General features: G+C 41.7%; 49 protein-coding genes, 2 tRNA genes and 1 pseudogene (1 of these 52 running past the window's edge). 27 read left to right on the top strand and 25 right to left on the bottom strand.

Features of this window, described 5'->3' with window-relative positions:
- From ihfA to AACX68_RS16810, 12 genes are all read left to right on the top strand, one after another.
- Positions 1-109, top strand: partial view of an integration host factor subunit alpha gene (gene ihfA / locus AACX68_RS16865; RefSeq protein ID WP_086953402.1) — the 3' end only. It extends 188 nt beyond the left edge of the window; only the last 109 of its 297 coding nucleotides appear in the window; the start codon falls outside the window, past its left edge; it ends in the stop codon at positions 107-109.
- 64 nt (positions 110-173) lie between these two features.
- Positions 174-1,193 carry a vitamin B12 ABC transporter permease BtuC gene (gene btuC / locus AACX68_RS16860; protein ID WP_228858149.1) on the top strand — a complete coding sequence of 340 codons (1,020 nt, stop codon included), beginning with the start codon at positions 174-176 and terminating at the stop codon, positions 1,191-1,193.
- Positions 1,194-1,247: 54 nt separating this feature from the next.
- Positions 1,248-2,015 carry a vitamin B12 ABC transporter ATP-binding protein BtuD gene (gene btuD / locus AACX68_RS16855; RefSeq protein ID WP_228858148.1) on the top strand — a complete coding sequence of 256 codons (768 nt, stop codon included), beginning with the start codon at positions 1,248-1,250 and terminating at the stop codon, positions 2,013-2,015.
- 150 nt (positions 2,016-2,165) lie between these two features.
- A complete protein-coding gene (gene arnB, locus AACX68_RS16850) occupies positions 2,166-3,305 on the top strand; it encodes a UDP-4-amino-4-deoxy-L-arabinose aminotransferase (protein WP_228858147.1) in 1,140 nt (379 codons plus the stop codon).
- 5 nt (positions 3,306-3,310) lie between these two features.
- Positions 3,311-4,291 (top strand): undecaprenyl-phosphate 4-deoxy-4-formamido-L-arabinose transferase, encoded by a 981-nt coding sequence (gene arnC / locus AACX68_RS16845; protein WP_228858146.1) that lies wholly within the window; start codon positions 3,311-3,313, stop codon positions 4,289-4,291.
- Complete coding sequence (gene arnA / locus AACX68_RS16840) at positions 4,288-6,285, top strand: bifunctional UDP-4-amino-4-deoxy-L-arabinose formyltransferase/UDP-glucuronic acid oxidase ArnA (RefSeq protein ID WP_228858145.1); 1,998 nt, start codon at positions 4,288-4,290, stop codon at positions 6,283-6,285. The genes arnC and arnA overlap by 4 nt, the downstream gene beginning before the upstream one ends.
- 5 nt (positions 6,286-6,290) lie before the next feature.
- On the top strand, positions 6,291-7,184 hold the full coding sequence (gene arnD / locus AACX68_RS16835; RefSeq protein ID WP_228858161.1) for a 4-deoxy-4-formamido-L-arabinose-phosphoundecaprenol deformylase: 894 nt from the start codon (positions 6,291-6,293) through the stop codon (positions 7,182-7,184).
- Positions 7,185-7,190: 6 nt separating this feature from the next.
- Positions 7,191-8,852, top strand: coding sequence for a lipid IV(A) 4-amino-4-deoxy-L-arabinosyltransferase (gene arnT, locus AACX68_RS16830; protein ID WP_228858144.1), 1,662 nt, complete (start codon positions 7,191-7,193; stop codon positions 8,850-8,852).
- Positions 8,852-9,199, top strand: a complete 348-nt coding sequence (gene arnE / locus AACX68_RS16825) for a 4-amino-4-deoxy-L-arabinose-phosphoundecaprenol flippase subunit ArnE (RefSeq protein ID WP_228858160.1) — start codon at positions 8,852-8,854, stop codon at positions 9,197-9,199. The genes arnT and arnE overlap by 1 nt, the downstream gene beginning before the upstream one ends.
- Positions 9,196-9,591, top strand: coding sequence for a 4-amino-4-deoxy-L-arabinose-phosphoundecaprenol flippase subunit ArnF (arnF, locus tag AACX68_RS16820; RefSeq protein WP_228858143.1), 396 nt, complete (start codon positions 9,196-9,198; stop codon positions 9,589-9,591). The genes arnE and arnF overlap by 4 nt, the downstream gene beginning before the upstream one ends.
- Entirely contained in the window at positions 9,591-10,076 is a 486-nt protein-coding gene (locus tag AACX68_RS16815) for a C40 family peptidase (protein ID WP_228858142.1), read from the top strand. Before arnF ends, AACX68_RS16815 begins: the two co-directional genes overlap by 1 nt.
- A 77-nt stretch (positions 10,077-10,153) precedes the next feature.
- The gene (locus tag AACX68_RS16810) at positions 10,154-11,170 is read left to right on the top strand and encodes a lipoate--protein ligase A (protein WP_228858141.1); all 1,017 of its coding nucleotides are present in this window, start codon (positions 10,154-10,156) and stop codon (positions 11,168-11,170) included.
- A gap of 79 nt (positions 11,171-11,249) precedes the next feature.
- Here AACX68_RS16810 and AACX68_RS16805 read toward each other — a convergent pair whose 3' ends face one another.
- On the bottom strand, positions 11,250-11,615 hold the full coding sequence (locus tag AACX68_RS16805; RefSeq protein ID WP_099108175.1) for a helix-turn-helix domain-containing protein: 366 nt from the start codon (positions 11,613-11,615) through the stop codon (positions 11,250-11,252).
- A 563-nt stretch (positions 11,616-12,178) separates the two neighbouring features.
- Between AACX68_RS16805 and AACX68_RS16800 the strand changes: the two genes are divergently transcribed.
- Positions 12,179-12,796, top strand: a complete 618-nt coding sequence (locus AACX68_RS16800; RefSeq protein WP_228858140.1) for a hypothetical protein — start codon at positions 12,179-12,181, stop codon at positions 12,794-12,796.
- A gap of 87 nt (positions 12,797-12,883) precedes the next feature.
- Here the strand turns inward: AACX68_RS16800 and AACX68_RS16795 are convergent, their stop codons facing one another.
- The 7 genes from AACX68_RS16795 to ppsR form a co-directional block, all read right to left on the bottom strand.
- Complete coding sequence (locus AACX68_RS16795; protein WP_370630272.1) at positions 12,884-13,669, bottom strand: heme ABC transporter ATP-binding protein; 786 nt, start codon at positions 13,667-13,669, stop codon at positions 12,884-12,886.
- An 8-nt stretch (positions 13,670-13,677) separates the two neighbouring features.
- Positions 13,678-14,679: a FecCD family ABC transporter permease gene (locus AACX68_RS16790; protein WP_228858138.1), complete on the bottom strand. Its 1,002-nt coding sequence runs from the start codon at positions 14,677-14,679 to the stop codon at positions 13,678-13,680.
- Positions 14,676-15,494, bottom strand: coding sequence for a heme/hemin ABC transporter substrate-binding protein (locus tag AACX68_RS16785; RefSeq protein ID WP_228858137.1), 819 nt, complete (start codon positions 15,492-15,494; stop codon positions 14,676-14,678). The genes AACX68_RS16790 and AACX68_RS16785 overlap by 4 nt, the downstream gene beginning before the upstream one ends.
- Positions 15,491-16,564, bottom strand: coding sequence for a hemin-degrading factor (locus AACX68_RS16780; RefSeq protein WP_228858136.1), 1,074 nt, complete (start codon positions 16,562-16,564; stop codon positions 15,491-15,493). The genes AACX68_RS16785 and AACX68_RS16780 overlap by 4 nt, the downstream gene beginning before the upstream one ends.
- 55 nt (positions 16,565-16,619) lie before the next feature.
- On the bottom strand, positions 16,620-18,656 hold the full coding sequence (locus tag AACX68_RS16775; protein WP_228858135.1) for a TonB-dependent hemoglobin/transferrin/lactoferrin family receptor: 2,037 nt from the start codon (positions 18,654-18,656) through the stop codon (positions 16,620-16,622).
- Between the two features lie 371 nt (positions 18,657-19,027).
- Positions 19,028-20,074 (bottom strand): 3-deoxy-7-phosphoheptulonate synthase, encoded by a 1,047-nt coding sequence (locus AACX68_RS16770; RefSeq protein WP_228858134.1) that lies wholly within the window; start codon positions 20,072-20,074, stop codon positions 19,028-19,030.
- Between the two features lie 160 nt (positions 20,075-20,234).
- The gene (gene ppsR, locus AACX68_RS16765) at positions 20,235-21,098 is read right to left on the bottom strand and encodes a posphoenolpyruvate synthetase regulatory kinase/phosphorylase PpsR (protein WP_099124112.1); all 864 of its coding nucleotides are present in this window, start codon (positions 21,096-21,098) and stop codon (positions 20,235-20,237) included.
- Positions 21,099-21,334: 236 nt separating this feature from the next.
- Between ppsR and ppsA the strand changes: the two genes are divergently transcribed.
- Positions 21,335-23,713: a phosphoenolpyruvate synthase gene (gene ppsA / locus AACX68_RS16760; RefSeq protein ID WP_228858133.1), complete on the top strand. Its 2,379-nt coding sequence runs from the start codon at positions 21,335-21,337 to the stop codon at positions 23,711-23,713.
- 504 nt (positions 23,714-24,217) lie between these two features.
- Here the strand turns inward: ppsA and ydiK are convergent.
- Positions 24,218-25,285 (bottom strand): AI-2E family transporter YdiK, encoded by a 1,068-nt coding sequence (ydiK, locus tag AACX68_RS16755; protein WP_228858132.1) that lies wholly within the window; start codon positions 25,283-25,285, stop codon positions 24,218-24,220.
- A 206-nt stretch (positions 25,286-25,491) separates the two neighbouring features.
- Here ydiK and ydiJ point away from each other — a divergent pair, with 206 nt between their 5' ends.
- The 3 genes from ydiJ (at position 25,492) to AACX68_RS16740 (ending at position 30,169) form a co-directional block, all read left to right on the top strand.
- Entirely contained in the window at positions 25,492-28,560 is a 3,069-nt protein-coding gene (gene ydiJ / locus AACX68_RS16750; protein WP_228858131.1) for a D-2-hydroxyglutarate dehydrogenase YdiJ, read from the top strand.
- A 71-nt stretch (positions 28,561-28,631) separates the two neighbouring features.
- A complete protein-coding gene (locus AACX68_RS16745; protein WP_228858130.1) occupies positions 28,632-28,988 on the top strand; it encodes a hotdog fold thioesterase in 357 nt (118 codons plus the stop codon).
- Positions 28,989-29,104: 116 nt separating this feature from the next.
- Positions 29,105-30,169: a L,D-transpeptidase family protein gene (locus tag AACX68_RS16740; protein WP_228858129.1), complete on the top strand. Its 1,065-nt coding sequence runs from the start codon at positions 29,105-29,107 to the stop codon at positions 30,167-30,169.
- 79 nt (positions 30,170-30,248) lie between these two features.
- Here the strand turns inward: AACX68_RS16740 and AACX68_RS16735 are convergent, their stop codons facing one another.
- From AACX68_RS16735 to AACX68_RS16715, 5 genes are all read right to left on the bottom strand, one after another.
- Entirely contained in the window at positions 30,249-30,488 is a 240-nt protein-coding gene (locus AACX68_RS16735) for a major outer membrane lipoprotein (RefSeq protein WP_099108162.1), read from the bottom strand.
- A 511-nt stretch (positions 30,489-30,999) separates the two neighbouring features.
- A complete protein-coding gene (gene pykF / locus AACX68_RS16730; protein WP_228858128.1) occupies positions 31,000-32,409 on the bottom strand; it encodes a pyruvate kinase PykF in 1,410 nt (469 codons plus the stop codon).
- Positions 32,410-32,924: 515 nt separating this feature from the next.
- Positions 32,925-33,001: transfer RNA gene (locus AACX68_RS16725), tRNA-Val, on the bottom strand.
- A gap of 34 nt (positions 33,002-33,035) precedes the next feature.
- A tRNA-Val gene (locus tag AACX68_RS16720) sits at positions 33,036-33,112 on the bottom strand.
- Between the two features lie 160 nt (positions 33,113-33,272).
- Positions 33,273-34,646, bottom strand: coding sequence for an MATE family efflux transporter (locus AACX68_RS16715; RefSeq protein ID WP_228858127.1), 1,374 nt, complete (start codon positions 34,644-34,646; stop codon positions 33,273-33,275).
- A gap of 243 nt (positions 34,647-34,889) precedes the next feature.
- Here AACX68_RS16715 and AACX68_RS16710 point away from each other — a divergent pair, with 243 nt between their 5' ends.
- Positions 34,890-35,534, top strand: coding sequence for a riboflavin synthase subunit alpha (locus AACX68_RS16710; protein WP_099108158.1), 645 nt, complete (start codon positions 34,890-34,892; stop codon positions 35,532-35,534).
- 73 nt (positions 35,535-35,607) lie between these two features.
- Here AACX68_RS16710 and cfa read toward each other — a convergent pair whose 3' ends face one another.
- Both cfa and punC read right to left on the bottom strand, forming a co-directional pair.
- A complete protein-coding gene (gene cfa / locus AACX68_RS16705; RefSeq protein ID WP_228858126.1) occupies positions 35,608-36,759 on the bottom strand; it encodes a cyclopropane fatty acyl phospholipid synthase in 1,152 nt (383 codons plus the stop codon).
- 352 nt (positions 36,760-37,111) lie between these two features.
- On the bottom strand, positions 37,112-38,290 hold the full coding sequence (gene punC, locus AACX68_RS16700) for a purine nucleoside transporter PunC (protein ID WP_228858125.1): 1,179 nt from the start codon (positions 38,288-38,290) through the stop codon (positions 37,112-37,114).
- Between the two features lie 136 nt (positions 38,291-38,426).
- On the opposite strand from punC, the gene punR reads away from it, so the two are divergent.
- Positions 38,427-39,335: a DNA-binding transcriptional activator PunR gene (gene punR, locus AACX68_RS16695; protein WP_099121556.1), complete on the top strand. Its 909-nt coding sequence runs from the start codon at positions 38,427-38,429 to the stop codon at positions 39,333-39,335.
- A 3-nt stretch (positions 39,336-39,338) separates the two neighbouring features.
- Here punR and purR read toward each other — a convergent pair whose 3' ends face one another.
- Both purR and sodB read right to left on the bottom strand, forming a co-directional pair.
- Positions 39,339-40,364: an HTH-type transcriptional repressor PurR gene (gene purR, locus AACX68_RS16690; RefSeq protein WP_099108154.1), complete on the bottom strand. Its 1,026-nt coding sequence runs from the start codon at positions 40,362-40,364 to the stop codon at positions 39,339-39,341.
- 530 nt (positions 40,365-40,894) lie between these two features.
- Positions 40,895-41,473 (bottom strand): superoxide dismutase [Fe], encoded by a 579-nt coding sequence (gene sodB, locus AACX68_RS16685; protein ID WP_228858124.1) that lies wholly within the window; start codon positions 41,471-41,473, stop codon positions 40,895-40,897.
- Positions 41,474-41,832: 359 nt separating this feature from the next.
- Between sodB and AACX68_RS16680 the strand changes: the two genes are divergently transcribed.
- A complete protein-coding gene (locus AACX68_RS16680; RefSeq protein ID WP_228858123.1) occupies positions 41,833-42,174 on the top strand; it encodes a Grx4 family monothiol glutaredoxin in 342 nt (113 codons plus the stop codon).
- Between the two features lie 54 nt (positions 42,175-42,228).
- On the opposite strand, the gene rnt is transcribed toward AACX68_RS16680, so the two are convergent.
- The gene (gene rnt, locus AACX68_RS16675; protein ID WP_228858122.1) at positions 42,229-42,879 is read right to left on the bottom strand and encodes a ribonuclease T; all 651 of its coding nucleotides are present in this window, start codon (positions 42,877-42,879) and stop codon (positions 42,229-42,231) included.
- A gap of 138 nt (positions 42,880-43,017) precedes the next feature.
- Positions 43,018-43,425, bottom strand: coding sequence for a lactoylglutathione lyase (gene gloA / locus AACX68_RS16670; RefSeq protein WP_228858121.1), 408 nt, complete (start codon positions 43,423-43,425; stop codon positions 43,018-43,020).
- Between the two features lie 253 nt (positions 43,426-43,678).
- On the opposite strand from gloA, the gene AACX68_RS16665 reads away from it, so the two are divergent.
- A complete protein-coding gene (locus AACX68_RS16665; RefSeq protein ID WP_228858120.1) occupies positions 43,679-43,918 on the top strand; it encodes a DUF1289 domain-containing protein in 240 nt (79 codons plus the stop codon).
- 679 nt (positions 43,919-44,597) lie between these two features.
- On the top strand, positions 44,598-45,035 hold the full coding sequence (gene slyA, locus AACX68_RS16660) for a transcriptional regulator SlyA (RefSeq protein WP_099108148.1): 438 nt from the start codon (positions 44,598-44,600) through the stop codon (positions 45,033-45,035).
- Positions 45,036-45,114: 79 nt separating this feature from the next.
- Here the strand turns inward: slyA and AACX68_RS16655 are convergent, their stop codons facing one another.
- Positions 45,115-45,588, bottom strand: a complete 474-nt coding sequence (locus AACX68_RS16655) for an outer membrane lipoprotein (RefSeq protein ID WP_228858119.1) — start codon at positions 45,586-45,588, stop codon at positions 45,115-45,117.
- A gap of 334 nt (positions 45,589-45,922) precedes the next feature.
- On the opposite strand from AACX68_RS16655, the gene anmK reads away from it, so the two are divergent.
- The 4 genes from anmK to pdxY all read left to right on the top strand — a co-directional run bounded on the left by anmK (position 45,923) and on the right by pdxY (position 50,201).
- The gene (anmK, locus tag AACX68_RS16650; protein WP_228858118.1) at positions 45,923-47,032 is read left to right on the top strand and encodes an anhydro-N-acetylmuramic acid kinase; all 1,110 of its coding nucleotides are present in this window, start codon (positions 45,923-45,925) and stop codon (positions 47,030-47,032) included.
- A 44-nt stretch (positions 47,033-47,076) separates the two neighbouring features.
- Complete coding sequence (gene pdxH, locus AACX68_RS16645) at positions 47,077-47,730, top strand: pyridoxamine 5'-phosphate oxidase (protein ID WP_228858117.1); 654 nt, start codon at positions 47,077-47,079, stop codon at positions 47,728-47,730.
- Positions 47,731-47,948: 218 nt separating this feature from the next.
- Complete coding sequence (gene tyrS / locus AACX68_RS16640) at positions 47,949-49,220, top strand: tyrosine--tRNA ligase (protein ID WP_228858116.1); 1,272 nt, start codon at positions 47,949-47,951, stop codon at positions 49,218-49,220.
- A gap of 102 nt (positions 49,221-49,322) precedes the next feature.
- Positions 49,323-50,201, top strand: coding sequence for a pyridoxal kinase PdxY (gene pdxY, locus AACX68_RS16635; protein ID WP_228858115.1), 879 nt, complete (start codon positions 49,323-49,325; stop codon positions 50,199-50,201).
- 142 nt (positions 50,202-50,343) lie between these two features.
- Here the strand turns inward: pdxY and fabI are convergent, their stop codons facing one another.
- The gene (gene fabI, locus AACX68_RS16630; protein WP_099108142.1) at positions 50,344-51,132 is read right to left on the bottom strand and encodes an enoyl-ACP reductase FabI; all 789 of its coding nucleotides are present in this window, start codon (positions 51,130-51,132) and stop codon (positions 50,344-50,346) included.
- Positions 51,133-51,539: 407 nt separating this feature from the next.
- Positions 51,540-51,737, bottom strand: a pseudogene (locus tag AACX68_RS16625) (IS6 family transposase); the annotation flags it as partial.
- A gap of 193 nt (positions 51,738-51,930) precedes the next feature.
- Between AACX68_RS16625 and AACX68_RS16620 the strand changes: the two are divergent.
- On the top strand, positions 51,931-55,686 hold the full coding sequence (locus tag AACX68_RS16620; RefSeq protein WP_228858114.1) for an inverse autotransporter beta domain-containing protein: 3,756 nt from the start codon (positions 51,931-51,933) through the stop codon (positions 55,684-55,686).
- On the opposite strand, the gene AACX68_RS16615 is transcribed toward AACX68_RS16620, so the two are convergent.
- Together AACX68_RS16615 and AACX68_RS16610 are read right to left on the bottom strand one after the other, a co-directional pair.
- Positions 55,667-55,903, bottom strand: coding sequence for a hypothetical protein (locus tag AACX68_RS16615; RefSeq protein ID WP_228858113.1), 237 nt, complete (start codon positions 55,901-55,903; stop codon positions 55,667-55,669). The genes AACX68_RS16620 and AACX68_RS16615 overlap by 20 nt on opposite strands.
- A 97-nt stretch (positions 55,904-56,000) precedes the next feature.
- The gene (locus AACX68_RS16610) at positions 56,001-57,581 is read right to left on the bottom strand and encodes a hypothetical protein (RefSeq protein ID WP_228858112.1); all 1,581 of its coding nucleotides are present in this window, start codon (positions 57,579-57,581) and stop codon (positions 56,001-56,003) included.
- Positions 57,582-57,671: the final 90 nt, after the last annotated feature.

Below are 57,671 nucleotides of genomic sequence, written 5' to 3'. Positions count from 1 at the left end.
TAATCCGAAAACTGGCGAGGATATACCTATTACTGCTCGTCGTGTCGTCACCTTTCGCCCTGGGCAAAAGTTGAAGAGTCGGGTAGAAAAAGCGTTACCAAAAGAATAAAATATGAAAAGGCCGCGATTAGCGGTCTTTTTCTTGCTCTTTATCCTGAATATTTTCATTTCTCATGTTATCGAAACATCGTTTACCGATTTATTCTGTTTCTGAACTCCTCACTCGTCAGAAAAAACGTGACTACCGAGTGATAGCTCTCCTGCTTATTTTATCTGTTGGATTATTTATTTTATCGCTGTCTGCCGGTGAAATATGGTTCTGGCCAACTCAATGGCTGTCTGATTCCGCCCAGTTGTTTATTTGGCAGTTGAGATTGCCCAGAGCATTGGCAGTATTTGTTGTTGGTGCCAGTCTGGCGGTGTCAGGTGCAGTTATGCAGGCGTTATTTGAGAATCCGCTGGCTGAACCCGGATTATTGGGTGTTAGTAATGGGGCAGGGGTAGTGGTTGTTTTTTTGATCCTCATTTTTCATGGTATTGCCCCATTATGGCTATTAAGTGCTGGTGCGGTTTTAGGGGCACTTTTTATGACTGCAATTCTGCTGGGATTTGCTAAAAAGCACCAAATGACTAATGCACGTTTATTATTAATCGGGGTTGCTTTCGGAGTAGTATTTGGTGCCGTAATGACATGGATGGTTTATTTCAGTACCAGTCTCGACTTACGCCAATTGATGTATTGGATGATGGGCAGTTTCAGTGGTATTGACTGGCGCCAAATATGGCTGGTGATTGCATTGTGCCCGTTGATCCTTTGGTTAAGTAGAACCGGAAAAACACTTAATTATCTTTCTCTGGGTGAATTACAAGCACAGCAATTAGGGATCTCGCATCATAATTGGCGTAATTTATTTGTAACCGCAGTGGGATTACTGGTTGGTTTGAGTGTAGCGCTTGCCGGAGCGATTAGTTTTATCGGGTTAGTCATTCCCCATATTTTAAGGCTGATTGGTTTGACGGATCATAAAACATTATTACCTGCCTGCACATTAGCCGGTGGCAGTTGTTTATTACTGGCAGATTTATTCTCTCGTTTATCTTTATCCCATGCGGAAATACCGATAGGGGTTGTTACAGCAACTCTGGGAGCGCCTGTGTTTATCTGGTTATTATTGAAAGCGCCACGGATATAAAGAGCTTTAAAAAATGATGGGGAAGTACCAAAAAACGAGAATAGGGAAGATAGTATGATTCAGCTACCACTTTTAGTATTGGATAATATTACTGTCAACAACAGACTGAATTCGCTGTCTGCCTCCGTCAAGGCCGGAGAGAAAGTTCATTTGGTAGGGCTGAATGGCTCTGGAAAAAGTACTTTGCTTGCGGCTATTGCCGGTATTTTACCTCATGATGGCACGATTCACCTTAACGGTAAAAAATTAAGTGATTATCGGCAGAGGGAACTGGCGCAGTGTCGGGCGTGGTTCTCTCAGTCGGTTTCAGCTCCCGCCATGCCTGTTTTTCAATATCTGGATATGTATCGCCCTGAGTCGGCTTCCCTGTCTGAAGGTGAACAGGTATTACATGAAATTTGTCAGCAACTGAAACTGACTGCGTTACTGGCTTCAACAATTGGACAATTATCTGGAGGTGAGTGGCAGCGGGTGAGATTAGCGGGCACTTTTTTGCAGGTATGGCCTGAACTTAATCCGGTAGGAAAATTACTGTTGCTTGATGAGCCGACTAATAATCTTGATATCACACAGCAAGCTATTTTAGATAAATTAATTAACCAATTTTGTGTATTGGGAGGGACAGTTTTATTGAGTAGCCATGATCTTAATCACACTTATGAACAGGCTGACAATGTATGGTTGCTCGCTCGTGGTGAGTTGATTATGTCTGGTCGACCACATAATGTGATGAATGAAAGAAATTTATCCGAAATTTTTGAAGTAAATATTAGACATATCCAAAATACTGGCTATAAATTATGGAGGGTAGATCATCTCTAATCTTCAAAGATAGAAATCACCTTGGTTGATTGTTTTTTCTCTCTTTTTCGTTGATTGCCCTCAGTTTGTTTGCTTGTTGTTATTTTGTCTATGAAGTGTTCGTCAGAATGTCTTCCAATTATAAAATGAGTCAGGCTACGCAAGGCGATTATGAACAATTTTTTACCATTCTCCCGTCCATCGATTGGGCGTGAAGAGGTTGAGGCAGTCGAACAGGTTTTACTTTCAGGTTGGATCACTACGGGGCCACAAAACCAGCAGCTAGAACAGGATTTTGCCCGAATGTTTGGTTGCAGACATGCTATTGCTCTGTATTCGGCTACGGCCGGGATGCATTTGGCATTATTAGCATTGAAAATAGGCCCCGGTGATGAAGTTATCACTCCTTCCCAAACTTGGGTTTCCACCATTAATATGATTTGTCTGTCAGGCGCTGAACCGGTCATGGTCGATGTTGATCGTGATACATTGATGGTCAGTGCGGAAACGGTCAGGCAGGCGATTACCCCGAAAACTAAAGCAATTATTCCAGTCCACTATGCTGGTGCTCCCTGTGATCTTGATGCTTTACGTATGGTTGCGGAAGAGGCGGGCATTCCCTTAATTGAAGATGCGGCTCATGCAGTAGGAACCCGTTATAAAAATGAATGGGTAGGTGAGCGAGGAACCGCCATTTTTTCTTTCCACGCTATCAAAAATATGACATGCGCTGAAGGTGGCTTGTTTGTTACAGATAATGATGAGCTGGCGCAAAAAATCCGCAGTCTGAAATTCCATGGTCTGGCTGTTGATGCATTTGATCGGCAGCTTCAGGGCCGGAAGCCACAGGCTGAGGTTATTGAACCGGGCTTCAAATACAACCTGTCAGATATTCATGCGGCAATAGCGGTTGTTCAGTTAGGGAAACTGGCCTCCATGAATGCCCGCCGTCGGGAGCTGGTGGCTCGTTATACCGCTGCTCTTCACGATTCTCCTCTAAAAATGCTGAGCGTTCCTGAATATGAACACCAGCATTCTCATCATTTATTCATGGTACGTGTTGATCAAAAAGTTTGCGGTATTGACCGTGACACTTTCATGATTCGTTTGAAAGAACGCAATATTGGCACAGGGTTACATTTCAGAGCGGCACATACACAAAAATATTATCGGGAGCGCTATCCAACTCTGTCTTTGCCTGAATCTGAATGGAATTCAGCGACACTTTGTTCGTTACCCCTTTTTCCAGATATGAGTAACGACGATGTGGATCGGGTTGTTAATGCGGTATTGGAAATTATTGCGGAGTAAAAACAGTGGGATTTGAAGAAATTAGAAAAGTTTCGGTGGTTATTCCTGTTTATAACGAAGAAGAAAGCTTACCTCAATTATTAAAAAGAACTATCTCTGCCTGCCAGCAACTCAATCAGGAATATGAATTAATTCTGGTGGATGATGGCAGCCGTGACAGCTCTGCGGAGATTTTAACCCGGGCAGCTGAAGATCCCGAAAGTTATGTCATTGCAATTTTGCTGAACCGTAATTATGGGCAGCATTCTGCAATTATGGCGGGGTTCCATCAAGCAAGCGGTGATCTTGTTATCACACTTGATGCAGATTTGCAGAACCCACCAGAAGAGATCCCCCGTTTAGTGAAGGTTGCTGAAGAAGGATATGATGTTGTCGGTACACGCCGTGCCAACCGACAGGATTCATGGTTCCGTAAAACGGCCTCTAAAATGATCAACGCAATGATAACGAAAGTGACGGGGCGCTCTATGGGCGACTACGGCTGTATGTTGCGTGCATATCGCCGCCATATTGTGCGAGCGATGTTGCAATGCCATGAACGCAGTACATTTATTCCTATTCTTGCCAATACATTCGCTCGCCGAACAACTGAAATTGATGTAACCCATGCAGAACGCGAATTCGGTGATTCCAAATACAGTTTTATGAAGTTGATAAATCTGATGTATGACCTGCTGACCTGCCTGACGACCGCGCCGTTACGGTTATTGAGTGTAGTGGGAAGTATTATTGCCGTGACGGGTTTTCTGTTGGCTGTATTACTGATCGCTTTGCGCCTGATTTTTGGTGCTATATGGGCTGCTGAAGGCGTCTTTACCCTATTTGCCATTCTTTTTATGTTTATTGGCGCTCAATTCGTCGCAATGGGGTTACTCGGAGAATATATCGGTCGCATATATAACGATGTTCGTGCCCGCCCACGTTACTTTATTCAAAAAGTGGTCGGGGATAAAAAGACCAACGATAATCAGGAAGAAAAAGAATGAAAGCAGTGATTTTTGCCTACCATGATATTGGTTATGCCGGACTTAATGCATTAGTGAAAGCAGGTTTCGATATCCGGGCTATATTTACACATGTTGATGATCCAAATGAAAATAATTTTTTCTCTTCTGTGGCTCGTGCAGGTGCGGATTTAGGTTTATCCGTATTTGCGCCGGAAAATGTGAATCACCCACTCTGGGTTGAACATATTCGCGAAATGCAGCCGGATATTATCTTTTCATTTTATTATCGCGATATGCTCAGCCAGGATATTTTATCACTGGCAAAAAAAGGCGCGTTTAATCTGCATGGCTCTTTGCTACCAAAATATCGTGGTCGTGCTCCGGTTAACTGGGCTATCTTAAATGGCGAGACAGAAACAGGTGTGACATTACATAAAATGTCAGCGAAGGCCGATGCCGGAGATGTTGTTGCACAACAGGCAGTACAGATTGAGAAAACTGATACTTCATTAATCGTACATGGGAAAATCCGTGAAGCAGCAACTGAATTACTGAATGATATTCTGCCTCGCTTTAAAGCAGATAATTACCTTTCAATCCCACAGGATGAAAGTCAGGCCACTTATTTTGGCCGCAGAACCGCTGAAGATGGTGAAATTTTCTGGCATAAATCGGCTGAAGAGATCAATAATCTTGTCCGGGCAGTGACAGAACCTTATCCCGGTGCATTTACTTTTCTCGGTGAGCGAAAAATCACGATCTGGCGCTCAGCTCCACTGAATACAACACACGATAAACAGGCCGGAACAGTGCTCTCCACCGACCCGCTGGTTATAGCGTGTGGAACTGGCGCTCTGGAAATTGTTAGTGGGCAGAGTGAATCAGGCATTTACGTTCAGGGTAGCCGGCTTTCTCAGGAGATGGGTATAGTTACCGGTATTCAGGTTGGGCAGAAAGCCACCGCACAGATCCCCCGCCGCAAGCGAGTTTTGATTCTGGGAGTAAATGGATTTATCGGTAATCATTTAACAGAACGTCTGCTGAATGATGGTAGTTATGATGTTTACGGTATGGATATTGGCTCTTCCGCGATTGAGCGCTTTATTGGTAACCCTCATTTTCACTTTATCGAAGGTGACGTCAGCATTCACACTGAGTGGATCGAATATCACATCAAGAAATGTGATGTCATTCTGCCGTTAGTCGCCATCGCTACGCCTATCGAATATACCCGTAATCCACTGCGTGTATTTGAGTTGGATTTTGAAGAAAACCTGAAAATTGTTCGTTATTGTGTGAAATACAACAAGCGGATTATTTTCCCGTCCACTTCCGAAGTTTACGGTATGTGTGATGATAAGGAATTCGATGAAGACACGTCGCGCCTTATCGTGGGGCCAATTAATAAACAGCGCTGGATCTATTCCGTATCCAAACAATTACTTGATCGTGTTATCTGGGCATACGGCGAAAAAGAAGGTTTGAAATTTACCCTGTTCCGACCATTTAACTGGATGGGACCACGGTTGGATAATTTAAACTCAGCGCGTATTGGCAGTTCCAGAGCAATTACTCAGTTAATCTTAAATCTGGTCGAAGGCTCCCCGATAAAATTAGTTGATGGCGGAGAGCAAAAACGCTGTTTTACTGATATTCATGATGGGATTGAAGCGCTGTTCAGAATTATTGAAAACAAAAATGGCTTATGTGATGGGCGGATTATCAATATCGGTAACCCGACGAATGAAGCCAGTATTCGTCAATTAGCTGAAATATTGCTAAATAGTTTTGAAAAACACGAATTACGCGGGAATTTTCCTCCTTTCGCCGGTTTTAAAAAGATCGAAAGCAGCAGTTATTACGGTCAGGGTTATCAGGATGTTGAGCATCGTAAGCCCAGTATTAAAAATGCGGAACGCCTGCTGGGGTGGAAACCCACTATCGGTATGGAACAGACGATCGATGAGACACTGGATTTCTTCTTGCGTGATGCCGTGCAGGAATTGAAAAGGAAAAAGCAACATACAGGGTAAATATGATGCAAAAAGTGGGCTTAAGAATTGACGTAGACACTTATCAGGGCACCAAGGAAGGTGTACCGCGTTTGCTTAAAATTTTACAGCGTCATTATATTCAGGCCAGTTTTTTTTTCAGTGTCGGCCCGGATAATATGGGGCGTCATTTGTGGCGGCTGCTGAAACCTAAATTTTTGTGGAAGATGTTGAGATCAAACGCTGTTTCTCTGTACGGCCCGGATATTCTGTTAGCCGGTACTGCTTGGCCGGGAAAGAAAATTGCAAAAGATTTAGGTTATTTGATGAAACAGACGATAGAAGAAGGTCATGAAGTGGGTTTGCATGCCTGGGATCATCAAAGCTGGCAGGCGAAAGTAGGTCGTTGGTCAGGACCAGAATTAGCAGAACAGATACGGCTTGGTGTTGATGCGTTAAAAAAGGAGACAGGGCAGGCTGTATCATGCTCGGCGGTTGCTGGCTGGCGCGCAGATGAGCGGGTGCTGGTGGCTAAACAGCAATTTGGTTTTGATTACAACAGTGATTGCCGTGGAACACATCCATTCAGGCCACTTTTGCCTGATGGAAGTCTAGGAACGGTTCAAATTCCGGTGACATTGCCAACTTATGATGAAGTTATCGGTACGCAGGTCAGTGACATCAATTTTAACCATTTTATTCTGGATGCCATTCAAAATGCCCTCGGTGTTCCTGTTTATACCATTCACGCAGAAGTTGAAGGAATGTCTAAATCATCACAGTTTGAGGCACTATTGGATATGCTGCACCAGCAAGATATTCAGTTTTGTAAATTAGGTCATTTACTACCTGAAAACCCGGAAACATTGCCAGTTGGGAGAATTGTTCGTTCCGATTTTCCTGGTCGTGAAGGCTGGTTAGGTTGTCAACAAGAGGTATAAAAAAATATGTCGAATGTTCGAATGAGTAGAGCTGGAGCCGTTTTAATGGCTCTTTTTTTTATCTTTACTTACTTGATCCCTTTGAATGGACGTCTTTTATGGCAACCAGATGAAACTCGATATGCTGAAATCAGCCGGGATATGTTACAGCGTGGCGATTGGATCGTGCCTTATTTTCTTGATATCCGTTATTTTGAAAAACCAGTGGCCGGATATTGGATAAATAGCATCAGTCAGTGGATTTTCGGCGATAGCAATTTCGCAGTGCGTTTTGGCTCAGTATTCAGCATTATGCTCAGCGCATTTCTTCTTTATCGATTAGCCATGATGATGTGGCAGTGTCGTCAGATAGCATTTATCTCCTGCCTGATTTACATCTCCATGTTTATTGTTTTTTCTGTCGGGACTTATAGTGTTCTCGATCCCATGTTTTCATTGTGGGTCACGGCTGGAATTGTCAGCTGCTATTGGGCACTGAAAGCCAGCAGTACCCGAGAGCGGGTTTTTGCCTGGTTTGTGCTGGGTATAACCTGTGGCATGGCTTTTATGACAAAAGGCTTTCTGGCACTGGTTCTGCCTGTGATCTCGATGATACCTGTCACGATATACCAGAAACGCTTTCTGGAGATGCTCCGTTTTGGTCCGATTGCCATTATCGGCGCTGTTTTGATTAGTCTGCCGTGGGTAATTGCGGTTGCTGTTCGGGAGCCTGATTATTGGCATTATTTTTTCTGGATAGAACATATCCAGCGTTTTGCTTCCGAGAATGCACAACATGCATCACCATTTTGGTTTTATCTGCCGATAGTGATTTTGGGTGTCATTCCGTGGTTAGGATTATTACCCGGTGCATTATTTACTGGCTGGAAAGCGAAGAAAAATCATCCTGAAATGTTTTTTCTCTTATGCTGGTTCTGTATTCCTTTGATATTTTTCAGTATATCGAGAGGGAAATTACTGACCTATATCTTGCCGTGTATGGGGCCTTTAGCTTTGATGATGGCAAAATACGCCGTTGATAGTATGAGAAATGGCAAAATAAAGGCATTGAAGTTTAATGGGTTAGTCAATGTTTTCATTGGCCTGATTGCAATACTGGCACTGGTATTTTTGGAGATATTCTCCAAAAATCCTCTTTATCAGTCTAATGAATTACATAAATGGGTATTAGGGATTTTGACATTTGCTGTCTGGGGTATCGTGGGATATTTCTGTTTCAGACATAACGGTAAGCACTGGCAATGGGCCGCCGCCTGTTCAATTATGCTTAGCCTATCAATAGGCAGTGCACTGCCTGATAAAACGATTAATTCTAAACTTCCACAGGATTTCATCCGACAAAACGAAAAAGAATTAGCAGAAAGTAAATATATCTTATCGGCATCCGTTGGGGTAGGGGCAGCACTGGCGTGGGAATTAAAACGCAATGATATCTATTTATTTCAAAATAAGGGTGAACTGGCGTATGGGCTGGAATATCCGGATAGCCAAAATCGATATATAACACTAGAGCAATTTCCCGCTTGGCTAACCAGCGCACGGAAAGAGGGTCAGGTTGCCGTTGTTTTTTTATTATCGTCAAAAGGGAAACTGCCTGAGTTACCCAAACCGGATCTTGTACAGCGAAAATCCCGTTTTGTTCTTGTCATTTATAAGAAGCAACCATGATGAACAGCAGTGCAGGATTATTGATACTTGTTAGTTTATTAACCTGTGCAGGACAGATTTGTCAGAAACAAGCGGTTATCTGCTGGGGAAAAAAGACTCCCTATAAAACATCATTCGTGGTGGTATGGCTAGTGGCTGCTATGCTTCTTTTAGGGGCCGGAATGGTATTCTGGCTGCGATTACTGCAATTTTTACCACTCAGCATCGCCTATCCGATGCTGAGCATTAATTTTGTGGTAATAACATTGATCGGGCAATTTTTGTATAAGGAGAAAGTGGGGTTAAAACACTGGATTGGTGTTTTAGCCATTATGTCGGGGATCCTGTTAATGAGCCTGAATCAATGAAGGGGTATTTTTGGGGAGTAGCGAATGTTTTGCTGGTCACAGTCGCGCAGCTATTTTTGAAGTGGGGAATGGCTCGGTTACCTGAACTATCCTTATTGCTACATTGGTTCAGTATAGACTGGTTGTGGCTGAATTTTAATCCTTTGCTGGTGGTGATGGCAGGGCTTACCAGTTACGCATTATCTATGTTCTGCTGGTTTTTTACTTTGAAATATCTGCCATTGAATAAAGCGTATCCACTATTAAGCCTGAGTTACATTTTTGTTTATTTAATGGCAGTATTATTACCTTGGTTTAATGAAAATACCTCACCATTAAAGACGATAGGCATCTTGTTAATTCTATTCGGTGTTTGGTTTATTAGCAGGCCAGAAAGCAGGAGGGCTGATTGATGTCACTAAAAATCAGGTATTTATGTTTGCTACTGAGCCTGTTACTTATTGGTTGTTCTAACCATATTCCGCAATCGAAGCTAACACCAGTGCGAGCAGCTCTGTCTGATCCAATTATGGTTATCGCAAAATTAAAAGAGCAACTTGAACAATGGCAGGGAACACCTTACCGCTATGGAGGTATGGATCGGCGGGGTGTGGATTGCTCAGGTTTTGTTTATCGTACATTTCATGATCGCTTTAATATCCTCCTTCCACGGACAACAAATCAGCAAACTCAACTGGGAACCCGGATCAGCAAAAAGGATTTGATGCCGGGTGATCTGGTATTTTTCAAAACCGGCAGTGGTGCTAACGGATTACATGTTGGGATTTATGATATCAATAATGAATTTATTCATGCCTCTACCAGCAATGGTGTTATGCGTTCCTCTCTTGATAATGTTTATTGGCAGCGAGTTTTTTGGCAAGCCCGCAGAATATGACCACGACCTGAATCACCAATTTAATCTGAGCGTTATGATATTCTAAGGCATTGTTTTTCTTTGTCTGGAGACAAGTAATGTCTAGATTACGATTGCTGCTGTCTGATTCTTATGATCCCTGGTTTAATCTCGCTGTTGAAGAATGTATTTTTCGGCAAATGTCACCAGAGCAGAGTGTTTTGTTCCTATGGCGCAATGCCAATACAGTTGTCATAGGGCGTGCGCAAAATCCGTGGAAGGAATGTAATACGCGGCGCATGGAGCAGGATGGTGTAAAGCTAGCCCGGCGCAGTAGTGGCGGTGGTGCCGTTTTTCATGATTTGGGGAATACCTGTTTTACCTTTATGGCCGGTAAGCCAGCCTATAACAAAGAGGTTTCTACTCAGATTATTCTGGATGGACTAAAAAAATCTGGTATTCATGCAATGGTTTCTGGTCGTAATGATCTGGTTTTATCATCTCCGGAAGGAGAGCGTAAAATTTCAGGCTCTGCATATCGAGAAACTAAAGATCGCGGATTTCATCATGGTACATTGCTAATTAATGCCGATTTGAACCGCCTTGCTGATTATCTCAACCCTGATCCTAAAAAATTACAGGCTAAAGGCATTACTTCTGTTCGTTCCAGAGTGGCAAACCTGTCAGATTTGTTGCCAGACATCACACATGAAAAAATATGTGCAGGGATCACCGATGCGTTTTTTGAGTATTTTGGTGAAGTGGTAGAGCCGGAAATTATTTCACCGCAAGCGCTACCAGATTTACCCGGCTTTGTTGATGTTTTTAAGAAGCAAAGTAGCTGGGAATGGAACTTCGGGCAGGCCCCCGCATTCAGTCATACACTGGATACCCGGTTTTCTTGGGGAGGTATTGAGTTACATGTTGATATTGAGCATGGAATTATCAGTCGTTGCCAAATTTTCACTGACAGTCTCGAACCCGCACCATTTGAAGTACTGGCAGAAAAACTGACAGGTGTGCTATATCAGCCAGAAGCTGTTGAGCAGATAATTCAGGCTATCAGAGAACAATATTCCTTATTGAATGCAGAGTTGCAGCAATTTTCATATTGGTTGGTAAATGAACTGAAATAGAAAATAATTGACAAAGGTTAGACCTAAAAGAAGGTCAACAACAGGGAAGTTGACCATAAAGAATGATAATTACTGTGAGTTACTCTTCGCAAAATAAAAATGTCTTTAACTCAGGTAATTTGCCATTTTCTCGGAATTTAGCCGGTGTGGTATTAAAATGCTTTTTAAAGATCCGTGTAAATGTAGCCTGCGAACTGAAACCATATTGCAGGGCAATATCCAGAATCGGCAAGTCATCCTCGTGTAACGACTTGGCGGCTTCATGAAGGCGGCGCCGACGTACATACTGACCCAATGTACAGCCTTTCAATTCCTTAAAAATGCGTTGTAAATGCCATTTTGAATAACCACTTTTATGGGCAATGGCATCTATTTTAATACCTTCAGTCAGTTGAAGCTGGTTTTCTAACCATTTAACAATATCGTTGATAACACTTTCTAACATATATACCTCCCACTAATGTGGGCTTGTGCTAAAAAAGAGTGATATACAAATGATAATTAATATTATTGGAATGGCTCATTTTAATAATATATTTTATAGCGTATACGCAAAATGTGCGATCTTAAATTAATAAGGATTGATTATATTTAATCGCTGGTTATACCACCGGATACTTTTTTCTTCAGTTTTCACATAACACTATTTTTCATATTGGACAAAATAGAGACGAATACTTTATCTGATACTGTCTGAAAGGAATTTAAGGGCATGGAAAGTATAAAATATATTTCCAAACCAGATAAAATCAGCTTCTGCACTCATTACTGGGTGCTTTTTTGTTGTATATACTTCGTTTTTCAGGTTGCCTCTTTGTTGGCTGTGCTCGTTCACCCCAGCCACCGTTTTTATAGGCATAGGTTATCTATTATGCTACTGGGGATTACTGAGAGGTTGGTTCCTGCCACTCCTTTGCCGTCACGATGCATCTTGAAATCCATTGTATATAAGGGTATGTGATTTTTGTGTGGTTTTGAATTTGTTGTTTTTCTTGGTGGGTATTTAGCATGTTTATCTTTTTGGCCAAAAAATTGATGTTTTTTATTTTATATGCATTGGTGATAGCGGGAACAACTGGCTTGTTATTTTTAGATGTTAATTATTTAAATAACAATGTACAGGAAGAGTCACTTACAGAAATTTTTCAGGAGCTTTCTCTCATTATAATTGCAGCTTTGCTGTGTTATGAAGCAAAGAGAAATTCGAAATTACGGGCATCGCTTATTTTGATTGCTGGCTTTTTTAGTTGCCTGTTAATCAGAGAGCTGGATGTATATTTTGATGTTATTTTCCACGGAGCATGGGCGTGGTTTGCTATTCCTCTGGCTTTGCTCTGCATCAGTTACGCGGTCATGCAGGGTTCTAAAACGCTTGTTGGGCTTGTGCATTTCACCCGTCATCAAAGTTATTCAATGATGATTTGCGGGCTGCTATGCGTATTAGTATTTTCTCGCTTGTTTGGTATGGGGGCACTCTGGCAGGAGCTGATGGATGAGCATTTTAATCGAACAGTTAAAAATATGGTGGAAGAAGGCTGTGAAATGTTGGGCTATGCTTTATGCCTGATAGCGACATTCTGGTATCTGCCATCGGCACGTCAGCAACGGCTGATGGATATGGAGTAATTCTTCTCTGAGATTGCAACTCTGATGTGATTATTGAGGCAATTTTTGCTGATATTTGCAAAAGTTGCCTCTAGGAAAGGAAATCGACTACTGACGAAGATAAATCTGTGGCTGGTGAGTTTCAGGATGTTGCATAACGCCTAAATCAGCCCGATACCATTGTTTGAGAATATCATCACGCAGAACCTCTTGCGGTGTACCTGAGGCGACTAATTCTCCTTTATGTAACAGGAGAATTTTATCTGCGTAGAGTGCCGCCAGATTCAGATCATGCAATACACAACAGACAGCCAGAGGACGCTGCCGGGTAAGGTTATGTACAAGCCGTAATGTGTGCTGCTGGTGGTAAAGATCCAGTGCTGATGTTGGCTCATCCAAAAACAGGCAAGATCCTGTAGGCTCCGGGTGCCAGAGCTGAGCCAGTGTTCTGGCCAATTGAACCCGTTGCTGTTCTCCTCCGGATAGTTGTTGGTAATTACGATGTTTCAGCTCTTCACATTCGGTCAATGCAATTGCTTCATTGATAGCCGTTTTCTTATGGGTGCTTTCATGAGGAACGCGCCCCATCGCAATGATTTCTTCAACACTAAAAGGAAAGGAAAGCGAGCTATATTGCCGCATGACTGCGCGAATACGAGCGAGTTTTTGCGGCTCCCAGTCAGCAAGGGAAGTGCCCTGTAACAAGCACTCACCACTGGCTGGCAAAACATAACCTGTTAACAGCCGTAACAAAGTGGATTTACCTGCGCCGTTAGGCCCAATAATTGCAACAACTTCCCCCTGATTAAGAGAAAGGGACACATCCTTGATAATTTGACGTTGCCCGATGAAATAGTTCAGGTTTTTAGCTTCGAGCAAACTTTTTTGCATTATTGGCTCCATTACAAGCGGCCTCCTGATGGTCTAAGAATCAACCATAAAAAGTAAGGCGCACCGATTAAACCCGTGATAAGGCCGACCGGCATTTCAGCGGGAGCAACCAGCGTTCTGGCTAATGTATCCGCAGTTAATAACAGGCATGCTCCACCTAATGCGGAAATTGGCAGTAACCATGAGTGATCGCCACCAAAGCGCAACCTGACAAGATGGGGAATGACAAGGCCGATAAAACCGATAACCCCGCTCAATGCCACAGCGCAACCAATCAGTAGGGCACTCAGTAGTAGTAACTGAAACTTAGTCCGCTGAACATTAATGCCTAAATAGTGTGCTTCTTCGTCTCCTAACTGAAGGAGATTCAGTTTTCGTGACTGACTGAGCGTCAGCAGGCAAACCGGAATAATAATAGAAGCGGCAATAATCAGTGTTGGCCATTCAATCTGGTTTAATGAACCCATCATCCAAATGGTGAATTGCCGTAATTGCTGGTCATCACTGATATAGCTCAATACACCGATAAACGATGCGCACAGGGTATTGATGGCAATACCGGCAAGCAGCAATTTTGACATATTGCCGTGGTTATATTTATTGAGCGAAAATATCAGGAATGAAACCAGTAAACTGCCGATAAAAGCAGCAATAATATGGGCGTATAATGCAATACCCGCAGGTAAGGAAAGAGGCACAACAATAGTCAGTGCCACCGTTAGTGCTGCGCCACTGCTGATCCCTAATAGCCCGGAATCAGCAAGAGGGTTGCGGAATAGCCCTTGCATGACAGCACCAGACATAGCCAGTGCACTTCCAACCAGAATAGCCAGCAAAATGCGCGGAAGGCGAATGTTTAACCAAATCTGCCAGTGTGGATCCTCCAAAGAGGACTCCCACAGCGTTTTAAAAGAAAGAGGCAATGCCCCCATGTTGGCTGAGCTGATTGCCAGAATAAATAGCAATACAGTCAGTAACATCAAGCCAAGACTGGGGGATTGAGAACGACTCATTGCACTTTCTCCGCAGCCTCACGGACTTTTTTCATGACAGCGGGGGTCTCGATACCGAATCCAAGCAGGCCCATTTCATCCACTACGACGACCTGTTTTTTCTTGCCAGCGGGCGTGAAACTCAGCCCCGGAAGTTGCCACAGTTTATCCATTCCACCCAAAGTCTTCAGCCCATCGGTGCTGATTAGCAGCAAGTCAGGTTGGCTGGCAATAACACCTTCCTGAGACAGAGGACGGTATCCATTGAATCCCTGCATGGCATTTTGAGCACCAATGGCGTGAATAATCTGGTCTGCCGCTGTTTTCTGACCGGCAGCCATTGGCATGATCCCGCCGTGACTCATGACAAACATGACTTTTGTTGGGATCTCTGACGTGGTGATTGTAGCCAGCTGCTGCTGATATTGAGTGATTAGCTCTTCACCACGTTTTTCCTGTTTGACCGCCTTAGCGACGGTCTTAATTTTTTCAGGAACGGCTTCTAACGAGGCTTTGCTTGTCACTTTAATGACTTTTACACCGGAATCTTCGATTTGCTTGAGTGCCAGAGAAGGCTGAGCCAGTTCGCTTGCGATCACCAGTGATGGACGCATAGACAGAACGCCTTCTGAGCTCAGCATGCGCATATATCCCACATCAGGAATTGAAAGTATTTCCTGAGGATTTTTACTGGTACTGTCTCTGGCGACGACATGCTGCCCTTCACCCAGTGCAAAAACAATTTCAGACACATCACCACCGATTGTGACAATACGTTCAGCAGAGAACGCACTGGCAGAGATGGTAAGCATAAATGTTAGAAGCCACTTTTTCATGCTACACAATTTTCCTTTTCTGGTTGCAGTTTAGGCAGAGCGGCAACCTGATCGCGCCATTGTGCCTGCTCAGGAGTACCTTCAGTACGCTGACCATACAATTGGGCGATTTGGTTACCTTCAGCATCAAACAACTCAAGGCTGGTGACGAAACCATCTGTTGTTGGTTTACGTGTGATCCAGCTTTCAGCGATAGCACTTTCAATCAGATGCAATGTGAAATTGCGATTAAAAATGTTAGCCCACTTCTGGGAAGAGTTTTCTTCCTGATAAGGCATCAAGCGCTCCAGTTTACCAGTAAAAATCTGGATACAACCGCGGTTGCCGACGAAGATCATAATTTCATTTTGATCTTTGTGTGCAACTTCAAGGATCTGAGTCAGAGCGGAGTTATCTACACGATAAGCCAGATCATCTTTGACAGCATTGAAGATTTGCTGACGGTTCAGATTATGGCGGCTCATCATAATGAAGAACTGGTGAACATCAGTCATTGCGCGCCATTCTTCATCCAACTGCACTTTCAGCTGTTCAGTCATTTCTGCATGTTCAGGGACTTTTGCTGGTTGAACTTCCAGAGCAGGGTTTTCTTCTGTCTGGTATTTTTCAATCAGTGCTTCCCATGCAGCCATATCTGTATTAGCGGTGGTGTACACTTTGTGCAACGCATCACCCTGACGATCAAAGAACTGAACGCTGTGACGCAGACCGTTTTTCGCGGGTTCTACCAGATAGAAAACACTGCTCCAGTGATCGAAAAATACACGCAAATCTAGTTCACGTGGATTAAGGATTAAGCCAACATGTTCGCTGAACTTGGTATTTTCGTAACGACCAACCTGCTCATGAACTGCGAAGTCATTACGGGTAATGGCTTTGGTTTCACCAACAGTTGCCAGTTCTTGCAGCAGAGTAGGAGCATCAACGTTCAGACGTTTCGCGTCGATACCGACACGACTGTGCAGTAATTCTCCTTCGCTGACATTAAGATAAGCCGCCAGATCGCGTGCATATTTGGCTTTATTATCTGCTTTTGCCTGTTGGTAACGTTCATAAAGTGACTGATTCACAGTTGCTAGCTCCTTAAAAAAATGGGGTATAGTTTAAAAATAGTACTTTTATTATTTACCATTGGTAGCTGATGAGCAGTTTGGCATTACGGCCACTCTGTGGAACACCCAATGTTGAGTAATATTGCTTATCGAAAGCGTTGCCGAGCACGACAGAAGTTGTGACACCTTTTAGCTGGTTTTCGCCGTGGTAGCTGATATAGAAATCATTGACGCCGTAGCCTGATTGTTGGGAAGCATTTTTCTTCCCATTTTTATCTTTAAAATTAGTTTGGCTAGTGAATTTGCCCACCCAGCCAATAGATACGCCGGTATCAGAAAGAGGGATATCTAATGTGCTGGTTACGGTATCCGGGCTTAGCTCATCAATAGATTTGCCAGTTTGTCCATCTTTACCTGTGGTGCGGTTATAAGCCAGATCCCATGAAAACCAGTCAGTGCCATAATTCATTGAAACATCCCAACCCCAGATTTTGGCGTTAGGAATATTGATTGACTCTGTAAACCTCCAATCAGGAGTGACAGTGGTAGAAATATAATCTTTTGCTTTGGTATCAAAATAACTGGCTTTAAACTGTAGTCCATCATTGGAAGTTAGCAAATCATCGAAACGTAACCCAAAACCATATTCCTGAGTTTCATTGCTTTCAGGGCGCAGGTTAGGGTTAGGCCTCCACTTGTTTCCTGGGAAATGCTCAGCGTCGTTATACATTTCTCCCATGGTCGGAGAACGGAATGCCTGAGAATAGGAAGCAAATAGCATCGACCAGTCTGTCGGAGTGATGCTGATGGCGCCTTTTGATGACCATTTGTCGGCACTAATATCTTTATACTTATTATTTTTGTTATCGCTTGAAGCCTTGTAATTGTCATAGCGCGTACCAACGACAACTGAAACAGGCAGATCACGAATAGTTATTTCATCTTGTACCCAGCCAGATGCGAAACGGATGTCTGCTTTTGGAAATCCATTGAGATTATCACGGCTTGGTTTTTGTTTTTGTTTATAAACTTCAGTGCCATAAGTAAATTGGTGTGCTGCAAAAGGCATTGCACTCAAATGAGAACGGTTTTCCAGTTTTATACCGAAAGTTTCTTGTCTGCGGCCTTCAAAGCCTTTTTCTTTCGTTTTGGTATTGATGGCGATATCGGAATAATAAATATCATTTCTCAGATCCAGCCAGTTATAGCTCGACGGATTCAGTTTATAAGTCAGCTGCATATCACGCTGTGCTGTTGTGCGATCAGCCAAGACGTTTCTGCTATGGTCATTAATATCCTGTGGATCTTTCGGCTCATGAGCTTTGTTGTGGTAATAACGCAATTCACCACCAATTGACTGGATATCATCAATTTTCCATGTGCCTTTCGCCATCACATTGCCGATGTTTTCATCGTTTCGACCTTTTACACCACCGCCATAGCGAATATTGCCAACATCGCGGGTATTGAAAGTCAACAGGCCATCAAGATTCTCAGTTTTACCAAAGGCAGCAGCTCCAAGCCCCCAGCTGTGATCTCCTGTTCCCGCACGGCTGAAAACACGAAAACCGCTATTTTGCCCATCCTGTAAGAGATCTGCTGCATCAACTGTCTGATAGGCAATCACACCACCTAATGCACCACTGCCGTAGAGTAGGGCTGATGGGCCACGAACGATTTCGACCTGTTTAATCAGCGCCGGATCGAGAAAAACACCATTAATATGCCCGGTATCCGTTCCCTGACGAACACCGTCAACCAGCATTAAAACCCCTTTTTGGGAGTAACCACGCAAGCTGATATCTTGCCCGTTAGCGCGCCCGTAATCAGCGGCATTAATCCCGGGGATTTTACGCAGTAAATCGTTAGCATTACCTGCAACTTTGCTGCTGGCTGAGTTCCCTTCAACAACTGTTACCATCATTGGTGCTTCAAAACTATCACGCTGATTGCCTGTGGCATAAACCGTTATCGTGTCTTTATGCTTACTTTTTTCTGCTGTATCTTTTTTGTCAGCTGAAATGGTGGCTGCGTGAGCAGAAGACAGCCCGGTTAAAATAATAATACTTAATACAGACAATCTCAGGTTTGGTAGCTGAATCCGGGACATGCAAGTTATCTCCATGATTTAATGGTGTTTTAAAACATACGAGTGGTTTTAATCCCATGACATGAATATGCCTTCTTTGCAGGATTATGATTAAGTCAAAATAAGATTTTGTTTAAGGTTGAACCACGATGTAATGTCAAAAGGATCTGCTGTTGCAAAGGGGTAATGTGGTAGTACGGGTAGTCAGTTAGTATTTTCATAGCCAATATGAACAATAATTATTCTAATATTGAGAATAATTATCGTTTCTATGATGATTAACTTCAAGCTATTTTTTTATATAAGGAAGAATGGGTAATCTAAAGGCTTTTTAACAGGATATGGCTTCCATTATGCACAGAAGCCAAAAATAGATACTAAAGAAGAGGTATTTAACAACGTTTTTTAGCTGCTTCGCCCAGTATATGAAGGAATTCTTCTGTATCCTGCCAGCTAAGACATGGGTCAGTAATTGATTGTCCATAGGTCAGAGGTTCTCCCAACATGATTTTTTGGGAGCCTTCAACTAAAAAACTTTCCGCCATAACACCAGCGATGGCTGTTGAACCAGAATTAAGCTGCTGGCTGATATCTCTGGCGACATCCAGTTGCCGACGGTGGATTTTCTGGCAGTTACTGTGGCTGCAATCAATGATCAGTCTTTCCGGTAAGCGGAATTCACGCAGTTTCTGACAGGTTGCAGTAATATCTTCAGCGTAGTAATTAGGTTTTTTTCCGCCCCGCATGATAACGTGCCCGTAGGGATTGCCACTGGTTTGGTAAATTGTCATCTGCCCGTCTTTATCCGGTGACAGGAACGTATGTCTGGCACTTGCTGCACGTATTGCATCAATCGCAATGTGGGTATTGCCGTCAGTACCGTTTTTAAATCCGACAGGACACGAGAGGGCAGAAGCCATTTCCCGATGGATTTGGCTTTCAGTTGTTCTTGCACCAATTGCGCCCCAGCTAATTAAATCCGCAATATACTGCCCGGTCACCATATCCAGAAATTCTGTCGCAGTAGGCATTCCCAATTCATTGATATTAATTAATAAATTACGTGCAAGTGAGATCCCTTTATTGACCTGACAGGAACCGTCCAGCATAGGGTCTGAAATTAATCCTTTCCAGCCGATAACAGTCCGCGGTTTCTCGAAGTAGGTTCTCATGACGATTTCCAGACTATGCTGATATTTTTCACGCAATACTTGTAGGCGTGACGCATAATCAAGGGCAGCATCGGTATCGTGAATAGAACAGGGACCGATAATAACCAGTAAACGTTGATCTTTACCGGTAAGGATAGCTTCAATTCGTTTTCGTGACAGCGTCACATTCTGGCGTATTTTTTCTGATATCGGATACTGCTCAGAAAGGGTTTTAGGTGTTATCAGCTTATCAATAGGGCGGGTTCGTAGCTCATCTGTTTTGTACATATACTTTCTCGAATTCTACTTCATTTTGAGGCGCAGTCTGGCGTGATGGAAATTACAATAACTCAGCCTCCGATAAATTCAACAAAACATTAATATCAATTTAAGCGAAACGCTGGTGTATGAAATTTTAATGATACCTGAATTATGCTGATTCTTTGGGTCAGAACATACGCCGTTTCAGTCCCATACTGTCAATAATCTTGGCTGAAATCTCTTCGACAGAATAATTGGTGGTATTTAAGTAATTAATCTTATTTTTACGAAATAGGGCTTCCACTTCAGCAAGTTCGATACGACATTGTCGTAATGAAGCATAACGGCTGTTTTCTCTGCGTTCCTCACGGATGGCCGCTAGCCTCTCGGGGTTTATCGTCAGGCCGAATAATTTGTGCTGAAACGGTTTAAGGTCAGCTGGCAATTGTAGGTTATCCATATCATCAGCAGTGAAAGGGTAATTTGCTGCCTGAATACCAAACTGCATAGCAAGGTAAAGGCTGGTGGGGGTTTTCCCACAGCGTGAAACGCCCAGAATAATCACCTGTGCCTGATCGAGGTTACGCAGTGAAATGCCATCATCGTGTGCCAGAGCATAATCAATGGCTGCAATGCGGGCATCATACTGACTCAGGTTTTTTTTGGATAAACCATGTGTACGGTGTAACTCTGGTTTTGGTTCCAGCCCGATTTCCTGCTGCAACGGTGCGACGAGAGTCTGGACGATATCCAGACAAAAGCCGTCACTGCTGGTAATGATATTTTTAACCTCGCTGGAAATTATGGAATAAAAAACCAGTGGTCTGATATTTGTGGCCTGATAAAGATTATTTATTTGGTTTCTGATTTCTTCGGCTCTTATTTTGCTGGTGACGAAGGGTAAAGTATAAGACGTCATCGTAATCGGGAATTGAGATAATACAGCATGGCCGAGGACTTCTGCTGTAATTGCTGTACCGTCGGAGATGAAAAAGACACTACGCTCTAGTGGCTCATTTTCCTGATTCTGCGGAAATGGGATCTCTATCATTGTATTTTCTTTTATTAGTGGGTAGGTGAATATATTAAAATATTAGCTGAATCGTTTTTATTGCAAATAACAACTACAGATAGTGTTTTGGATTATACCTGTAAAAAAATAATATTGCTGGGTTGATCGATTCACCTTTCCATATATAGCAATACATTGTGCTAGGCTATTTCCTGCTGTAAAGAGCAGCACTAATTTTCCGATTTGTACCTCCGAATGTAAAAAGGATAGTTTCAATGTCCAATAATGGCCTCACCCCATGTAATGTACTTTGGTATAACCAACTAGGCATGAATGATGTTAATCGGGTCGGTGGTAAAAACGCCTCGCTTGGTGAGATGATCACCAATCTGGCCGACCTTGGTGTCTCTGTTCCCAATGGTTTTGCTACAACAGCACAGGCATTTAATGATTTTTTGGAACAAAGTGGTGTTAATCAGCGTATTTATCAATTATTGGATGAAATAGATGTTGATGATGTCAATCAATTAGCTAAGGCTGGTGCACAGATCCGTCAGTGGGTGATTGATACGCCATTTACAGCACAACTGGAAAAAGATATCCGGGAAGCTTACTTGCAACTGTCTGAAGGTGAGCCTGATGCCTCTTTCGCTGTTCGTTCCTCCGCAACGGCTGAAGACATGCCGGATGCCTCTTTTGCCGGGCAGCAGGAAACTTTCCTGAATGTACAGGGTATTGATGCGGTGATGGTTGCCATTAAACATGTCTTCGCATCTCTCTTTAATGATCGTGCTATTTCCTATCGTGTCCATCAGGGCTATGACCACCGTGGTGTGGCGCTGTCAGCGGGTGTACAGCGGATGGTACGCTCTGATTTGGCATCATCCGGTGTCATGTTTACGATTGATACTGAATCCGGTTTTGATCAGGTTGTATTTATTACATCTGCCTATGGATTAGGTGAGATGGTTGTGCAGGGCGCAGTAAATCCTGATGAATTTTATGTTCATAAACCTACATTGAAAAATAATCGCCCAGCAATAGTTCGACGTAATCTGGGCTCCAAAAAAATACGTATGGTCTATGCAGACAGCAAAGAACACGGTCAGCAGGTTCGGACAGAAGATGTTTCTGAAGCATTGCGTAACCGCTTTTCTCTTGCCGATAATGAAGTCGAAGAATTGGCAAAGCAGGCCCTACTGATTGAAAAACATTATGGTCGCCCGATGGATATTGAATGGGCGAAAGACGGGCATAATGGCCGACTGTATATTGTACAGGCGCGCCCTGAAACAGTCCGTTCTAATCAGCAAGTGATGGAACGCTATCAGCTTAATGAACAGGGCAGTGTGCTGGTGGAAGGCCGTGCAATCGGGCACAAAATTGGTATTGGTACAGTTAAGGTTATTCATAATCTCAGTGAGATGGATCGTATTCAGGTTGGCGATGTACTGGTGACAGACATGACTGACCCGGATTGGGAGCCAATCATGAAAAAAGCAGCTGCGATTGTGACTAATCGTGGGGGGCGTACCTGCCATGCTGCTATCATTGCCCGTGAACTGGGTATTCCTGCTGTTGTGGGTTGTGGCGATGCAACAGAACGCCTGCAAGAAGGCGAACTGGTCACGGTCTCCTGCGCAGAAGGGGATACGGGTTTTGTTTATCGGAATAAACTGGATTTCAGCATCCAAAGTTCGCAGGTTGATGAGCTGCCAGAATTGGATGTTAAGATCATGATGAATGTTGGTAATCCGGATCGTGCATTTGATTTTGCCTGCCTGCCGAATGAAGGTGTGGGGCTGGCGCGTCTGGAATTCATTATAAACCGCATGATTGGCGTTCATCCCCGCGCACTGCTTGAGTTTTCTGAGCAATCTCCTGAATTACAGGCACAGATTAAATCTTTAATGACAGGTTATGATGATCCTGTTGAATTTTATGTCGGACGCCTGACTGAAGGTATTGCCACGCTGGCCGCTGCATTCTGGCCTAAACGCGTCATTGTACGTTTGTCTGATTTCAAATCAAATGAATACGCGAATCTGGTGGGTGGAGAGTTCTACGAACCGCATGAAGAAAACCCGATGCTTGGTTTCCGTGGTGCCGGTCGTTATGTCTCTGATAGTTTCCGCCAGTGTTTTGCGCTGGAATGTGAAGCAGTCAAACGGGTACGTAATGTTATGGGATTAACAAATATTGAAGTCATGATCCCGTTTGTACGCACAGTGGCGCAGGCAGAAGCCGTTGTATCAGAGTTGGCATCACAAGGCTTGAAACGTGGTGAAAATGGGCTGAAAGTCATTATGATGTGTGAAATTCCATCAAATGCGTTATTAGCAGAACAATTTCTCGAGCATTTTGATGGTTTCTCTATCGGCTCAAATGATATGACTCAATTGGCATTAGGCTTGGATCGTGATTCAGGTGTTGTCTCCGAATTATTCGATGAGCGTAATGATGCGGTGAAACAATTACTTTCTATGGCTATTCAGGCGGCCAAGCGTCAGGGGAAATATGTTGGTATTTGCGGTCAGGGACCTTCAGATCACGAGGATTTTGCCGAGTGGTTAATGAAAGAAGGAATTGACAGCTTATCATTAAACCCTGATACAGTGGTGAAAACCTGGGTTTCTTTAGCAGGAAATAATTAATAACCATCTAATTCAGACATGAATTAAAAAGCCTGTTAAAAATATTTTCAGGCTTTTTTCTTTATAACACGATCTTTTTTAATGCGAGTGGTATTTTATATAATTCCAACGGGAATTTTTTTCCAAAAAAAAAGCCTATCATGGGCTGACAGGCAAAGACTACACACAGCAATATATATTACTTCACACATCTCAGTTTGTGGCGTTTACAAACTAAGACTGCTATTCATGGGAAACATAGTTTCGATGAAATGAATACTAATTTAATAAATCAGTTTATTCATTAAGAATTCTCTTAATAAATCAGAATTGGAAAAACAAATTTAAAAAGCAACTTTCTCATAACAAGTTTTTTGAAATTATTTACTGGTGGAATGAATGTGTGTTTTTTATAGGCACTAGATAATACATTTACTTTAATGATAATTGCGCGGAAAAATAATTCTCCGCGCTTTGTGTTTTATCATTACATATGAGCTTTTTTGAAATACAGCTTAGTGACTTCTATTTAATTTCGGGTTTGGGCACTTCATCCATCCATGCCAGCAATAGGCTGTAAGAAACAGCCAGTACAACCGGCCCGATAAATAAACCAATTACGCCCAGCGAAAGTATGCCGCCAATGACGCCAGTAAGAATTAAAACCATAGGTAAATCGGCACCCAGACGAATAAGGAAAGGCCGAAGAACACCATCCATAGTGACCAGAATTAAACTCCAGACCACTAAAATTGTTCCCAGAGTTGTTTCGCCTGTCCAGTAAAGCCAGATAATAGACGGAATAAGAACTAACAGAGGCCCTAACTGTGCAACGCAGAGTACAAACATCAGAACAGTCAGAACCATAGCATAGGGAATACCTGCAATTGCTAACCCAATGCCGCCTGCGATGGCCTGCACAAGGGCAGTTACAACTACACCAAGGGCAACGGCGCGGATAGAACGGGCAGCCAGTATAACAACCGCATCGCCCCGTTTACCTGCCAGTCGGATAGCGAAATGGCGAATTCCCTGCATCACGTGTTCACCTTTCCAGTAAAGTAGAACACTGAACAGCACCATTAAGGTCAGATGGAATAAAAACCGGCCGGCATTGGCAGCCTGAGCAAAAAACCATGTGGCTGCTTTTCCGATATAAGGCGGAATTTTAGCCATAAGCATATTACTGCCCTCAGAGATGATGTTCTGCCATTTAATATATAAATCCTGACCGACGACCGGAATTTTATTTAGCCATTCCAATTGAGGTAGGTGCATATTGGATGGAGATTTTGCCCATTCAATGAGTGGTGCGCTGTTTTCCAGCAGGTTGCTGACCAATAATGCAATCGGAATAACAAATAATAAAATGAGCAGTAACGTCATAATGGAAACTGCTATCCAACGTTTTCCCCATAAACGTCGCTGTATTTTTTCCATTAGCGGCCAAGTTGCGATAACCACCATTCCTGACCAGATGAACCCTAAAACAAATGGACTTAAAACCCAAAAGCTGGTTGTAATGAGCAATAAAATGAAGAACAGTACAAATAGCAGTTTGGGTAAATCCTGATGTGGTTGCGATTTTTCCATGAAATGATTTCTCTCGGCGATTAAAAATACTGTCGGGATCCACAATGGTAAATAAATATAACGTTATTTCACATGTTGCTCAAAACTGGCAAATATTGTGATATTGTTAAAAGCCTGCCTGTTCAGATCCCTGTCTGAACTCAACAATGAAGGTAGTATATAACTATAGCAATGTGGACAATTATTAGAAAAGGGGCAATGAGCCAATGATCCCACGTATACCACAAGCCCCCCGAGTCAGTGAACTGGTAAAGGAATATTTGACTGTACTGAAGGAAGCCGGTTTTACAGGCGATACTGCCAGTAATTACGCTGATCGACTCACTATGGCGACAGATAATAGTATTTATCAGTTGCTACCACAAGCGGTTATCTTTCCCCGCTCAACTGCTGATGTTGCACTGTTGGCAAGAGTTGCGGGAGAAGAACGCTTCCATTCTCTGACATTTACCCCCCGGGGAGGCGGAACGGGTACGAATGGGCAGGCACTCAACAATGGCATTGTTGTGGATATGTCCCGTTATATGAAAAGAATTCTGGAAATTAACCCGGAGCAAGGGTGGGTTAAAGTTGAAGCCGGAGTTATCAAAGATCAGCTCAATCAATATCTAAAGCCTTTCGGCTATTTCTTTTCTCCTGAATTATCAACCAGTAACCGTGCCACACTGGGTGGGATGATCAATACCGATGCATCCGGTCAGGGTTCGCTGGTGTATGGAAAAACGTCAGATCATGTACTTGGTGTCCGGGCTGTTTTACTGGGTGGGGAAATGTTTGATACCCGCCCAATGAATACAACATTGGCGGAATCGATTGCGAAAGAAAATTCAACCGTCGGGCATATCTATAAAACCGTACTCGAACGCTGTCGTGAACAACGGGAATTAATTATTGAAAAGTTCCCAAAACTTAATCGGTTTTTGACGGGGTATGATTTACGCCATGTCTATAGCGATGATTTGCAATCTTTTGACCTGACACGCATCTTAACCGGTTCTGAAGGCACCCTGGCTTTTATTACTGAAGCAACGCTGGATATTACGCCTTTGCCAAAAGTCAGGCGGCTTGTAAATGTAAAATATGATTCTTTTGATTCAGCCCTGCGTAATGCTCCATTTATGGTTGAAGCTAAGGCACTTTCTGTTGAAACCGTGGATTCTAAAGTTCTCAACCTTGCACGGGAAGATATCATCTGGCACTCAGTAAAAGAGTTGATCACCGATGTGCCTGATAAGGATATGCAAGGGCTGAATATTGTTGAATTCAGTGGCAATGATGAACAGCAAATTGATCAACAGGTTAGTACGCTCTGCCAGCGCCTTGATGAACTGATGGCGAACAATCAGGCCGGGATAATCGGTTACCAGACCTGCCACCATTTAGATGATATTGAACGCATTTATGCGATGCGGAAAAAATCTGTTGGTTTACTCGGTAATAGTAAAGGTGCAGCCAAACCCATTCCATTTGTGGAAGACACGTGTGTTCCTCCTCAGCACCTTGCTGATTATATAGCTGAATTTCGCCAGCTCTTAGATAACCATCAGCTTAATTATGGTATGTTCGGCCATGTGGATGCTGGTGTTTTACACGTGCGGCCTGCACTGGATATGTGCGATCCTCAGCAGGAAATGCTAATGAAGCAGATTTCCGATGAAATAGTTCATCTGACGGCCAAATATGGTGGATTGTTATGGGGAGAACACGGAAAAGGCTTCCGGGCAGAATATAGCCCCGCTTTCTTTGGTGAAACCTTATACGATGAACTGCGTCGGATTAAAGCCGCATTTGATCCGCTTAACAGACTGAATCCGGGAAAAATCTGTCCACCGATGGGCATTGATGCTCCCATGATGAAGGTTGATGCGGCCAAGCGAGGCACTTTTGACAGAACGATCCCCGTTAATGTCAGAAGTACATTCCGTGGAGCAATGGAGTGTAATGGCAATGGCCTATGTTTCAATTTTGATGTTAAAAGCCCGATGTGTCCTTCAATGAAAATCAGCCAGCATCGGATCCATTCGCCCAAAGGCAGGGCTACTCTTGTCAGGGAATGGCTGCGGCTTTTGACCGAACAGGGGGTTAAGCCTGAATTACTGGAGCATGGGCTTGACCAGTCGCGCCCCAGCCTGCGCGGTCTGATTGAAAAAACACGTTATAGTTGGCAGGCATGGCGGGGAGAGTATGATTTTTCACATGAAGTAAAAGAAGCGATGTCAGGTTGTCTGGCTTGTAAGGCCTGTTCGACACAATGCCCGATTAAAATTGATGTGCCATCGTTCCGTTCCCGTTTTCTGGCTTTGTATCATAGCCGTTACCTACGTCCGTTGCGTGATCACATCGTCGCTAACGTTGAAGACAGTACTCCATTAATGGCAAAAGCACCCCGCGTATTTAATTTCTTTCTGCGGCAGCCATGGGTGCAAAAACTCAGCCAGCATACTATTGGTATGGCTGATCTACCTCAGCTTTCCTATCCGACATTGCAGCAACAGCTGGCAGGACACTATGCGGTGGGTACGACACTGGAACAGCTCGAAACCTTATCTTCATCTCAGCGTAAACAGCATGTACTTATTGTTCAGGATCCTTTCACCAGTTACCACGATGCAAAAGTGGTAACTGATTTTGTGCGACTGGTTGAGAAACTGGGATATCAGCCAGTGTTGTTACCGTTTTCTCCCAATGGAAAAGCGCAACACGTCAAAGGTTTCTTAAATAAGTTTGCTAAGACAGCCCGGAAAACGGCTGATTTTCTGAATCGGGCGGCACAATTGGATATTCCGATGGTGGGTGTCGATCCAGCCTTAGTTCTGTGTTATCGGGATGAATACAGGGATATTCTCGGTGAACATAGAGGCAATTTTAATGTCCAATTAGTTCATGAATGGCTGGTTAATATATTGCCAGAAATTATTCCAACAGAAAAACGTGACAATGTAACACTTAATCATGACTGGTATCTGTTTGGTCACTGTACAGAAGTGACAGCATTACCTAACAGCGGTAAACAGTGGAGTGACATCTTCCACCATTTTGGCGGTAATTTAAACAGCGTCAACGTGGGGTGCTGTGGTATGGCTGGAACGTATGGTCACGAAAAAAAGAATCTCGAAAACTCGCTTGGTATTTACCGGCTTTCATGGGCGCCAGCATTGAGCAACCTTGCTTTGGAGCATTGCCTCAGCACCGGTTATTCATGCCGTAGTCAGGTAAAGCGCATAGAAGGAAAAGTACTTAAACACCCATTACAAGCCTTATTGGAGATAGTGTAGTGATTCAGAAACAACAAATTTGGAAACGTAGCGCAGATGTCAGCATGCTAAATCAATTGAGAAATGACTGCATGCTAGAATATGTTGGAATAGAAATAACCCGCCTTGGTGATGATTTCCTTGAAGGCACAATGCCGGTTGATCAACGAACTAAACAGCCATTCGGGATTTTGCATGGTGGGGCATCTGTGGTGTTGGCAGAATCACTGGGTTCACTCGCTGGCTATCTTTGCTCTGAAGGTGAACAGAAAGTTGTCGGTGTAGAAATTAATGCAAATCATATTAAAGCCGTGCGTGATGGTATAGTTAGAGGAGTCTGCAAAGCAATCCATCTTGGACGTTCTCATCAGGTCTGGCAGATTGATATTTATAACGGACAGCAACAATTATGTTGCACATCTCGTTTGACTACAGCGATATTGTCCTAATATTTGGTATATAAAAGCAGTTTGCTTAGTTTTTATTGTGGCAAAGGGGGGTAAAATAGCCTTATGTGAGGCTATTAATTAACCACTGGCATTCAAATATCATTGAGGAAGTGTGTATGAAGCGATTTTTGACTTTTATCAGTACTTTCTTGATCGGCATGTTGTCGTTCTGCGGGATAGCGAATATGGCTTATGCGGTGGAATATCCGCTACCACCTGCTAACAGTAGCCTGATTGGTGAGAATTCCATCTATGTCGTACCTAATGATGGACTTCCACTGGAAGCCATAGCCGCTAAATACCAAATAGGTCTGTTGGCGATGTTAGAAGCCAATCCTGGTGTTGATCCGTATTTACCTAAACCCGGAACCAAGCTGGTCATCCCATCACAGATGTTGCTTCCCAATACCCCCCGTCAGGGTATTGTTATTAATCTGGCTGAAATGAGGCTCTATTATTATCCGAAAGGGAAAGATAGTGTCATTGTGTATCCAATCGGCATTGGGCAGCTTGGGCGCAATACACCAACAATGACAACCTCAGTCAGCCAGCTTATTAAAAATCCGACATGGACGCCTACTACAAATATTCGTAAGGATTATGCGAGTCGAGGGATTATCCTGCCTGCTGTAATACCTGCCGGGCCAGATAATCCAATGGGTGATTTTGCTTTGCGTCTGTCAGCCGGGCGTGGGGAATATCTGATACATGGCACTAATGCCAATTTTGGTATTGGCATGCGTGTTAGCTCCGGTTGTATACGTTTACGTCCTGATGACATTAAAGCGCTTTTCCACAATGTTCCAAGAGGAACCCGTGTTCAGATTATTAATGAACCGATCAAATATGCAGTAGAGCCGGATGGAAAACGCTATGTTGAAGTTCATCAGCCTTTGTCAAAAACAGAATCGGATGATCCTCAGACCATGCCAATTAAGCGCACGGAAGGGTTATTAAAATTTATTGGAAATAAGGGAACCAATGTTGTTTTGGTCGATCAGGAAATTATTCGTCGTTCTGGAATACCAGTAGCGGTAAATGAGAAGGGGGCTTCATCCAGCCACAGGGAAAAAGAGATATCACAGTTAGTGGAGGAGCGTGAAGACGAAACTCTGAACGTTCAGCCTGTTAAACTACCCCCGTTGAATCAGCCCACACCAGTCTATCAGACAAAGTCGTGACCTAAACTGTAGATAATCCAAGATATACATAAAGAATGGCGTACTTATTAAGTACGCCATTCTTGAAAATGCTACAAATTTATTTTTTGTAGGAACGAACTTGGTTGTCAAGACGTTGGTTAGCACGAGCTGCTTCGTCTTTAGCTGTTTGTACATCAGAACGCATTGAGCCAACTTCGTTGCTCAGTTGGTCAACTTTGGAACCCAAAGTTAGAACCTGAGAAGAAAGCTGGTCAACTTTTTTAGCCGTGCTTGTACAACCTGCTAACATCGTAGAAGCGAGAATTACTGCGCCAAGTACAATTTTAGTACGATTCATCACAATACCCTCTAGATTAAGTTAATCTTCAAGTAGCTATCTAATTATTACACAAACTTTTTTAGAAAGAGAATAAATTTTGTCCGGATAAACAAATTCTACTGTTTTTCGCTCTAAAATAAGTTAATAATTTTTAGATAACTACAATAAAACGGTAATGAGAGGAATAATTAAATCAGAAAAATCTCAAACATTACGTGATGTATCTTCCAGTTTTTCACTGTACTGATGTAATAAACCAACAATATCCCATTGCCTATTTTGTTATTTTGACACATTTTTCTCTGGCAGAATCCGTGGGTTAAGTGAGTAAAATGCTTTAATGATGCGTATTAACGTCAATAATTTTAAAATAATTAGTGTATTTATTATGCATCTTTTATTGCTGTTTTTTGCGCTTATTACAGGAGCACATTTTTTTATTAGAGAGGAAGGGACAAAAATATGGAGGGATTATTTATAAGTACAGATCGCTCAATTACTGAGCGATCTGCTTTGTAATCAAAAATAATTACAGCACATGAACAGAAGATGTATTTGTTGTGCCGCTTGGTACTAATGCACCGGATACCATCACAACGATATCACCTTTACTTGCCATACCGCTGGCTAATGCAGCTTCTTTACCGATACGGTAAAAGTCATCGGTAGAGGCAATTTCTTTGACTACCTGTGTAGAAACACCTTTAACCAGCAATAACTGGCGGGCAGTGATTTCATTAGTAGTTAATGCGAGGATCCGTGCATTAGGGAAGTATTTACGCACAGATCTTGCAGATTTACCGCCATAAGTTGCAACAACGATCAGAGGGGCTTCCAGTTTTTCCGCAATTTCTACTGCGCCACGGCAAACCGCTTCAGTTACACGTAACTTCTGTGTTTTGGTATTTTCAATCCGGCTGCCCATAACGCGATCTGTACGTTCACAGATAGTTGCCATGATGGAAACGGCTTCCACTGGGTATTTTCCTTTCGCACTTTCGCCAGAAAGCATAACTGCGTCAGTTCCGTCTAAAATTGCGTTGGCAACATCACCAGCTTCGGCACGGGTAGGGCGTGGATTTTTGATCATGGAATCCAGCATCTGAGTCGCAGTGATGACAACTTTACGTGCAGAGTTACATTTCTCTATCATCATTTTCTGCGCGAAAATGACTTCTTCTACCGGGATTTCAACACCCAGATCACCACGGGCAACCATGATACCGTCTGAGGCTTCCAGGATCTCATCAAAATTGTTCAGACCTTCCTGATTTTCAATTTTGGAAATAATCTGGATATGTTCACCACCATGAGCTTTCAGGTGTTCACGAATTTCCAGAACGTCAGAACGCTTACGGATGAAAGAGGCTGCGATAAAATCAACACCCTGTTCACAGCCAAAGATGAGATCCTGCTTATCTTTTTCTGCCAGCGCAGGCAGGTTGATAGAAACGTTCGGTAGGTTAACGCCTTTGTTTTCGCCTAAGTCACCGTTGTTCAGAACTTCACAGATAACTTCAGTGCCGGCGATCTCTTTTACTGTCATGGCAATCAGACCATCATCGACCAAAACTGTATTACCTACAGATAAATCGGCGGGTAAGCCTGAATAGGTTACGGCAACGCGCTCCTGATTGCCGATAGTGGATTGATCAGTTGTAAAGGTGAAAGTCTGGCCAGCTGTCAGGGAAACATCGTTGCCATCTTCCAGCTTCATGGTACGGATTTCAGGGCCTTTAGTATCCAGTAAGATAGCTGCTTTTTTACCGGTTTTTGCAGTGACTGCGCGGATATTTTTAATACGCTGACCATGTTCTTCGTAGTCACCGTGAGAAAAATTCAGGCGCATAACGTTCATGCCTGAGTTAAGCAGTTCGGTCAGTTTTTCTTCGGATTCAGTTTTTGGCCCGATAGTACAAACAATTTTGGTTTTTTTCATGACAATCTATCTACTACTGGTTTTAATGGATTAAAAAGAGTGTATTACCAACCATTGACATTATATGCCAGTGTCACTTGGCTCTGTTAGTCTGGCATTTTAAGTTGCGCAACATACATGGAAAACGGATGGCAGAAAAGTGTCAATTGGTTGTTTTTCATCAAGCCAGGCATGTATTAACCATGTGGATTTAGAGCGATTAATCATCTGCAATTTTTTCTGGATTCGGTAAATTAATTGGCTGAAACCATTCAACTAATGACAGGGCCGTATTATAGAGGCTAATTTCTGTGAAATGAATCAAAAAGTGATTCTTGAAAAAATTTATCTGATAAGAGTAAAAAATGAGCATATTCATATCAGAAAAATCAGAGAGTTGTTGCGCAACAGTGAAAAAATAATTTTTAGCGGCTTGAATATTGTGGATGAGAAAAGCGTTTTTATAATAAACGTGAGTAATTATAAGAAAAATAACGGTGGTATTACAGATAATAAAAAAGAGGATATCAAGTGTATGGTGCGTCCGAGTGGACTCGAACCACCGACCCCCACCATGTCAAGGTGGTGCTCTAACCAACTGAGCTACGGACGCACATAAATTTGAGTTGCTATGCCAACCAGATATTTGGTGCGTCCGAGTGGACTCGAACCACCGACCCCCACCATGTCAAGGTGGTGCTCTAACCAACTGAGCTACGGACGCAATCTAAATTTCTATGGGTGACAACGGGGACGAATATTAACGATCGCTGAGCTATCTGGCAAGGGAAAAAATGCAAATTCGTGTTTGATTGCTCGCATTTACATCTTTTAGTGTGAATTTGCAGCTTTTTCCCCTTGAGATATTAATTTAATGTACTAAATTAACGGGTAGAACGAGCGAGGACAGCATGATCAGGCTGCTTTTGTAACCACAAAATCCGGTAGCCAATCATAATTGCTGCAACAGTTAATCCGATAATAAACCCAATCCAGAAACCTTGTGGGCCCATAGGTTCAGTAACAAGATTGGTCAATGCCAGTATATAACCACTTGGTAATCCGAAAATCCAATAGGCGATAAAAGTGATAACGAAAATAGAACGTGTATCTTTATATCCACGTAATACACCTGAGCCAATGACTTGAACAGAATCGGAAAGCTGGTAAATAGCCGCAAATAGCATCAGATTAGATGCTAATATGACCACTTCAGGATTATCGTTATACATCATAGCAATCGGTTCACGGAATATTGTTGTGAATGCGGCGGTGATGCAAGCAATTATTAACCCGAGCGCAAGGCTGGTATAAGCTGATACTTTGGCACCTTCAGTTGATTTTTGTCCGAGGTTATAACCCACCCGGATAGTGGCTGCGATACCAAATGACAGTGGGAACATAAACATTAGTGAACTGAAATTGAGCGCTATTTGATGCCCTGCAACATCCACTACTCCAAGAGGGGAGAGCAGTAAGGAGACAACAGCAAACAATGTTACCTCAAAGAACATAGCCAGACCGATAGGCAATCCCAGCAGAGTAATGCGTTTTTGTGTATGCGAGTGAGGGCGAGAAAAATTCTCAAATGTATGAATATCTTTCTGGGATGGTGCATGTTTAACATAGGTAAGTAGTAACAGACACATAACCCAGTAAACACTCGCGGTTGCAACCCCACAACCTACACCACCAAGTTCTGGTGCACCAAACTTACCGTAAATGAAAATATAGTTGACAGGGATATTCACTAATAGCCCGATAACGCCAATAACCATCGCTGGTTTGGTTTTTGACAGCCCTTCACACTGGCAGCGTAAAACCTGATAGAACAGGCAACCGGGTGCTCCCCACATAATTGCATGGATAAAATCGATGGATTTTTGTGCCAGAACGGGGTCTACATTATGCTGTGCTTCTATAATAAATCGGCAATTATATAAAATCGTCATTACAAAGATAGAAAGAAATGTCGCCAGCCAAAAACCTTGCTGGATCTGGCCTGCAACATTTTTTCTCTGACCTGAGCCATTCATATGGGCAACGATCGGTGTTAAAGCCATCAAAATCCCTTGAGCAAGCAAAATCGCTGGCAGCCAGATTGATGTCCCTATAGCAACAGCGGACATCTCTATTGCACCTGCTTTACCGGCCATGACTGTATCGACGACTCCCATCGCAGTTTGTGAAGACTGAGCGATAATGACGGGGATCCCCAGAGCGAGCAAACTACGCGCTTCATTTAAATATTTCTGCACGTACTACACCTTTTAATTGAAAAATTGACGATAGAAAAAACAAGGAATATTTCTGCGAGCAAACAGAACTGTTTGAAAAGCAACCTCTTGTTAACATAGGTATTGTATAGGACTCATTTTACTAATCCAATCATTGTTTGATATTTAGTCTAAATGAGTAATAACATTACACGTGAAATAGTGTTTAAAAGAGATTAGTGGGTTACACTAACTTATTATGTAAAACGATGAAAGAGGTTCCCCATGTTTACAGGCATTGTTCAGGGAAAGGCGCCTATAGTTGCTATTGAAGAAAAAACACATTTTCGGACTCATATAGTCAAATTTCCGGCTGAATTATTACCTGATATTGAAACGGGAGCTTCCGTTTCTCATAATGGCTGTTGTCTGACTGTCACAAAAATTGATGGTGACTTAATTAGCTTTGATTTGATGAAAGAGACTTTGCGTCTGACTAATCTTGGTGAGCTTAAGATTGGTGATTTAGTGAATTTGGAAAGGGCAGCAAAATTCGGTGATGAAATTGGCGGGCATTTAATGTCCGGGCATGTGATTACAACAGCTGAAATTGCGAAAATTTTCACCTCAGAAAATAACCATGAAATATGGTTCCGTATTTATGACAAACAATTGATGAAATATATCCTGCATAAAGGATTTGTTGGCATTGATGGGATTAGTCTGACCATTGGAGATGTAGTAAATAATCGTTTTTGTGTTCATTTGATACCAGAAACGTTAGAGCGCACGACATTGGGTAAAAAGCGTATTGGTCATAAGGTGAATATTGAAATTGATCCACAGACTCAGGCGATTGTAGATACTGTTGAACGTTTCATGGCACAGAAAGAACAAGAAAAAGTATTATCACAGTTGGAAGGTAATTAAAATTTTGCAGAAAAAAGCTACAGAAGTGAAAACTGTAGCTTTTTAATTGTATTACAAACCCACTAGCAAAATATTAACGCGGAACTCTTAATCCATTTTCAATTCCACGTGGGCTGAACATAACCTGCCATAACTGGATATCTCTGGCGCGAAATGCCCCGGCGCAGGCATTCAGATAATAACTGAACATGCGTTTGAAGCGGGGGCTATAATTATGAGCTATTTTATCCCAGTTTGTAATAAAACGTTCATACCATGCCATCAGAGTACGATCATAGTCAGCTCCGAAGTTATGCCAGTCTTCCATCACAAATTTCCCGGTGCTGGCTTTGGCAATCATTGCAATTGATGGCAAGTGCCCATTAGGGAAAATATATTTACCGATCCACGCATCGACATTCACTTTATCCCGGTTGGAACCAATGGTGTGCAGTAAGAAAAGACCATCAGGCTTCAGATTCCTACGTACTACGTCGAAATAGTTAGCATAATTTTTGGAGCCTACATGTTCAAACATGCCGACAGAAACGATTCTGTCAAACTGGAGGTTTAGATCCCGGTAATCTTCAAGGATAATTTTCACATCCAGATCTTTACAGCGCTCCTGAGCATATTTTTGTTGCTCCACTGAAATAGTGACTCCAGTGACGGAAACGGAATAATGTTTGGCTGCGTAAGCGGCTAATCCGCCCCAGCCACAACCGATATCCAGCAGAGTCATACCCGGTGATAACTGTAATTTTTCGCAAATCAGCCGAAGTTTATTAGACTGAGCTTCTTCCAGTGAATTCACATCTTTCCAGTAGCCGCATGAATATTGCATATTGGGATCAAGCATGAGTGTAAATAGGTCATTACCCAAATCGTAATGTTCTTCCCCTACAATCCACGCCCGTTTAGGGGACTGTAAATTAAACAGGCGGGAAGTCACAACCATCAAAATGTCCTTAAAATTTTTTGGAATTTTGTGTTCCAGACCCGCCCGTAATATTTTATAAAAGAAAACATCTAAACGCTCACAATCCCACCAGCCATCCATATAGCTTTCGCCTAATCCTAAAGATCCCTGTTTCAATACTCTTTTATAAAAATCAGGGTTTTTGACTTGTATGTCAAAAGGGCGTTTTCCATTAATTTGAATGCCTGCTTCCTGAAGCAGGTCATTCGCAATCCTATGCCACTGGTCAGTGATTTTTTTATTTTCTTCAACGAAAGATGAACTCATATACTCTCCAACATTTATGTGGTGGAATTTTGAGGTACCTCTTTATTACTGGTTATTTATGCTTCCCGGGATTTGTTTTTTTGCCGTTGAACTGCATTTTGAAATCCGTAGGAATATTGAAACTAATCAGAAAATGACTTAAAGGCAGTTATGCCGTTCGTCCGTGATATAAAAGAGAGCTTCATTGCTCTTCTAAACCTCAAATTCCGAGTTTTTAGAATAATGAATCCATATGAGTATATGAGTGAAATAATATTTAAACAATAAGCAAGAGAAAGGCCATATCATCATATGGCCTTTCGTTGAGAATATTCTCAGGTATTATATTATAGAGCAATTAATTGATTGATAATTAGTTACCAATATCATCCTTTTTCTTTTGTAAATAATAACCTATCATCATTGGGATAATGGTGGCTACCATCACTGTTGTCGTTGAGATGAGAGGGTTTTTCATAAACATAGCAACAAGCATACTGGCAATAAAGCAAAGGCCTAATTGTAAAGCATTTTGCAATGCGGCAGCTTTACCACTGTCTTTCGGATAAACGGAAAGAGCATTTGCTACAGCAATAGGATAAGAGGCGCCATTCATTGCTGCCATAACACAGAAAGGAATAAGAATAACGATGAAAGAAGGGTAAAACCAAGCAGCTAAATAGATAAGTACCATGCTTATGGCATAACCTGCCAATAAGACAGGAAATATAGTTTCACTTTTAACTTTTTCCAGCAAAATACGGCAGCCATACCCACCCACCATAAATGCCAAAGTTTGTGGAATATAACTTAAACCGATATCTGTCGCGTCATAACCCATACTATTCAAAATAGTTGGTGAACCCGTTAACCAGGCAAAAAAGCCGGCGCTACAGGAAGCATAAATCAAAACATTGCCGCTAAAAACTGATGACTTCAATAAGGTGAAGAAAGAAGCACTATTATTATTTGCGCTGGTATCAATGGGAACACGTTTGTTCGTCAGAAAAAGCGTAGGTATCAGTAGTAACAGCGTTACCACCATCAAAACAAGAAAGATAACCCTCCAGCTTGTGTGTGACAGTAACCATGCGCCTAATAATGGTGCAAGGGCAGGGGAAAGCGCCACTAATGGCATAATCATAGCGAAAACACGTTTCGTGCGTTCAGCATCATATCTGTCGACAACCAGAGCCTGCCAGGAAACGGCAGTAGAGCAGACCCCAACAGCCTGAATAAATCTCAGGACAAGTAATTGAGTCGCATCTGTTATCCAAAGTATACCCAGACAGCTGAGGCAAAACAGGGTTAAGCCGATAATCAGAACAGGCTTTCTTCCCAGACGATCAGAGAGTAATCCCCATAAAAGCTGAGCAACGGCAAAACCGCCGAGAAAAATGCTAAGGCTTGCACTGATGGCACCTTTTGATGTGTTTAAATCTTTACTCATAGCATCAAAGGCGGGCAGATACATATCAATGGCTAAGTAGCCGAGCATACTCAGGCCAGCAAGATAAAACATAAATGGAAGAGAGTTTTTATTTGTTGTCATTGTATTAATAAATCGCGTTAGTCAATCGGTGTGGTAATTGATAAAGAAATATGGAGCTTATTTTATATGGCGTGATTTTTGATTGTGAAACGGTATTATTTGTACCATGCTATGAAAAAAATTAAAAGGAAGAAACATGTGGTCTGAATATTCTCTGGAAGTTGTTGATGCGGTGGCAAGAACAGGAAGTTTCAGTGCGGCTGCATCAGAACTTCACCGTGTGCCTTCTGCTGTCAGTTATACGATAAAGCAACTTGAAGAATGGCTGGCAGTTTCTCTGTTCGAACGCCGTCACCGTGACGTAGAGTTAACTGAAGCAGGAGCCATTTTTGTTAAGGATGCCCGTTCTGTTATCAAAAAAATGAATCATACCCGGCACCAATGTCAGCAGGTGGCAAACGGATGGCGCGGACAACTCAGTATCGCTGTTGATCAGGTTGTTAAACCAGAACGGACACGTCAGCTTATTCTGGATTTCTATCGTCATTTTCCGGATATTGAGTTATTTATCTATCCTGAAGTTTTTAACGGTGTATGGGATGCGCTGGTGGATGGGCGTGTTGATGTTGCTATTGGAGCAACACGCGCTTCTCCGGTTGGCGAGCGATACAGTTTCAGGGATATGGGTTTTATGCCATGGCTGTGTGTTGCCAGCCCTGAGCATGAGCTGGCGCTCGTAACGGAAAAATTAAATGATGACCAATTGCGGCCTTATGCCAGTTTATGTCTTGAGGACACATCACGTGCCCTGCCTAAGCGTGATACATGGGCTTTAGATAATCAGCGGCGATTGGTTGTTCCTGACTGGGAAGCGGGCTTGTCCTGTCTAATGGAGGGATTGTGTGTGGGAATGGTACCTAAACACCGGGCATTACCGCTTATTCGTCAGGGAAAATTGTGTGTGCTTGAACTTGAGCAGCCGTTACCTGATAGCCCGTGCTGTCTGACATGGTCGCAAAAAAGCCATTCACCTGCATTAAGCTGGTTGCTTGAGTATCTTGGTGATAACACAACGCTTAATGCTGAATGGCTACAAGAAGACTAACTGTTAGCGGCGATAATCAATAAAAGGACCATCGGCAACAGAGCGCCGCTCTACAAGACGCGGGTGAACCTCAATGGTTTGGGCATCTTCACGTTTATTGATAATCCTATCAAGTAGCGTGGAGAAAGCCATTTGCCCCAGCCGCTCTTTAGGTTGGTGAATGGTCGTCAGTGCTGGTGTGAAATAGCGTGCATTACGGATATTGTCATAACCAATGATGGAAATATCCTGAGGAACGCGTAGACCCATTTCATCGGCAGCACAAATAGCCCCCATTGCCATCACATCCCCGCCACAGAACACAGCTGTAGGGCGATGTTTCTGGTTTAAGATCTTACACATTGCCTGATAACCTGATTCAGGCTCAAAATCCCCCTGAACGACCCATTCATCCCGAATAGTGATATTGGCTTCTTTCAGTGCCTTGAGAAAACCCTGATGACGCCCGCCACCTGTATTTCTGGCTAATGGGCCGGGAATGGAGGCAATATCACGATGCCCACGTTCAATCAAATACCGGCCAGCTAAATAACCACCGTGGAAGGCATTATCAATAATGGCATCCGTAAAGTCCCCTCTGGATTCCCCCCAGTCCATGACAACCATAGGAATATTGCGATAATCCTCCAGCATCCCCAGCAACTGTTGAGGATATTCTGAACACATAACTAATAAACCATCTACGCGTTTTTGCGCCAGCATCGCGAGATAAGCTTTTTGTTTGTCGAGGTTGTTATGGGAATTACATAAAATCAATGTATAGCCTTTGCTATAACAACTATTTTCGACAGACTCGATTATTTCAGCAAAATAGGGTGCTTCACTTGAGGTTGCCAATAACCCGATAGATTTTGTGTGATTGACTTTTAAGCTTCGGGCAACAGCACTGGGAGAATAATTCAGTTCCTTAATGGCAGCCCATACTGCGGCCTTCGTATCTTCGGCGACGAAACGGGTTTTATTAATAACATGGGATACGGTTGTGGTTGAAACACCAGCGCGTTTAGCCACATCTTTAATCGTTGCCATGATAAAAAGGACTCCTGACCTTTTGGTCTAAATTTGTATACCCTTCATCTGGATATAGAACTTTGTTAATTATTTGCCAGTATTATATTTGTATATAGGAAGATAACTGGCAATAATTTAGCGAGAAACCGTGAATTTTGTCTGATCTAGCTCAAAAGTGAAAGCAGTAATCGATGCTATAAAGTATATGTATTAAATATCACAGTGTGATTTTTAATCTTCGAGATAAATAATTGCTTAAAATTTATGGTGTTGCTGAGTCTTAATTTTCACGATGAGGATGGTTTATGGATACAGATCTGAAATTGGGATTATTGACTGCCTGTAGTGCGTTAGTCATGATTGTTTTTCTGGCGAGTCTCTGTTTGATCGCTTGAGTCCGGAAATAATTTTAAGCCCAGAAATAATACTGTGGTGAAACGCTATCTATTTTTTCAAGGGGAAGTTTTTCACGATTCAGAAAGTACTCATGAATGGAGCATGTGTGCAGAACCGGAAAAACTTACCCTTGTATTTAACTGATAGGCTAATTAAGCCAGATTTTCTTCCACAAACTGCCAGTTAACCAGAGCCCAGAAATGCTCCAGATATTGAGGACGTGCATTGCGGTAATCGATGTAATAAGCATGTTCCCAAACATCAACAGTCAGAACAGGCTTATCTTCACCAGTCAGCGGAGTTGCTGCATTGGAAGTATTAGTGATAGCCAGGCTACCATCAGTTTTCTTGACCAGCCATGTCCAGCCGGAGCCGAAGTTTTTCAGGGCTGCATCAGTAAATTGCTGTTTGAATTCAGCAAAAGAGCCGAAAGCTTTGTTGATTGCTTCTGCCACTTTGCCGGTAGGTTCACCACCGCCGTTTGGTGACAGGCTGTGCCAGTAGAAAGTGTGGTTCCATACTTGCGCAGCATTATTGAAGATACCGCCATCAGAAGTTTTGATGATTTCTTCCAGTGTTTTTTCGGCAAAGTCTGTACCTTTAATCAGGTTGTTCAGGTTCACAACATAAGCATTGTGATGTTTGCCGTAATGATATTCCAGAGTTTCTGCTGAGATATGAGGTTCTAAGGCATCTTTAGCATAAGGTAATGCTGGTAATTCAAAAGACATTGCATACTCCTTTTAATATCGGGTTTTTGGCTTTATAAACCATGATTCGTAAAGTATTAATCATGGATAGAGCAAATTTAAGCTTATTATCATGTTGCTATTTTAGTGATTATCTTAACAACTTTTCTGCTAAATAACAGGGAAAAAGATGCGATTTAATGATGAGCTGATGTAGAACTGTTCAGTTTTAATGGATTAAATATTTATAGGGTATGGAAACCTCAGCGATTACAAAATGTTGTTCATAATAAAAATTTGTAGCAGCACGTTCGCTGTAGAAAATCAGCACCAGAAAGTGGTATTCTGAATCAATCTTTTCTGATGCTGATAAACAGCACCTGCGGTTTAAGGAAGTAAAAATGACGACAATTGAGAAAATCGAACGCCAAATTAATGAAAACCCGATTTTGCTGTATATGAAAGGCTCACCGAAGCTGCCAAGCTGTGGTTTCTCTGCTCAGGCTGTTCAGGCTTTATCTGCTTGTGGTGAACGTTTTGCTTACGTGGATATTTTGCAAAACCCGGATATCCGTGCTGAATTACCTAAGTATGCTAACTGGCCGACATTCCCTCAGCTTTGGGTTGATGGTGAATTAGTCGGGGGATGTGACATCCTGATGGAGATGTATCAACGCGGTGAACTGCAAGCATTGATTAAAGAGACCGCGGATAAATACCGTGAGCAAGAAGACAGCCAGTAATATTTGATAATCATTATTGGAGCTAAGAGCCTAATAAAATAGGCTCTTAGTTTATCAGGCTTCGTCGTCCGGAGTGGCCAGAGGCCAGCCACCTAGTCGCTTCCAGCGATTAACCAATTCGCAGAAAAGCAGACTCGTCCGATCTGTATCATAGAGAGCACTGTGTGCCTGATTACTGTCAAAAGGGATTTCTGCTGTAATGCAGGCTTTTGCCAGAATAGTCTGACCAAGCACCAAACCACTCAGCGCAGCCGTATCAAACGTGGCAAAAGGATGGAATGGATTACGTTTTAAACCAGAGCGTTCAGCCGCTGCCATAACAAAATTGTGATCAAAACTGGCATTATGAGCAACTATAATGGCGCGATTGCAATTACTCCCTTTCATACCTTTACGGACCATCTTAAAAATGGCATGCAGTGCAGTATATTCGCTGACGGCACCCCGTAATGGATTAGTCGGGTCAATACCTGTAAATGCCAGCGCGGCGGGGTCAAGATTGGCTCCTTCAAAGGGCTCAATATGGAAATGCAGCGTATCAGCCGGCGCCAGCCAACCTTCTTCATCCATTTTTAACGTCGTTGCAGCTATTTCAAGTAGAGCATCTGTCCGCGCATTAAACCCGGCGGTTTCTACATCAATAACAACGGGATAATAGCCACGAAAGCGCCCACTGAGCATGTTTTGATCTTTTATATTAGACATCTGATTTTATTCTTAACTTCAGGATAGCGGATATTATGACAAAATTTATTGAGCATTGCAGAAGTAATATCTACCTAGTGGAAACGAAGGGCATGTTAAAGATGCCCTTGTATATGGAGACTTGCATATGGAAAATAGTTAATGGCCTAATGCACTACTGGCGCTTTTATTTTCAATAAGTTCGATTTTATAACCGTCAGGATCTTCAACAAAAGCAATAACAGTTGTTCCGCCTTTCACTGGCCCGGCTTCACGAATGACATTTCCCCCGGCACGTTTGATACGCTCACACGTTGCCGCAACATCATCAACACCTAAAGCAATATGGCCGAATGCTGTCCCCATTTCGTAGCTTTCAACATCCCAGTTGTACGTTAATTCGATGACCGCACCCTGACTTTCATCAGAGTAACCTACAAAGGCGAGGGAATATTTATACTCTGGATTTTCACTCGTACGAAGTAGACGCATGCCCATTACTTTAGTATAAAAATCAATCGAGCGTTGCATGTTGCCAACACGGATCATTGTATGAAGTAGACGCATGATTACCTCTTATGTTTATGGTTTTATATAAAAATATTAATTTTACGAAATAGCAAAAGATCAAAATTTCGTGCTCTGACCCCATTGTTTTTTAACTATATATGGTAAACATAAGGTAATTCAATGCGTCCTTTCACCTTTGTTTTGCTCACTACTATTTTGTAATCCATTATTTGATGTGAGCTGGATCTAGATAGTGTTGCAATTCTCTCAGAGATAATCGGTTAGGTAATTTTGTATACAGGAGGATGACATGGCTGAGCAACTAGAGTTTTTTGTTATTCCTAATCCTTGCAAGGGGATTTGTGAATTGGGTCCCCGTGGTTTCTGTCGAGGTTGCTATCGTAATCGAGAAGAGCGCTTTATGTGGATGAAATTATCTGATGGGCAAAAAAGAGAAATATTGCGGTTATGCCATGCTAGATATCTGCGGACACTCAAAAATAACGGGCATGATGAAGTTGTTCCATCAAAACAGCTTGGGTTATTTTAATTCACATTTTTAACTGTTAATGAAATTTTCTTATATGAATAATATTTCATATTTTCATTGTGGTTAAGAACTTTTGCCATGATAAAGTGATATTTTATTCATATTACCTATTTTTTATTTGATATAGGTCATTTAAAAATATTACAGAGATTGACTAATTAAATTCTTCAGGTAAAGGTTTCTTATCAAATAATTAATTATTGAACAATAATCGAGCTAATTGGTTATCTGTTTGTTTTTAATGGTTTTTATTATCAGCTTAACGCTAACTGTAAGATAAAAATGATATTAATGTAAAAATATATAGATTAGTATTTGGATGGCGGTTATTCTTATAGAACTTTAACCGAGCGGTATTGTGTCTATTTTTTGGAGTTTGTATCTGTTTCGTTGATATTTAAAATCTTAATAGTTAAGTTGGAGGATTATTTTATACAGTTTATATCGTTGGTGGATTAATGCGCGATTTTATTCGGTGCGCCGTAAAACTTCGCTCTTTAGGGCGACGAAGATGTCAACTTTAAGTAACAAGCCAACGCGATACTAATTAAGTAATTAGCGAAATATCTGACTCTACTAATGTGAGCAAGATATAGGATGCGTATCCATTATTCATATGAATAAACTGATTGGATAATTCATTGATGTTATATGAGTCTCTAATTATAAGGAGGGGTAATTGGAATTGACATTGGGATCAGACCTGGCACGTTTAGTTCGTGTTTGGCGCGCTTTAATTGATCATCGTTTGAAGCCGTTGAAATTAACTCAGACACATTGGGTTACTCTTTACAATATTAGTTTGTTACCACCGGAGCAGTCACAGATACAACTTGCAAAAGCAATTGGTATTGAACAACCATCCCTGGTAAGAACTTTAGATCAATTAGAAGAAAAGAAACTCATTACAAGGCACACATGTGCTAATGATAGGCGCGCTAAAAGAATCAAATTAACAGAAGAGTCAGAAAATTTTATCAGAGAAGTGGATAGTGTTATTGGTTCGACGAGGAAAGACATCTTGGAGGGAATTACTCATGACGAGTTAATTCTACTTGCTTCTGTAATAAAAAAAATCGAAAAAAATATTAGCCAATTACATAAACAGGTAATATAAAAATTAATCGATAAAAAGAAAATCGCGGGCCATATTTTGGTGATCCGCGATTTTTTTGTTTAAATATACTTTAATCCTATTAGATAGGGGAGACCGTTGTTGAGTCACCACTATCGGCAATTTTGATACGCTGCCCTTTACTGAATAAAACCTGATCCTGTTTTTGCACCACAACAATATTTCTTCCGCTGTCAGTACGGATTTCCAATTCGACACCTTTTGTCTGATCGATAGCACCTTCAATTCCTTGACCTGCCATTCCACCGACAATAGCACCAGCGGCTGTTGCAAGCCTCTGTCCTCTACCGCCGCCAACCGAATCACCTAACAAGCCCCCTAATACTGCTCCGCCAATCGCTCCTAGCATGTTTTGGTTGCCAGCCTGAGAGCCTTTTATAGTGACCGGACGGACAGATAAAATAGTTCCGTAGGTGACGTTTTGAATTTGTTTGGCCTGATCAATTGAGTAAGTATCACTAGACAGTGCTCCCATGTCAGCACATCCGGATAATGTTGTTACTACAACTGCACCAACCAGGAAACGTTTGAACATAGTTACTCCTAATTTTAATGCCTCGAGAGAAATCTGGTAATAACCCTACAATCAAGCATTCGGCTACAATGATCAGTAACAAGTATAATAATTTTACGAGTTACTTATTCTATACATTAATAGCCTCTCTATAAATATATAATAAATTTCTACATTGAATGCCAATAGGAATAATTCCTGACCAAAAGTTTAGCATGTTTTGTGAAGAGCTCTCCAAAACTCAGATTTTATCTCTTATATTTTGAGTGAAACATATATAGTCCAAATCAATGTGTTTTATAGTTACACAGGTTTATTTACAGATGTAATCCATTCTTTAAATAGGGGAATATTTATGAAGTCAGGACGTTATATTGGTGTGATGTCTGGCACCAGTATGGATGGAGTCGATGTCGTTTTAGCAGAAATCAGTGATAAGGCTGTTATACAGAAGGAAAATTACAGCCATCCGTTTCCTCAGGAGCTTAAGCAAAAATTACTGGCGATTTGTCAAGGCCAGCAAACCACATTATCAATAGTTGGGCAACTCGATTATGAGTTAGGAACGCTTTTTGCTGAATCAGTCAAAGGGTTATTAAAGAAGACCGGATTAACTGCGAATGATATCACTGCAATTGGGTGTCATGGTCAGACTGTATGGCATGAACCGGATGGTGAAAAGCCATTTACGATGCAAATTGGTGACAATAACCGTGTAACGGCATTAACCGATATCACGACAGTCGGTGATTTTCGCCGCCGTGATATGGCTTATGGCGGTCAAGGTGCACCTTTAGTTCCTGCTTTCCATATGGCGGTATTGGGCGATCCAACGGAAAGGCGTGTGATCTTGAATATTGGCGGCATTGCGAATATTTCCGCTCTTCTGCCAAATTCTGCGGTTAAGGGATATGATACCGGGCCGGGTAATATGTTGATGGATGCTTGGACATGGCGTCATAAACAGCAGCCTTATGATAAAGATGCACAATGGGCTGGAGAGGGTAATGTAAACAAAGCTCTGCTTCAGAAGATGCTTTCAGATCCCTATTTTGCACGTACTGCACCGAAAAGCACCGGGCGGGAATATTTCAATATGGCATGGCTGGAAAAACAGCTTGCTGATTTCCCTGATGTCAGTCCGGTCGATGTACAGGCCACTCTTGCTGAACTGACAGCCGTTAGCATTGCTGAACAAGTACTGCTAAATAATGGCTGTGAGCGCTTACTGGTTTGTGGCGGTGGTGCCAGAAACCCACTTATAATGCGTCGGTTATCTGCTTTATTGCCTGATACTGAAGTAGCAACAACAGACAAATATGGATTAAGCGGTGATGATATGGAAGCTTTGGCATTTGCCTGGCTGGCATTCCGTACCATGTCTGGGTTATCGGGTAACTTGCCATCGGTGACTGGTGCTGATAGGGAAACAATTTTAGGCGCAATTTATCCTGTTGCTGGCTGATAACAATGTTATGCTGAAACTCACTTAGAAATAGAGAATTAGACATGTCAGAACATAATGATACTCATATAGCAGAGCTGCGCCGTGAATATATGCGTGGTGGGTTACGGCGAAAGGATCTTACTGAAGAGCCGATGGCTCTTTTTGAGCTTTGGCTGAAACAGGCCTGTGATGCTGGGCTTAGCGACCCAACAGCGATGTGTGTAGCAACAGTCGATGAGCATGGGCAGCCTTATCAGCGTATCGTTCTATTGAAACATTTTGATAGCCGCAGTCTGGTTTTTTATACCAATCTTGGTAGCCGTAAAGCGAAACATTTAGCTCAGAATAACCGTATCAGCCTCCATTTCCCCTGGTATCAGCTTGAGCGTCAGGTCAGCTTTCTGGGCAAAGCCGAGCGTTTATCACCTCTCGAAGTAGTGAAATATTTCCATAGCCGCCCGAGAGACAGTCAGATTGCAGCCTGGGCTTCACAACAATCTTCCCGTATTTCTGCCCGAAGTATTTTAGAAGGGAAGTTTTTAGAGCTGAAGCAGAAGTTCCAGAATGGCGAAGTGCCATTGCCCAGTTTTTGGGGTGGGTTCCGGGTTGAATTTGATTCGGTAGAGTTCTGGCAGGGGGGAGCAAGCCGTCTGCATGATCGTTTTCTATACCTGCGTGAAGGAGATGAGTGGCATATTGATCGTCTGGCGCCTTAACTGCATTAATTACCGTTTTTAATACTGGCACTTATAGTACTGGCGTTTTATGCTATAGCACGCGATTTACAGCGAATCGCGACAATTAGACAATGATATATGCCTGATAGATTGCAAGTTGCAGTGCGGTGGTATTAAGAACAAATGATACACCCGATAAAGCTGCAACTTGGAAGATGAAGGATATAAGTAAAGAATACAAACCAATGGAGTCATTGATGTCTAGCAATAACCTGATTAAACAACTGCAAGAGCGGGGCCTTATTGCCCAGGTAACGGATGAAGAAGCGTTAGCGGAAAGACTGGCGCAAGGTCCGGTCTCTCTCTATTGCGGCTTCGATCCTACCGCTGACAGCTTGCATTTGGGCCATCTGGTTCCCTTGCTGTGTTTAAAAAGATTCCAGCTGAATGGACATAAACCGGTAGCTTTGGTTGGTGGCGCAACAGGTTTGATTGGTGATCCTAGTTTTAAAGCGACGGAGCGCAAATTAAACACAGAAGACACTGTTAAAGAGTGGGTTGAGAAAATCCGTAACCAAGTTTCTCCGTTCCTGAGCTTTGAGGGTGAAAACGGTGCAGAATTGGCCAATAACTATGACTGGTTTGGCCAAATGGATGTCCTTTCTTTCCTGCGTGATATCGGCAAGCACTTTTCCGTTAACCAGATGATCAATAAAGAAGCGGTTAAACAACGTTTGAACCGTGATGATGTTGGCATTTCGTACACTGAATTTTCTTATAACCTGTTGCAGTCTTATGACTTTGCTAATCTGAATGGAAAATATGGTGTTGAATTGCAGATTGGTGGTTCTGATCAGTGGGGCAACATTACATCAGGTATTGATTTGACTCGCCGTTTACATCAGAAACAGGTATTTGGTCTGACAGTACCTTTGATTACTAAATCCGATGGTACTAAATTTGGTAAAACAGAAGGTGGGGCAGTCTGGCTGGATCCGAAGAAAACCAGTCCATACAAATTTTATCAGTTCTGGATTAACACAGCTGATGCAGATGTGTACCGCTTCCTGAAATTCTTCACTTTCATGGACATTGAAGAAATTAATTCGTTGGAAGAAGAAGATAAAAACAGTGGTAAAGCTCCGCGTGCGCAGTATGTTCTGGCAGAAGAAGTCACGAAACTGGTTCATGGAGAAGCGGGTTTAACGGCGGCGAAGCGTATCACAGAGAGTCTGTTCTCCGGAGCAGTCGCTGATTTAACCGAAGATGACTTTGCGCAGTTGGCACAGGATGGTATGCCAGCGATTGAGCTTGAGAATGGTGCTGATTTACAGCAGGCACTGATCACTGCTGAGTTTGTACCTTCCCGTGGGCAGGCTCGTACCATGATTAGTTCTAATGCTGTTTCTGTCAATGGTGAAAAACAGTCTGAAGCGATGTATGTATTTGCAGACGCAGATCGTTTGTTCGGGCGTTATACTTTATTACGTCGTGGTAAAAAACATTATTGCCTAATTGATTGGAAATAATTCATAAAAGTATGACTAAGGGCAACATAATTGTTGCCCTTAAAGTATCTGGCTGTTTTATAACTCATTTACGGTTCTTAAAATAAAAAATCAGGCCTAATCATGAAAAACATTCTTTCAATTCAGTCTCATGTTGTTTTTGGCCATGCAGGAAATAGCGCATCTGTTTTTCCGATGTGCCGTATGGAGGTGAACGTATGGCCATTAAATACAGTCCAATTTTCTAATCATACTCAATATCCACAATGGCGTGGTTGTGTGATGCCACCAGAACATCTGGCTGAAATTGTGCAGGGAATTAGTGAAATTGATAAATTGGCATCCTGTGATGCTGTTCTCAGTGGTTATATTGGTTCTGCTGAGCAGGGAAACTATATCCTTGATATTGTAAAGCAGGTGAAACAGGCTAACCCTGAAGCATGGTATTTTTGTGATCCTGTTATGGGCCACCCAGAGAAAGGATGTATTGTGGCTCCGGGAGTTTCTGAATTCCTCTGTGAAAAGGCATTGCCTATCAGTGATATCATTGCGCCTAATTTATTGGAGCTTGAAACACTGGCGGCAACGGAAATCAAAAATGTGGAGCAGGCAGTATCAGCAGCCCGTCAACTATGTCAAAAAGGCCCAAAAATTGTTTTAGTTAAACACCTTAGTCGAGCAGGTTATCAGAAAGATAATTTCGAAATGTTGCTGGTGACTAAAGAAAATAGCTGGCATATCAGCCGTCCATTGATTGATACCGGTGAGCGTCAGCCCGTTGGAATTGGTGATTTAACCAGTGGCTTATTCCTTGCTAATTTGTTGAAAAGCACATCGCTGACAAATTCGGTATTACAGGCAGCGTTGGAGCATACGACAGCAGGTGTTTACGAAGTCATGCTGGAAACGCAAAAAAGCGGAGAATTTGAATTACAGCTTGTTGCTGCTCAGGATAAGATGGTGACTCCAGTCCATAAATTCAACGCTGTGCAAATCGATTAAGTATAAAAACAATTAATAAGTTTATGCTTCCGGTAAATTTGTACTGGAAGCAGTTTCTATAATGCAAACAGCGTAATAAAAAATAAGCCCAAAGATAAAACTACCTCTGGGCTTATTTCATTATATCAAATGATTATTGAAATTATTTCAATTCCAGTTCGTTCATGGCAGCGATGCTGAAGCCGCCATCAACATGCAGGATTTCACCGGTAATACCACCAGACAGGTTAGAACACAGGAATGCAGCCGCATTACCTACATCTTCTGTAGTGACGGTACGGCGGATAGGCGTAACTGATTCACAGTGTGCCAGCATCTTACGGAAATCTTTGATACCGGATGCTGCCAGAGTACGGATTGGGCCTGCGGAAATGCCATTAACACGAATACCTTCAGCACCCATAGCATTCGCCATGTAACGCACGTTTGCTTCCAGAGAAGCTTTTGCTAATCCCATCACGTTGTAGTTAGGGATTGCACGCTCTGCACCTAAATAGCTTAAAGTTAGCAGCGCTGAGTCAGGATTCAGCATACTACGACATGCTTTTGCCAATGCGACGAAGCTGTATGCGCTGATATCATGTGCAATTTTGAAACCTTCACGGCTGACGGCATTAACGTAATCGCCATCAAGTTGTTCGGCAGGGGCATAACCGATAGAGTGAACAAAACCATCGAATTTCGGCCATACTTTACCCAGTTCAACGAACAATGTGTCGATACTTTCATCTTGAGCCACGTCGCATGGCAGAACGATGTTTGAATTCAGAGATGCCGCGAATTCTTCGACACGAGGTTTCAATTTGTCATTCTGGTAGGTAAAAGCCAGTTCTGCACCTTGTTCGTGCATTGCTTTCGCAATTCCATAAGCAATAGATAGTTTGCTGGCGACGCCAGTGATTAGAATGCGCTTGCCGGTCATGAAACCCATAGCAGTTCCTTATTGTTCTTGATGTTCAAAATACCAGAATTAATAGTGTAGTGTATTAAGAATATAACCTACATAATTCGGGTATTCGTTGTTAGTAAACGGAGGAGATTCTACCACGCCGGAGAAAAATGTGGTGAGTTTCCACTACTGTTCCGATCAGTAAAGGAATTACTTTTATAATAAAACAAATATTTGTTGTTTTTGGTGTGCTGAGTGATAGCACCCAGATATGAATTACAATCAATTTACTTAGTTCTGTCCCATCAACAGAGTGCCTGCGAGAGAAAATGAATCGATTGTTTTTTGTACGATCGATTGATGGAAAAAGTCGGTGGGTGAAAGGAAACCCCCTGATCCTTGCAGATATTGTTCTTTATGCAATGTATTGACTCATTCAATACCGGCCAATAACGTTTGAGGAGCAATGGAATCAAACGGTGAACCCAGTAAGATAACGTGGAATGATCAACGGTTATGCTGCACTCAGCCATCACCTCTTTAAGGTTTCGTAAGCTCAGGGTATAAGCGAAATATCAACGGACATACTGCGCGATAATATCGGTAGGATAGTGTGGTCGTTTGAGACCATTTCGGATTAAACACATTGATAACTCACTCTGCAAAAATGCGCATGTTTACCGATCTGTTTTTAATGAGACAGAGCTGCCTCGCGGCACTTACACCAACGGTGTGCTAAAGTTCATTTTTTTTACTACTATTACAGTTGGAAATAGATGGGGTTGTTCAAAAGGCAAATCATTAACTCAGTTTTTATAAAAAATTCTAGGGTATTTGTATATGCTAACATACGTAAGAAAAATAATTCGTTTTTTTATTTTCCTCTATGCGTTGTTCATGCCTTCAGCAATCATTAATGCTGTAGCAGAAAATAACATTCAAAATAATCAGTTGAATGCTCAATTAGCAAAAAGCGATAAGACCTCAGAACCTGATATACCCCCAATTATTGGCAATAATGTTCACATGGTGAATAGTCTTTTATCTACTCCTTCTTCAGAACTCATTGAACAGGCCAAATCTTATGCTTTGGGTAAAGTTAACAACACTATCTCTTCCGAAGCTCAAAAATGGTTATCCCAATCGAGTACAGCAAAAATTAACTTTGGTTTTGACAGAAAAGGAAGGCTGGAAAATAATTCAGTAGATCTGCTATTGCCTATTTATGATAATCAAGCCAACTGGTTCTTTTTTTCTCAATTAGGTTACCGCAACAAAGATAGCCGGAATACAGTTAATCTCGGTTTGGGGGGACGTTATTTTTCTCAGGACTGGATGTATGGCCTGAATACTTTTTATGACTATGACATTACGGGTAAAAACAGGCGGGTAGGGTTGGGGGGGGAGCTTTGGGGAGATTATATTAAATTTTCCACCAATGGCTATTATCGCTTAAGTGACTGGCAAATCTCGCGGGATTTTGAAGAACATCACGAACGACCCGCCAATGGCTATGACATTAACGGCGAATTCTTCCTATCTGCCTACCCTAATCTGGGAGGCAAATTTTCTTATGAGCAATACTTCGGCGATAATGTGACGTTATTTAATCGAAAGACCAAGCAAAAAAATCCCAGTCTGGCAACAATGGGAGTGACGTATACACCAATTCCATTGATAACAATGGGTGTGGATTATAAACAAGGAGAGAGGGGACAGAGTGAGACCCAATTTCTGACAAACTTTAATTTCAGATTGGGTGTGCCACTGAGTGCACAGTTATCACCGGATAATGTTGCGTCAATGCGAACACTGGCAGGCAGCCGTTATGATTTAGTGGAAAGGAATAATAATATCGTTTTGGATCATAAAAAAATAGAAACAATAGAATTGATTGCTTTACCACCAATTATTGGCTATGGGCATCAGGAAATAGCGATTAGTGCGCCTTTACGATCTTTTAAAAATATAAATAATATTAGCTGGAAAGTAGTAGATAAGGAATTTGAAAAATATAATGGAAAACTTTCTGCTAAATCAGGAAAAAATATTACCGTTACGCTTCCCAGCTATCAGGATACACATAAACAGGATTATACCCTCGACATCGCAATTACTGATAATCAGGGCATAACTAAAAATACGCAGGTTCCGGTAAGAATTTTACCTTTTTTGATAAAAGGAACAGTAAATATTACGCCACCGAAACATCCAGAAGCGACAGGGAAAGAAGAAAATGGCTATACATTTGATGCTCCAGTTATTACTTATCAAGACTCACTTGATGGAGCATTTGTTAAAAATGGCAAAATTGATAATGTGAGCTGGACAACTGAACCCGCTTTAGGCGAGGAATCTAAATTAAAATTTAGATGGAATAACAAATCTGCTCAAACTAATGAAAAAGGTGAATTAACTGATAGTAGTGGGAAATTACTGACAAATGTTTTAGTTAGTAAAATTCCGAAAGATAATGTTGATATTTATATCCAGCTTGATGGTGCTCCACGACAAAAAGTAGGCTCAGTAAAATTCAGCGATTACAAAAACGATTACAAAATAGAAAACAATCAGCTTAATGTAACACCTGATCCCCAAAAGGCACTGATTGCTGATGGTAAGAATAAATATAAATATACAGCAAAAATCATTACTGATAATAATTTACCTGTTGATACAGTTAATAATGTGAAATGGAGTGCAGTAGGGAAAAATGCAAAAGGACACGAAGTTAAGGATATTTTTGTCGATGGTCCAACAGGAACAGTTAAGACAAATAAAGGAGTATTAGAAGCAACATTAAGCAGTTTAATTCCATTAAATGACGTTGTGGTAACGCTTTCTATCGAAAATAATCAATCTGTTTCAGCAAAAGCTGTTTCTTTTATTGCGGGCACTAAAGGGTATCATGTTGAAAAAATCCTCATTGATAAGCCAAGCCCACTTATTGTTAATGATACCTATACTTATACCGCTTATATTGTCGATCAGGATGGCAAGCCCGCTCCTGAAGGTCAGGAAATCTCTAATGTCCGATGGAGTATAAATAATAATATGTCGGGAATTACATTCACACATAAGGATGGCAAGGATACAACCGGACTAGGTGGTACACTTACCGCATCATTGAAGAGCACTGTGTCTGTAAATGCAGTGGTGGTTTCGCTGGCAGTAGAAGACCAGATAACACCGATTCATGCAACAGCAGTTTCATTTAATGATGATCCTAAATTCAACTATGTCAAAAATATCACTGTGTCTCCGCCAGAAGCATGTTCGAGTACAGGCTCATGCACATTATCTGCCGATGGTGAAGAAACCTATACTTATACCGCTTATATTGTCGATCAGGATGGCAAGCCCGCTCCTGAAGGTCAGAAAATCTCTAACGTCAAATGGAGCAAAAATAATAATACTCAGGGGCTGATATTCACACATGAGGATGGCAAGGATACAACCGGGTCCGGTGGTACGCTGACTGCAACATTGAAGAGTACTGCAATTGCAGACAATGTAGCTATTTTTCTGGCGGTAGAAGAGCAAAAATCACCTGTGAAAGCAAAAGATGAAGTATCTTTTATTGCGCCTTATATCCTGACACTTGATGTTGAACCGAAAACGCCTCCGAAATCTGAAGGTAAGGCAAATAAGTATACATTTACAGCAACAGTGAAGCGTGTAAAAAATAATAAACCACAGCAAGAACAAGATGTGCCAATAATCTGGAGCGCGATATTAGACAAAACCTCATTACCGGTAAAAGATCCTCATTTGTTTACAGAACAAAGTGATAAAACTAATCCGCAAGGGCAGGCTAAATTTACGATGTACAGTGATAAGGGGGGGTTTGATAATATCATCGTTACTGCATTAATGGATAAAAATTACCTTTTTGAGCCTAATGATAAGAATAAACCGATAACAGTGAGTATCTTGACAATACCTAAAAACGAAGAAGATATCTTGCTTTTTCCTTATAACTTTAATGGTCATAAATCGGCTCAATCTGGAAAAATAAAAAAACAAAGAATCTCCACGCGTGACTTAAATTTTGGTTGGAATAAATTAAAGTTTCTAACTGTAGTTCGCAATAATACTGATGTTCAAGGTTCTACGCCCTACTTTTATCCAGATGATAATAATAAAATAGTTGCTCATCAGGCTACAGCGAATAAAGAAGCATATTTGGAGGTAACAGAAACAGATAGAATTAATGCCAAACTACAAAGCCGGTGGAATTTCCCCTCAGGTCGTTATCTTTTATACCAGACAACTATCAATATGGATTTTATGGTATTTCCTGATCCTGGAGGTAATGGTGGACGCACAGTAGGAGCTCAACGGATTACCCCTGTTACACATTGTACGGAATTTCAAGATGTGAAAGACACGGATATGAGTCAAGGTATTAGAGACAGCATGCTGTCTAAAAAAGTAGATTTGAAATTTGCAGGATTATTAGGAAGTAATTCCAATTTTTCAGTATATAATTACATCGGTCTTGATGGCGCTAATTCTACCTATACGCAGACATACCCGATAGCACCTGTTAGTGAGAATGTAGAGAATGTGTATATTATGCTCTGCAAAAAATAATGGGATTGATGTTTATGTCATCTGTATTACTGATATTTGACGTCAAAAATAAATTTGGCGTCAATCTTTTAAAACTCACTCCTATATTTACTTCTATAGTGATAAATTTAGATTTTGTCGCATTAATGACAGTAGTTTGAGTAAAGGAAAGCTGCTTATTAATTAGGCTGTAAAATGATATAACATTGCTGCGATCGATAAAACCTTCTCTGGCCATGTTGACCCATCGCCTTTTTGATTCCACCCCACAGAGTAAGGTGGAATATCCGCACCGATATTATTTATTTCATGAATAGTAATCAAATTATTAGTCTTTAATTACTCCCTCCTAGAGCAACAGTATCGATAAGTCCTGTCCATACCTTTGACTTTTCTTTCTTATTAGTAATATAGTAAATAAGATAAATATGCCCTGCATGACCATCACTGCTTGCACCCCAATTTCTTAAAAATGCTGGTAGGATAGAATTCTCTAATTTTTTATCATGTACATCGCCATTATTTATCCTCTTCTTTTCTATTAAATTTTTATTTAAAGGAGGAAGTGGAGCACCTGTGTCAGGATCATAACCATTAATTTTGATATTCACTGAAATTGTATCACCTATTTTTGGCTGGTTCTCACCACCAATAGATATATAATACTTCAATCCGCCATCAATATTATCTGCGTTAACATAATAATCATTATTATCATTAATGCCATTATCATAATCAGAGATAGGCTCTCCATCACTACCAATAACTAAAACCTTATCTAAGGTACCATTAAACGGAGGTTTATTTGGTGGTTTATTCCCGGCCAAATCAAAAAATAATGATCCTGACTTGTAAGTTATCCCAAGATTATTAATATAGTAATACAATTCATTATATCCTAATTGAGTAATAGAAGCGTAAGGAATCTCAAGATCTGATCCGTATTCTCCTGATACACATACTGCATCACCATCACTATTTTTATTCATAACAAATAAAATATCTTTTGTATTATAATTAGCTAGTTCGGGTATTTTAACAGAAAAAACACTTTCATCCTCTACATCACTACTTTGTTGGGGTATAAGCTTACCTCCGACTAAATCAGGAATTCTGGGATAGCTTACTCCGTCAGTAGGAAGAAGATGTTCCGTGACAAATAGCATATTGTCCCCAGTAAATACAGTCTCACCCATCGTTGTCTTTAAACTTATTATCTTTGTATAACCGTTATTCACCTTTTTAGCATAAAATTTAACATCAATATTTCCTGATGGGTCAACATTCAAATAATATAACCCGTCATTGTAAGGATAAAGTGGTGTGCCGGCTTGGTAAGGAGAAAGATGTGAACCAACGCTATCAAACAAGAGGATATGGTTTTTATCATTTAGCTCCAGTGCTATTTGGTAACCCGGCAATATATTACCGCCTTTATCTCTTGGAGAAAGATTCATTTCTAAAAAAGAATTACTAGCTTGAGGGGTTGCTGTTGCTGGTTGGAAATCTTCAAGAAAATGTGATCCTATAAGCAGTGGGGCAAAAGTTAATGGTTGAATATCATCTGTTGTCATCTGGCTGTAAGTAAATGTATTATTTTGAAGCTTGCTACCGGCAATATCTACTGTAAATTCCAGCGTAAAAGGGGATTTATTCTCAGAATAATCTATATCAATTTTAAATGGAACTGTAAGTGTCTTTTCCGTGGTGTTGGGTGTTTTTTGCCGATGACTATCCTCATATTCACTCACTGTTATTTTTGGAGTGCCTGTGCCTGTAGATGTTACCTTAGATAATATCTTAGTGTTGCTAGTGATCTGATGGGTATTATCTCCGGTGTAAGTCACTGTGACCATAGTACTGGTGCCTTGAAACATACCTTTGCCTTTAAAATCAATACTTATTTTTTCAGCCATATTATTACCTTTTATATTATTTTTGGTTAACATCCATTAATTAAAGTATTAATATATTTTGTTATTTCACTGAGGGTATTTCTTAATGAC

The organism is Xenorhabdus sp. PB61.4 (assembly GCF_963894935.1).
Classification (GTDB): Bacteria; Pseudomonadota; Gammaproteobacteria; order Enterobacterales; family Enterobacteriaceae; genus Xenorhabdus; species Xenorhabdus stockiae.
Note: the sequence above shows the minus strand (reverse complement) of the source record. Positions and strands in the feature narration are given on the sequence as shown.

Coding starts and splice junctions, on each gene's coding strand:
- btuC (WP_228858149.1), top strand. CDS start 174: ATGTTATCGAAACATCGTTTACCGATTTATTCTGTTTCTGAACTCCTC.
- btuD (WP_228858148.1), top strand. CDS start 1,248: ATGATTCAGCTACCACTTTTAGTATTGGATAATATTACTGTCAACAAC.
- arnB (WP_228858147.1), top strand. CDS start 2,166: ATGAACAATTTTTTACCATTCTCCCGTCCATCGATTGGGCGTGAAGAG.
- arnA (WP_228858145.1), top strand. CDS start 4,288: ATGAAAGCAGTGATTTTTGCCTACCATGATATTGGTTATGCCGGACTT.
- arnD (WP_228858161.1), top strand. CDS start 6,291: ATGCAAAAAGTGGGCTTAAGAATTGACGTAGACACTTATCAGGGCACC.
- arnT (WP_228858144.1), top strand. CDS start 7,191: ATGTCGAATGTTCGAATGAGTAGAGCTGGAGCCGTTTTAATGGCTCTT.
- arnE (WP_228858160.1), top strand. CDS start 8,852: ATGAACAGCAGTGCAGGATTATTGATACTTGTTAGTTTATTAACCTGT.
- arnF (WP_228858143.1), top strand. CDS start 9,196: ATGAAGGGGTATTTTTGGGGAGTAGCGAATGTTTTGCTGGTCACAGTC.
- AACX68_RS16815 (WP_228858142.1), top strand. CDS start 9,591: ATGTCACTAAAAATCAGGTATTTATGTTTGCTACTGAGCCTGTTACTT.
- AACX68_RS16810 (WP_228858141.1), top strand. CDS start 10,154: ATGTCTAGATTACGATTGCTGCTGTCTGATTCTTATGATCCCTGGTTT.
- AACX68_RS16805 (WP_099108175.1), bottom strand. CDS start 11,615: ATGTTAGAAAGTGTTATCAACGATATTGTTAAATGGTTAGAAAACCAG.
- AACX68_RS16800 (WP_228858140.1), top strand. CDS start 12,179: ATGTTTATCTTTTTGGCCAAAAAATTGATGTTTTTTATTTTATATGCA.
- AACX68_RS16790 (WP_228858138.1), bottom strand. CDS start 14,679: ATGAGTCGTTCTCAATCCCCCAGTCTTGGCTTGATGTTACTGACTGTA.
- AACX68_RS16785 (WP_228858137.1), bottom strand. CDS start 15,494: ATGAAAAAGTGGCTTCTAACATTTATGCTTACCATCTCTGCCAGTGCG.
- AACX68_RS16775 (WP_228858135.1), bottom strand. CDS start 18,656: ATGTCCCGGATTCAGCTACCAAACCTGAGATTGTCTGTATTAAGTATT.
- AACX68_RS16770 (WP_228858134.1), bottom strand. CDS start 20,074: ATGTACAAAACAGATGAGCTACGAACCCGCCCTATTGATAAGCTGATA.
- ppsR (WP_099124112.1), bottom strand. CDS start 21,098: ATGATAGAGATCCCATTTCCGCAGAATCAGGAAAATGAGCCACTAGAG.
- ppsA (WP_228858133.1), top strand. CDS start 21,335: ATGTCCAATAATGGCCTCACCCCATGTAATGTACTTTGGTATAACCAA.
- ydiK (WP_228858132.1), bottom strand. CDS start 25,285: ATGGAAAAATCGCAACCACATCAGGATTTACCCAAACTGCTATTTGTA.
- ydiJ (WP_228858131.1), top strand. CDS start 25,492: ATGATCCCACGTATACCACAAGCCCCCCGAGTCAGTGAACTGGTAAAG.
- AACX68_RS16745 (WP_228858130.1), top strand. CDS start 28,632: ATGCTAGAATATGTTGGAATAGAAATAACCCGCCTTGGTGATGATTTC.
- AACX68_RS16740 (WP_228858129.1), top strand. CDS start 29,105: ATGAAGCGATTTTTGACTTTTATCAGTACTTTCTTGATCGGCATGTTG.
- AACX68_RS16735 (WP_099108162.1), bottom strand. CDS start 30,488: ATGAATCGTACTAAAATTGTACTTGGCGCAGTAATTCTCGCTTCTACG.
- pykF (WP_228858128.1), bottom strand. CDS start 32,409: ATGAAAAAAACCAAAATTGTTTGTACTATCGGGCCAAAAACTGAATCC.
- AACX68_RS16710 (WP_099108158.1), top strand. CDS start 34,890: ATGTTTACAGGCATTGTTCAGGGAAAGGCGCCTATAGTTGCTATTGAA.
- cfa (WP_228858126.1), bottom strand. CDS start 36,759: ATGAGTTCATCTTTCGTTGAAGAAAATAAAAAAATCACTGACCAGTGG.
- punC (WP_228858125.1), bottom strand. CDS start 38,290: ATGACAACAAATAAAAACTCTCTTCCATTTATGTTTTATCTTGCTGGC.
- punR (WP_099121556.1), top strand. CDS start 38,427: ATGTGGTCTGAATATTCTCTGGAAGTTGTTGATGCGGTGGCAAGAACA.
- purR (WP_099108154.1), bottom strand. CDS start 40,364: ATGGCAACGATTAAAGATGTGGCTAAACGCGCTGGTGTTTCAACCACA.
- sodB (WP_228858124.1), bottom strand. CDS start 41,473: ATGTCTTTTGAATTACCAGCATTACCTTATGCTAAAGATGCCTTAGAA.
- AACX68_RS16680 (WP_228858123.1), top strand. CDS start 41,833: ATGACGACAATTGAGAAAATCGAACGCCAAATTAATGAAAACCCGATT.
- rnt (WP_228858122.1), bottom strand. CDS start 42,879: ATGTCTAATATAAAAGATCAAAACATGCTCAGTGGGCGCTTTCGTGGC.
- gloA (WP_228858121.1), bottom strand. CDS start 43,425: ATGCGTCTACTTCATACAATGATCCGTGTTGGCAACATGCAACGCTCG.
- AACX68_RS16665 (WP_228858120.1), top strand. CDS start 43,679: ATGGCTGAGCAACTAGAGTTTTTTGTTATTCCTAATCCTTGCAAGGGG.
- AACX68_RS16655 (WP_228858119.1), bottom strand. CDS start 45,588: ATGTTCAAACGTTTCCTGGTTGGTGCAGTTGTAGTAACAACATTATCC.
- anmK (WP_228858118.1), top strand. CDS start 45,923: ATGAAGTCAGGACGTTATATTGGTGTGATGTCTGGCACCAGTATGGAT.
- pdxH (WP_228858117.1), top strand. CDS start 47,077: ATGTCAGAACATAATGATACTCATATAGCAGAGCTGCGCCGTGAATAT.
- tyrS (WP_228858116.1), top strand. CDS start 47,949: ATGTCTAGCAATAACCTGATTAAACAACTGCAAGAGCGGGGCCTTATT.
- pdxY (WP_228858115.1), top strand. CDS start 49,323: ATGAAAAACATTCTTTCAATTCAGTCTCATGTTGTTTTTGGCCATGCA.
- fabI (WP_099108142.1), bottom strand. CDS start 51,132: ATGGGTTTCATGACCGGCAAGCGCATTCTAATCACTGGCGTCGCCAGC.
- AACX68_RS16620 (WP_228858114.1), top strand. CDS start 51,931: ATGCTAACATACGTAAGAAAAATAATTCGTTTTTTTATTTTCCTCTAT.
- AACX68_RS16615 (WP_228858113.1), bottom strand. CDS start 55,903: ATGGCCAGAGAAGGTTTTATCGATCGCAGCAATGTTATATCATTTTAC.
- AACX68_RS16610 (WP_228858112.1), bottom strand. CDS start 57,581: ATGGCTGAAAAAATAAGTATTGATTTTAAAGGCAAAGGTATGTTTCAA.